This window comes from Pseudoalteromonas sp. GB56 (assembly GCF_054923835.1).
In genome coordinates, this window is the sequence record NZ_JBPCHK010000001.1 from 1679309 (window position 1) to 1736979 (window position 57671).

The 57671-nt window shown below is 45.0% G+C and carries 54 protein-coding genes and 6 tRNA genes (2 of these 60 running past the window's edge); 41 read left to right on the forward strand and 19 right to left on the reverse strand.

Annotation, left to right across the window (positions count from 1 at the left end; genetic code table 11):
- The 3 genes in view from ACH19P_RS07985 to ACH19P_RS07995 are tightly spaced (at most 50 nt apart) and all read left to right on the forward strand, a layout consistent with a single transcriptional unit that may run on beyond the window.
- On the forward strand, positions 1–543 hold the 3' portion of the coding sequence (locus ACH19P_RS07985) for an energy transducer TonB (RefSeq protein ID WP_462158078.1). Its footprint begins 93 nt before the window's first position; 543 of the gene's 636 nt are visible here — the last part of the coding sequence; the start codon falls outside the window, past its left edge; it ends in the stop codon at positions 541–543.
- 50 nt (positions 544–593) lie between these two features.
- A complete protein-coding gene (locus tag ACH19P_RS07990; protein ID WP_462158079.1) occupies positions 594–1217 on the forward strand; it encodes an RNA polymerase sigma factor in 624 nt (207 codons plus the stop codon).
- Positions 1214–1840, forward strand: a complete 627-nt coding sequence (locus ACH19P_RS07995; protein WP_462158080.1) for a hypothetical protein — start codon at positions 1214–1216, stop codon at positions 1838–1840. Before ACH19P_RS07990 ends, ACH19P_RS07995 begins: the two co-directional genes overlap by 4 nt.
- Positions 1841–1896: 56 nt before the next feature.
- Here ACH19P_RS07995 and ACH19P_RS08000 read toward each other — a convergent pair whose 3' ends face one another.
- The 5 genes from ACH19P_RS08000 to cmoA all read right to left on the reverse strand — a co-directional run bounded on the left by ACH19P_RS08000 (position 1897) and on the right by cmoA (position 6161).
- Positions 1897–2697 (reverse strand): DUF3108 domain-containing protein, encoded by an 801-nt coding sequence (locus ACH19P_RS08000; protein ID WP_462158082.1) that lies wholly within the window; start codon positions 2695–2697, stop codon positions 1897–1899.
- Complete coding sequence (gene purN, locus ACH19P_RS08005) at positions 2630–3301, reverse strand: phosphoribosylglycinamide formyltransferase (protein ID WP_462158083.1); 672 nt, start codon at positions 3299–3301, stop codon at positions 2630–2632. Before purN ends, ACH19P_RS08000 begins: the two co-directional genes overlap by 68 nt.
- Positions 3301–4353, reverse strand: a complete 1053-nt coding sequence (purM, locus tag ACH19P_RS08010) for a phosphoribosylformylglycinamidine cyclo-ligase (RefSeq protein ID WP_462158084.1) — start codon at positions 4351–4353, stop codon at positions 3301–3303. Before purM ends, purN begins: the two co-directional genes overlap by 1 nt.
- Before the next feature lie 102 nt (positions 4354–4455).
- Positions 4456–5424, reverse strand: coding sequence for a tRNA 5-methoxyuridine(34)/uridine 5-oxyacetic acid(34) synthase CmoB (cmoB, locus tag ACH19P_RS08015; RefSeq protein ID WP_462158085.1), 969 nt, complete (start codon positions 5422–5424; stop codon positions 4456–4458).
- A gap of 11 nt (positions 5425–5435) precedes the next feature.
- Positions 5436–6161, reverse strand: coding sequence for a carboxy-S-adenosyl-L-methionine synthase CmoA (gene cmoA, locus ACH19P_RS08020; RefSeq protein WP_462158086.1), 726 nt, complete (start codon positions 6159–6161; stop codon positions 5436–5438).
- A 233-nt stretch (positions 6162–6394) separates the two neighbouring features.
- On the opposite strand from cmoA, the gene ACH19P_RS08025 reads away from it, so the two are divergent.
- The gene (locus tag ACH19P_RS08025) at positions 6395–7075 is read left to right on the forward strand and encodes a DUF3334 family protein (protein WP_462158087.1); all 681 of its coding nucleotides are present in this window, start codon (positions 6395–6397) and stop codon (positions 7073–7075) included.
- Here ACH19P_RS08025 and ACH19P_RS08030 read toward each other — a convergent pair.
- Positions 7072–7929, reverse strand: coding sequence for a DUF72 domain-containing protein (locus ACH19P_RS08030; RefSeq protein WP_462159328.1), 858 nt, complete (start codon positions 7927–7929; stop codon positions 7072–7074). The two genes, ACH19P_RS08025 and ACH19P_RS08030, sit on opposite strands and share 4 nt — an antisense overlap.
- 193 nt (positions 7930–8122) lie before the next feature.
- Between ACH19P_RS08030 and aspS the strand changes: the two genes are divergently transcribed.
- The 19 genes from aspS (at position 8123) to ACH19P_RS08125 (ending at position 24342) form a co-directional block, all read left to right on the forward strand.
- Positions 8123–9901 (forward strand): aspartate--tRNA ligase, encoded by a 1779-nt coding sequence (gene aspS, locus ACH19P_RS08035; protein WP_462158088.1) that lies wholly within the window; start codon positions 8123–8125, stop codon positions 9899–9901.
- Between the two features lie 180 nt (positions 9902–10081).
- Positions 10082–10603, forward strand: a complete 522-nt coding sequence (ruvC, locus tag ACH19P_RS08040; RefSeq protein ID WP_462158089.1) for a crossover junction endodeoxyribonuclease RuvC — start codon at positions 10082–10084, stop codon at positions 10601–10603.
- Positions 10604–10616: 13 nt separating this feature from the next.
- A complete protein-coding gene (gene ruvA / locus ACH19P_RS08045; RefSeq protein ID WP_462158090.1) occupies positions 10617–11234 on the forward strand; it encodes a Holliday junction branch migration protein RuvA in 618 nt (205 codons plus the stop codon).
- A 38-nt stretch (positions 11235–11272) separates the two neighbouring features.
- Positions 11273–12280, forward strand: a complete 1008-nt coding sequence (ruvB, locus tag ACH19P_RS08050) for a Holliday junction branch migration DNA helicase RuvB (RefSeq protein ID WP_462158091.1) — start codon at positions 11273–11275, stop codon at positions 12278–12280.
- 774 nt (positions 12281–13054) lie between these two features.
- Positions 13055–13756, forward strand: coding sequence for a protein TolQ (gene tolQ / locus ACH19P_RS08055; RefSeq protein ID WP_462158092.1), 702 nt, complete (start codon positions 13055–13057; stop codon positions 13754–13756).
- A complete protein-coding gene (gene tolR, locus ACH19P_RS08060) occupies positions 13743–14168 on the forward strand; it encodes a protein TolR (RefSeq protein ID WP_462158093.1) in 426 nt (141 codons plus the stop codon). The genes tolQ and tolR overlap by 14 nt, the downstream gene beginning before the upstream one ends.
- Before the next feature lies 1 nt (position 14169).
- Complete coding sequence (gene tolA, locus ACH19P_RS08065) at positions 14170–15102, forward strand: cell envelope integrity protein TolA (RefSeq protein WP_462158094.1); 933 nt, start codon at positions 14170–14172, stop codon at positions 15100–15102.
- 9 nt (positions 15103–15111) lie between these two features.
- A complete protein-coding gene (tolB, locus tag ACH19P_RS08070; protein WP_462158095.1) occupies positions 15112–16467 on the forward strand; it encodes a Tol-Pal system beta propeller repeat protein TolB in 1356 nt (451 codons plus the stop codon).
- 122 nt (positions 16468–16589) lie between these two features.
- Complete coding sequence (gene pal, locus ACH19P_RS08075) at positions 16590–17120, forward strand: peptidoglycan-associated lipoprotein Pal (protein ID WP_462158096.1); 531 nt, start codon at positions 16590–16592, stop codon at positions 17118–17120.
- 17 nt (positions 17121–17137) lie between these two features.
- Positions 17138–17917 carry a tol-pal system protein YbgF gene (gene ybgF, locus ACH19P_RS08080; protein WP_462159329.1) on the forward strand — a complete coding sequence of 260 codons (780 nt, stop codon included), beginning with the start codon at positions 17138–17140 and terminating at the stop codon, positions 17915–17917.
- Positions 17918–18103: 186 nt separating this feature from the next.
- Positions 18104–18179, forward strand: a tRNA-Lys gene (locus tag ACH19P_RS08085).
- Positions 18180–18206: 27 nt separating this feature from the next.
- Positions 18207–18282, forward strand: a tRNA-Lys gene (locus tag ACH19P_RS08090).
- A 22-nt stretch (positions 18283–18304) separates the two neighbouring features.
- A tRNA-Lys gene (locus tag ACH19P_RS08095) sits at positions 18305–18380 on the forward strand.
- A 21-nt stretch (positions 18381–18401) separates the two neighbouring features.
- Positions 18402–18477: transfer RNA gene (locus tag ACH19P_RS08100), tRNA-Lys, on the forward strand.
- A gap of 34 nt (positions 18478–18511) precedes the next feature.
- A tRNA-Lys gene (locus ACH19P_RS08105) sits at positions 18512–18587 on the forward strand.
- 156 nt (positions 18588–18743) lie between these two features.
- The gene (gene nadA / locus ACH19P_RS08110) at positions 18744–19787 is read left to right on the forward strand and encodes a quinolinate synthase NadA (RefSeq protein ID WP_462158097.1); all 1044 of its coding nucleotides are present in this window, start codon (positions 18744–18746) and stop codon (positions 19785–19787) included.
- 106 nt (positions 19788–19893) lie between these two features.
- Positions 19894–19984: transfer RNA gene (locus ACH19P_RS08115), tRNA-Ser, on the forward strand.
- A gap of 396 nt (positions 19985–20380) precedes the next feature.
- Positions 20381–21283: a GGDEF domain-containing response regulator gene (locus ACH19P_RS08120; protein WP_462159330.1), complete on the forward strand. Its 903-nt coding sequence runs from the start codon at positions 20381–20383 to the stop codon at positions 21281–21283.
- A 200-nt stretch (positions 21284–21483) separates the two neighbouring features.
- Entirely contained in the window at positions 21484–24342 is a 2859-nt protein-coding gene (locus tag ACH19P_RS08125; protein WP_462158098.1) for a M16 family metallopeptidase, read from the forward strand.
- A gap of 50 nt (positions 24343–24392) precedes the next feature.
- Here ACH19P_RS08125 and ACH19P_RS08130 read toward each other — a convergent pair whose 3' ends face one another.
- The 5 genes from ACH19P_RS08130 to ACH19P_RS08150 all read right to left on the reverse strand — a co-directional run bounded on the left by ACH19P_RS08130 (position 24393) and on the right by ACH19P_RS08150 (position 29463).
- The gene (locus ACH19P_RS08130; protein ID WP_347390779.1) at positions 24393–25331 is read right to left on the reverse strand and encodes a LysR family transcriptional regulator; all 939 of its coding nucleotides are present in this window, start codon (positions 25329–25331) and stop codon (positions 24393–24395) included.
- A gap of 61 nt (positions 25332–25392) precedes the next feature.
- Positions 25393–27087 (reverse strand): bifunctional isocitrate dehydrogenase kinase/phosphatase, encoded by a 1695-nt coding sequence (aceK, locus tag ACH19P_RS08135; protein ID WP_462158099.1) that lies wholly within the window; start codon positions 27085–27087, stop codon positions 25393–25395.
- A 66-nt stretch (positions 27088–27153) separates the two neighbouring features.
- Positions 27154–27639, reverse strand: a complete 486-nt coding sequence (locus ACH19P_RS08140; RefSeq protein WP_462158100.1) for a hypothetical protein — start codon at positions 27637–27639, stop codon at positions 27154–27156.
- Between the two features lie 116 nt (positions 27640–27755).
- Positions 27756–29246 carry a DUF3413 domain-containing protein gene (locus ACH19P_RS08145; protein ID WP_462158101.1) on the reverse strand — a complete coding sequence of 497 codons (1491 nt, stop codon included), beginning with the start codon at positions 29244–29246 and terminating at the stop codon, positions 27756–27758.
- 4 nt (positions 29247–29250) lie between these two features.
- A complete protein-coding gene (locus ACH19P_RS08150) occupies positions 29251–29463 on the reverse strand; it encodes a YejL family protein (protein ID WP_462158102.1) in 213 nt (70 codons plus the stop codon).
- Positions 29464–29528: 65 nt separating this feature from the next.
- Here ACH19P_RS08150 and yejK point away from each other — a divergent pair, with 65 nt between their 5' ends.
- On the forward strand, positions 29529–30536 hold the full coding sequence (yejK, locus tag ACH19P_RS08155) for a nucleoid-associated protein YejK (protein WP_462158103.1): 1008 nt from the start codon (positions 29529–29531) through the stop codon (positions 30534–30536).
- 147 nt (positions 30537–30683) lie between these two features.
- On the opposite strand, the gene rne is transcribed toward yejK, so the two are convergent.
- Entirely contained in the window at positions 30684–33860 is a 3177-nt protein-coding gene (gene rne, locus ACH19P_RS08160; RefSeq protein WP_462158104.1) for a ribonuclease E, read from the reverse strand.
- Positions 33861–34496: 636 nt separating this feature from the next.
- Between rne and rluC the strand changes: the two genes are divergently transcribed.
- Positions 34497–35456, forward strand: coding sequence for a 23S rRNA pseudouridine(955/2504/2580) synthase RluC (gene rluC / locus ACH19P_RS08165; RefSeq protein WP_462158105.1), 960 nt, complete (start codon positions 34497–34499; stop codon positions 35454–35456).
- Positions 35443–36090, forward strand: coding sequence for an HAD-IA family hydrolase (locus ACH19P_RS08170; protein WP_462158106.1), 648 nt, complete (start codon positions 35443–35445; stop codon positions 36088–36090). The genes rluC and ACH19P_RS08170 overlap by 14 nt, the downstream gene beginning before the upstream one ends.
- A 41-nt stretch (positions 36091–36131) precedes the next feature.
- Here ACH19P_RS08170 and ACH19P_RS08175 read toward each other — a convergent pair whose 3' ends face one another.
- Positions 36132–36719, reverse strand: a complete 588-nt coding sequence (locus ACH19P_RS08175; RefSeq protein ID WP_462158107.1) for a Maf family protein — start codon at positions 36717–36719, stop codon at positions 36132–36134.
- 120 nt (positions 36720–36839) lie between these two features.
- Here ACH19P_RS08175 and yceD point away from each other — a divergent pair, with 120 nt between their 5' ends.
- The 14 genes from yceD to ACH19P_RS08245 all read left to right on the forward strand — a co-directional run bounded on the left by yceD (position 36840) and on the right by ACH19P_RS08245 (position 48550).
- Positions 36840–37364 (forward strand): 23S rRNA accumulation protein YceD, encoded by a 525-nt coding sequence (gene yceD, locus ACH19P_RS08180; protein WP_462158108.1) that lies wholly within the window; start codon positions 36840–36842, stop codon positions 37362–37364.
- A 10-nt stretch (positions 37365–37374) separates the two neighbouring features.
- The gene (gene rpmF, locus ACH19P_RS08185; RefSeq protein WP_105190738.1) at positions 37375–37545 is read left to right on the forward strand and encodes a 50S ribosomal protein L32; all 171 of its coding nucleotides are present in this window, start codon (positions 37375–37377) and stop codon (positions 37543–37545) included.
- An 11-nt stretch (positions 37546–37556) separates the two neighbouring features.
- A complete protein-coding gene (gene plsX / locus ACH19P_RS08190) occupies positions 37557–38594 on the forward strand; it encodes a phosphate acyltransferase PlsX (RefSeq protein ID WP_462158109.1) in 1038 nt (345 codons plus the stop codon).
- Positions 38595–38667: 73 nt separating this feature from the next.
- A complete protein-coding gene (gene fabD / locus ACH19P_RS08195; protein ID WP_462158110.1) occupies positions 38668–39594 on the forward strand; it encodes an ACP S-malonyltransferase in 927 nt (308 codons plus the stop codon).
- An 11-nt stretch (positions 39595–39605) separates the two neighbouring features.
- Entirely contained in the window at positions 39606–40352 is a 747-nt protein-coding gene (gene fabG / locus ACH19P_RS08200; protein WP_462158111.1) for a 3-oxoacyl-ACP reductase FabG, read from the forward strand.
- Between the two features lie 243 nt (positions 40353–40595).
- The gene (acpP, locus tag ACH19P_RS08205) at positions 40596–40832 is read left to right on the forward strand and encodes an acyl carrier protein (RefSeq protein ID WP_462158112.1); all 237 of its coding nucleotides are present in this window, start codon (positions 40596–40598) and stop codon (positions 40830–40832) included.
- Between the two features lie 81 nt (positions 40833–40913).
- Positions 40914–42152 (forward strand): beta-ketoacyl-ACP synthase II, encoded by a 1239-nt coding sequence (gene fabF / locus ACH19P_RS08210; RefSeq protein ID WP_462158113.1) that lies wholly within the window; start codon positions 40914–40916, stop codon positions 42150–42152.
- An 82-nt stretch (positions 42153–42234) separates the two neighbouring features.
- Positions 42235–43038, forward strand: coding sequence for an aminodeoxychorismate lyase (gene pabC / locus ACH19P_RS08215; RefSeq protein WP_462158114.1), 804 nt, complete (start codon positions 42235–42237; stop codon positions 43036–43038).
- A complete protein-coding gene (gene mltG, locus ACH19P_RS08220) occupies positions 43035–44024 on the forward strand; it encodes an endolytic transglycosylase MltG (RefSeq protein ID WP_462158115.1) in 990 nt (329 codons plus the stop codon). The genes pabC and mltG overlap by 4 nt, the downstream gene beginning before the upstream one ends.
- Positions 44014–44637 (forward strand): dTMP kinase, encoded by a 624-nt coding sequence (gene tmk / locus ACH19P_RS08225; protein ID WP_462158116.1) that lies wholly within the window; start codon positions 44014–44016, stop codon positions 44635–44637. The genes mltG and tmk overlap by 11 nt, the downstream gene beginning before the upstream one ends.
- Positions 44637–45536, forward strand: coding sequence for a DNA polymerase III subunit (locus ACH19P_RS08230; RefSeq protein ID WP_462158117.1), 900 nt, complete (start codon positions 44637–44639; stop codon positions 45534–45536). The genes tmk and ACH19P_RS08230 overlap by 1 nt, the downstream gene beginning before the upstream one ends.
- A gap of 13 nt (positions 45537–45549) precedes the next feature.
- The gene (locus tag ACH19P_RS08235) at positions 45550–45876 is read left to right on the forward strand and encodes a PilZ domain-containing protein (protein WP_347390760.1); all 327 of its coding nucleotides are present in this window, start codon (positions 45550–45552) and stop codon (positions 45874–45876) included.
- Positions 45877–45911: 35 nt separating this feature from the next.
- A complete protein-coding gene (locus ACH19P_RS08240) occupies positions 45912–46691 on the forward strand; it encodes a TatD family hydrolase (RefSeq protein ID WP_462158118.1) in 780 nt (259 codons plus the stop codon).
- Positions 46692–46711: 20 nt separating this feature from the next.
- Positions 46712–48550 (forward strand): alkaline phosphatase D family protein, encoded by a 1839-nt coding sequence (locus ACH19P_RS08245; RefSeq protein ID WP_462158119.1) that lies wholly within the window; start codon positions 46712–46714, stop codon positions 48548–48550.
- Position 48551: 1 nt separating this feature from the next.
- Here the strand turns inward: ACH19P_RS08245 and ACH19P_RS08250 are convergent, their stop codons facing one another.
- From ACH19P_RS08250 to ACH19P_RS08260, 3 genes are all read right to left on the reverse strand, one after another.
- Positions 48552–50087 (reverse strand): trehalase family glycosidase, encoded by a 1536-nt coding sequence (locus ACH19P_RS08250; protein WP_462158120.1) that lies wholly within the window; start codon positions 50085–50087, stop codon positions 48552–48554.
- A 9-nt stretch (positions 50088–50096) separates the two neighbouring features.
- Entirely contained in the window at positions 50097–51350 is a 1254-nt protein-coding gene (locus tag ACH19P_RS08255) for an MFS transporter (RefSeq protein ID WP_462158121.1), read from the reverse strand.
- A 106-nt stretch (positions 51351–51456) separates the two neighbouring features.
- A complete protein-coding gene (locus ACH19P_RS08260; protein ID WP_462158122.1) occupies positions 51457–52470 on the reverse strand; it encodes a LacI family DNA-binding transcriptional regulator in 1014 nt (337 codons plus the stop codon).
- Positions 52471–52725: 255 nt separating this feature from the next.
- On the opposite strand from ACH19P_RS08260, the gene ACH19P_RS08265 reads away from it, so the two are divergent.
- Positions 52726–55005, forward strand: a complete 2280-nt coding sequence (locus ACH19P_RS08265; protein ID WP_462158123.1) for a TonB-dependent receptor — start codon at positions 52726–52728, stop codon at positions 55003–55005.
- A gap of 401 nt (positions 55006–55406) precedes the next feature.
- Here ACH19P_RS08265 and rsmF read toward each other — a convergent pair whose 3' ends face one another.
- From rsmF to ACH19P_RS08280, 3 genes are all read right to left on the reverse strand, one after another.
- A complete protein-coding gene (gene rsmF, locus ACH19P_RS08270) occupies positions 55407–56849 on the reverse strand; it encodes a 16S rRNA (cytosine(1407)-C(5))-methyltransferase RsmF (RefSeq protein ID WP_462158124.1) in 1443 nt (480 codons plus the stop codon).
- 224 nt (positions 56850–57073) lie between these two features.
- Complete coding sequence (locus ACH19P_RS08275) at positions 57074–57406, reverse strand: hypothetical protein (protein WP_462158125.1); 333 nt, start codon at positions 57404–57406, stop codon at positions 57074–57076.
- Positions 57363–57671, reverse strand: partial view of a hypothetical protein gene (locus tag ACH19P_RS08280; protein WP_462158126.1) — the 3' end only. The gene runs 1437 nt beyond the window's last position; 309 of the gene's 1746 nt are visible here — the last part of the coding sequence; the start codon falls outside the window, past its right edge; its stop codon occupies positions 57363–57365. Before ACH19P_RS08280 ends, ACH19P_RS08275 begins: the two co-directional genes overlap by 44 nt.

The window sequence follows — 57671 nt, forward strand, 5'->3', positions numbered from 1 at the left end:
ACATTTAGTTTTATGGTGTCGCTGTTAAATCAACCCGCGCGTACTCATGATCCAGAGTTTGAAGACATTACGGTTGTGATCATGGAGCAGCCTGAACAAACAAAAGTAATCGAAAAAGTACGCCCCGTGCCACCTAAACCTCAAGAGCGTCCACAAACACGTCAAGAGCTCCCAGATGATACAGCAGGTGATCCCGGGATCATTCCCTTTGATATGCCGGACATAGATACCTCAGCCCGTGACACCTTTGATTTTGGCCACAATGGCTCAGGACAGGCGATGCCGCTCGTGCGCGTACCTCCGCAATATCCAGCGGCAGCAGCCCGTGATGGTATCGAAGGATATGTAGTACTGAGTTATGATATTTCTGCCACAGGGCAAGTGATCAATGCTAAAGTCATCGACGCTGACCCAAAACGTATTTTTGACAAGGACGCTCTTCGAGCACTGAAAAAGTGGAAGTTCAACCCGATGGTGGTTGAAGGGGTCGCGAAGGTGCAAGGCAATCAACAAGTAAGATTGGATTTTAATTTACAACAGTAATAGCGCAAGGAGCGGCGCCTTTGATGGTGCCGCGCAGCTAAGGAGTAACGATGCTAAAGGCAATGGCATCTAGGCTATTTGCGCCGTTGGCGCCAGATGTTCGGCAATTAAGTAATGAAGAGCTTGCGCAGCGCGCGCCAGACAATGCAAAGGCTAAAGAAGAGCTTGTACTAAGGCTCAGTGATGATGTGTTGTACTTTCTGCTCGCGCAACTCAAGAGTGTTAAGGGTGATAGCTACAGTCGACGCCAATGCGCATTGGATGTACTTCAGGATGTATGGCTAACCTGGCTCAGCAATCCCGCTCGCTTTCGTGTTGATGGACAGGGCAATTTTAAAGCATGGCTATTCAGTGTGGCGCGCAACAAAGTTATCGATTTATTGCGCAAGCAAAAGCCAGAATTGGCGTGGGAGGACGCGGACTCCTCTGTGCACATGCAGCTAGACGATGATTATGTTCAACGACTCATTGATCATGCCACACGTGCTCAGCTGACGCAGGCTATTGATGCCTTGCCATATTTACAATGCGAGGCATTGAGTTTGCAACTTGAAGGGTTCAGTGTACAAGAGATTGCCGACATTACGTGTTCGCAAAAGGAAAGTATAAAAACGCGCTTGCGTTATGCACGAGCAAAAATAGCAGAAGCAATGCAAGCAGGAGAGAGTGAATGACCTATCCCGACTCAGACAAGCTCAAACAGGTTCATGGGTATGAAAAGCAACATCATAAACTCGATGCCAGTGAAAAGCGTGCGTTGCTAACTGCGTTATCTAAGCCCAAAAAGGTTTCTACCCACCGCAATTGGTGGCCGCAAAGTCAGTGGCTCATTGCGTGTTGCGCGCTCATGACCTTAGTGTCAATCACTGTGTTTGAATTTCAAAGTGACAAACAGGCGCTATACAATGTTGTAGCCTATGAAAGTATTGAAATTTATGACGAAATTAGCGGACAACAGCGATTGCGAGTGTCTCAACAAGTACCTATGAATGTGCGCAGCATCGATAGCGCAGAACAACAATTGGCAAATAATTTGCGGGTGCAGCAACAAGCGTATTCAACGATTGCTAGTGAACAACCTGTTCGTGTTGCGAGATTGGTGCAGCGAGAAGGGGATTGGCTACTGGCTGATTGCCGCCAGCAGGTACTGATTGCGTTGAGCGCAGAACTTGCAGACAAAGTTGTACGAGAATCTGACTTAAGTGTGCAGCCTGGCGCGTTATTAGCGTTATCCTTCAATGCTCAAGGTCAACTGCTCACTGTGAGTAAAACACAGTCCAAAGCCCAATGTTCATAGTGTCTACTTGAAAGTAAAAAAGCGCCTTATTGGCGCTTTTACTAACTCAACAGACCCTAGTTATTCGGTGTATAACTCGCTAACTCAACCTGGAATTGCTCTACACCGTCTTTGCCCTTAAACATCCGCACCATCATGTAATTCATGCTCGGTGCAAACCACACCATCGCTTGGCGTTTATCATTGTCGTAGACGCGTTTTACTTTGATGGTCTCGACATTGCCTATCGGTAGGGTAATGGTTTCAGTACCTAGGACTTCAAATTGGTACTCCCGAGTGTTACCTTTTTTATCAATAATGGGGTAAGCAAACTTGGTCTCACCATTGGCCAATCCTTTTCGCAGGGCAATCTGGTATGACAATACGTCTTGGTAATCTGGGTTCCAAGGGCACTCTACTGCATACTTTGATTGGTTTGAGAACACTTGTTGCTCTGCATGATCAAAGCTAATTTTGTAGGTTTTATCTGGGCCAGTTCCTGTGCGTTCCAGTTTGTAATCGAGTGGGGTGACATCGCCGTCCACATATTCAAAGCGGCTGCTTTCCTCACGCTCATCGGAGAATACCATCCACTCTATCTCGCTGCGATAGCTAAGCTCATAGGTGTTATCTGCGACCTTTTGCAATGAACGTTGTGCTTCCCCATGGCGTTCGCCTTGGCGAGTGACGACATACGTGGCTTTATATTCAATCAGTGAAGAGGTGGTTGTTGTTGCAGGAGCACTGGCGTCTTGCTGTGCAAATGCCGAGGTGAAAGTGCCGCAGCTTAACACTGCGGCAAACAAAAATTTAGCTGCCCAAAAACGCGTTGAGATCGGCGCCTTGGCTTGGAAGGGTGTTGTTATCGAGCACTGCATAGTTATCTTCCATAGTCAGTCGTTGTTCGCTGAACCACTTAACCACCAACGGATAGATAATATGTTCTTGTGCATGAACTTTTTGTGCCAAACTTTGTGCCGTATCGCCATCTTCGATAGCAACTTGAGCTTGGACAATCACTGGTCCGCCATCAAGTTCTTCAGTCACAAAGTGAACACTAACGCCATGCACTTTATCGTTCGCATCTAAAGCACGCTGGTGGGTATTCAGCCCTTGGTACTTAGGCAACAAAGAAGGGTGAATGTTCAACATTTTTCCCTTAAATTTTTGCACTAAGCCAGCACTTAGAATACGCATAAATCCAGCTAATACAACACAGTTAGGTGAAAAACTCTCGATGAGGTCTCCCAAAGCAGCGTCATAATCTTCACGCGTTTCGAACGCTTTATGATCTAAGACCTGAGTCTCGATCCCTGCGTTTTTGGCGCGTTCAAGGCCATATGCATCGGCCTTGTTGCTGATCACGGCGCAGATGGTTGCAGGGATCTCACCTGCTGCAACTGCGTCGATGATCGCTTGCAAGTTAGAGCCGCTGCCCGAAATAAGTACAACGAGTCGGGCAGGCGTCTGGCCATGCGTCATTATTGCGCACCACCATTGATTTCAACTTGCTCTTCGCCGGCAACAGCGTCTTGAATTTCACCAATGTGCCAAGCGTCTTCACCCGCATCTTTAAGAATGCTTAGGCTTTGCGCTAGTTTGTCGGCAGGAACCACAAGCACCATGCCTACGCCACAGTTGAACGTGCGGTACATTTCGTGTGTTTCGATGTTACCGTTCTCTTGTAGCCAGTTGAACACTGCAGGCCACTGCCAGCTGTCACCTTTGATCACTGCTTTTGCAGATTCAGGTAATACGCGTGGAATGTTTTCCCAGAAACCACCACCAGTGATGTGAGAAAGTGCGTGAACGTCAACTTGTTTAAGTAGCTCAAGCACTGGCTTAACATAAATGCGAGTTGGCTCAAGCAGGTGTTCACCTAGCGTTTTACCTTCAAATTCGCTATTTGTGTCTGCGCCAGATACTTCTAATACTTTACGAATTAGTGAGTAACCATTTGAGTGAGGACCACTTGAAGCGAGTGCAATTAGTTGGTCACCCGCTGCAACTTTAGTGCCGTCAATGATGCCTTCTTTTTCTACAACACCTACACAGAAACCAGCCATGTCGTAGTCATCGCCTTCATACATTCCAGGCATTTCAGCAGTTTCACCGCCGATAAGTGCACAACCAGAAAGCTCACAACCAGCGCCAATACCAGTTACTACGTCAGCTGCTGTGTCTACATCTAGTTTGCCAGTCGCATAGTAATCAAGGAAGAATAGTGGCTCAGCACCTTGAACGATTAGGTCGTTTACACACATAGCCACGAGGTCGATACCGACGGTATCGTGCTTTTTCAAATCGATAGCTAGACGTAACTTAGTACCTACACCATCAGTACCCGCAACTAAAACAGGCTCTTTATAACCCGTCGGTAGCTGACATAGCGCGCCAAAGCCGCCGATGCCACCCATAACTTCAGGGCGTTTGGTCTTTTTCACAACGCCTTTAATGCGTTCTACTAGGGCGTTACCTGCATCAATGTCGACGCCGGCATCTTTGTAGCTAAGAGACTGTTTTTGTTCGCTCACGGGGTTTCCTCAAAAATTGAATTTAGGGGTTGCTTAGAAACGCCGGGCATTTTACAGCAAATGCCGCGGCTTAGCTAGGAAAAGGAGGACCTTTGTCCTTGTTTACGCAGTTGCCACAATGACTGCTCGCAATGGTGCCGGATAACCCTCAATGGTCTTGTTTGGATCATTGGGATCTAAGAAGTCTGCTAAGGACTCGTTTTCCATCCAATCTGTGCGGCGTTGCTCATCTAATGATGTTTGATCGGTGTCGACTACGCGAATGTCTTTGAAACCTACACGACGCATCCACAACATCAGCGCTTCGGTGCTAGGGATATACCAAACATTGCGCATTTTCGCGTATCGGTCTTCTGGCACTAACACGGTGTTTACGTCACCTTCAATGACCAATGTTTCAAGTACAAGTTCGCCACCTTTGCGAAGCTGGGCGCGTAATTGCGCCAAAAAATCAATCGGTGAGCGGCGGTGGTACAACACGCCCATAGAAAACACGGTATCAAATGCTTTTAAATCCGGCAGTTGTTCTACACCCAATGGTAGCAGGTGCACTGCTGGGTCTGGATTGTAATGTTTGATAGTTTGAAACTGGCACAGGAACAGGTCACTTGGGTCGATACCAACAACCAATTCAGCCCCTTCACCGCGCATGCGCCACAAGTGATAACCTGAGCCGCAACCTATGTCTAATACTTTGCGTCCTTGTAATGGGCTGATGTGTGGCAGGACTCGATCCCATTTCCAATCACTGCGCCATTCGGTATTAATGTCGATGCCGAACAGTGAAAATGGACCTTTGCGCCATGGCATAAAGCGCTTTAATAGGTGGATTAGCTGTTTGCGCTGACCCTCGCTGATATCATCCTCTGTACCTACTTGCACGGCTTTCTTAATATCAACTTTCGATGCGTTGAGCTCAGGGAGGTTGTTCAACACTTTTTGCCATTGAGGCATGTCGCCATGGCGCGCTTCATCTTGCCAATGTTGCAGTTGTGCAGGCAGAGTATTGAGCCAATGACTGAGTTCGGTACAGGCAATATGGCGATAGAATTCGTTAAACCACTGATTCATCTTTATTCCGTTTATTTAATTGCAACCATGGAGCAGAAGTTAAAGCATTGATACCACACTTGAGTTTGGCTAAAACCAATGCCTTTTAAGCGTTCTAAGTGGGTCGTTAATGTATCTGTGCGCATGACATTTTCTATTGCGGTGCGCTTTTGGCTTATTTCTAACTCAGAGTACCCATTAGCACGCTTAAAATCGTGGTGTAAGTCAATGAGCAACTCATCCACTTCTTGGTTTTCACCACGTAGTTTCTCACTGAGCAATAATACACCACCAGGTTTAAGCGCATTATAAATACGGCTCAACACGGCTTCGCGTTGTTCAGGTTCTATAAACTGCAGGGTGAAATTCATGGCAATCACTGAGGCATTTTCCAACTTGGCATCAAGGATATCGCCAAGCTCAACTTTCACAGGGACGGTGGAGCGAAATCCCTCAAGATGAAGACGACAGCGCTCAACCATCGCCTGCGAATTATCAATTGCGATAATTTCACAGCCTGACTGATTCAAGTTGCGGCGCATACTTAAGGTGACTGCACCCAGCGAGCAACCCAAATCATAGAGGTTGCTATTATCTTGGGCATATTTACCCGCCAACTTGCCAAGCGTACTGACGATGGTGGCATAACCTGGCACCGAGCGTTCAATCATATCGGGGAATACTTCGACTACTTTGGCGTCAAAGGTAAAGTCTTTTACGTTTTGTTCTGATGCGTAAATACTGTCTTTGGCTGACACTTTGCTAAGCTCTAGCTAGAAACGATGTCGTTATTTTATCATTTTTGTGCTCAATGTGTGGAGCTTTACAAATGATTTGTAGTGAGCGAATAACATCTTACATTGGTGCAAACCTGCTATTGTTATATTTATCTATAAAAAACAATACCTAATGTTAGCTGTGTCAGGGGCATTTATGTCCTTGTTTAAACAGTTGAGAATTAGCAGGCGCCCATTCACCAGCGAGAGCAGCCATGAGTAGAAATAAAGTGATCAGTACTGAGGATATTCTTTCAACCTTGTGTCATTCAGTGACTGAAGTATTGTCTTCAGCCAGTGGCAATACGATTAGTTACTCTGCCATGGTGCAGAAGATTACCCGCACGTGTATGAGGCCTGACATCGGCTGCTTTGTATTATTTGATGGTGGATTCACGGGGTTGGTTGTCACTAATTTTACAGCGCAAGCGGCGATGGAAATTTACGGTGATTATATGAATAACATGGGGATGCCTCCGGAAGAATTAGCGAAAAGCCATATGTCAGACGATGTTGCGAACGTCCTTGGTGAGCTAATGAATCAGATAGTTGGAGACTTCACCAACAAGGTACGTGAGCAACTGCACACTTCCATCACTCAGAATCAACCAAAAATGATGGCGATTAATAAGCAGGTTCAGATTTCAGTTGATACAACTATGGACAGGCCACAGGCGCGACGTGTTACGTTTACGACGCAAAACCAGAACATTTTTTATCTTGAACTGGCGATGGATAAAACAGAATTTATAAAACTACATGAGTTTGATATCACTGAGGCGCTTGACCCAGACGATATTATTGCCAACGCAAAAGCGAAGAAGCAAGGCTCGCCGAATAAAGACACTAACGAGTCAGATATTGATGATGACTTTATGGAAAACCTGGGTCTTTAAAAAAAGCTCGTCTGTTGATTACGCTCCCCGGGAAACGGCTCTAAGACCTGATGGTGAAGGCTATTCACGGCCTTCAAATCTTTCATAAATTGACGTGCAAGTAAGGGTGAACCATCGTTATCAGCAGTATGTAAAAACACAAACGGTTGCTTCCCTTCGTCTAACCACTGCGCAATTTTTTTGAGCCATGGGGCGTAAAAGGAGCGATATTCGTCATCCATGCTCGCAATCACAAAACGCACAATAGGACGCTGGCCCAAGGCGATGGCATGCACGGGTAAATGTGGCTTTTTCTTTTGCGCGTCTATGATTGCTTCGTTGTAGGGGCGTACTGAAAATAATGCACGAGTGTCCATGCAAATTCTATCTATACCGAATTGGTGGCAATATTGATTAAACTGTTTTTCTGTATCGCTTTTGTCGAAAAATCGCGGATGACGCACTTCAATACTGTAATTCAGTCCGCTTGGCAGTTGAGCCATAAATGTGTGCAATCGACTCATGTGTTCGGGTGCGAAACTCGCAGGTAACTGCAACATTAATGAGCCGGTTTTTTCATACAGCGGTGACATTAATTGCAACCACTGTTGCAGAGATTGTGAATCTGCTTGCAGAGCTAACTCGTGGCTAAACCGTTTTGGGAACTTAAATGTGAATCGGAAGTACTCGGGTGTTGCATTGACCCAACGAGACACGGCCTGTGGACTTGGGTCAGCATAAAAAGTTGTATTGCCTTCCACTGAGTTAAATACACTCGCGTATTGCTCCAGCATATCGGCTGCTTGAGTTGCAGGAGCAAATAATTGCCCCTTCCAAGCACTGTTAGACCATTGTGGGCATCCAAGATACAACATATTTACCAAAACACTCGTCGTATGTTTTAACTACTTGGCTATGCTAGCACATTATTTGTAGCCCCTATGGCTAATAATTAAGCAACAAGGAGTTTGCTTCGTGACATTGACCGCCGTTTTTATATAATTGACGCAATTAATTTGGCCTTGGCGTGCGACAAGCCCACGCTTTTACAATTAAAACAGGAATATTATGCGTTCTATTTATTGCGGACACTTGAACAAAAGTCATGTCGACCAAGAAGTTACTCTTTGTGGTTGGATCAACAAACGCCGCGATCTTGGTGGTTTGATCTTCGTTGACGTGCGTGACCGCGAAGGCCTAGTGCAGGTTGTTTTTGACCCAGAAGTTGAAGGGTTAATGGAAAAGGCGAACAAACTTCGTCAAGAATTCTGTGTTCAGATCAAAGGTATTGTTCGTGCACGTCCTCAAAGCCAAGTAAATAAAGATATGGCAACAGGTGAAGTGGAAATTTTGGGTGTAGGTCTTGAAATCATCAACCGCTCAGAAGCACTTCCGCTTGATTTCAACCAGCAAAACTCTGAAGAGCGCCGTTTAAAGTACCGTTACCTAGACTTGCGTCGCTTAGAGATGAGCGACCGCATTAAACTGCGTGCTAAAGCGTCAAGCTTTGTGCGTCGTTTCTTAGACAGCAATGATTTCTTAGACATCGAAACGCCAGTTCTCACTAAAGCAACGCCAGAAGGCGCACGTGACTATCTAGTACCTAGCCGTGTACACCATGGTAGCTTCTACGCATTACCGCAATCACCGCAGCTATTTAAGCAGCTACTTATGATGTCTGGTTTCGATCGTTACTACCAAATCGTCAAGTGCTTCCGCGATGAAGATTTACGTGCTGATCGTCAGCCTGAATTCACTCAAATCGATATTGAAACGTCATTCATGAGCTCTGATCAAGTACGTGCTGTGACAGAGAAACTTATCCGTGAAATGTGGTTAGAGCTTCTTGATGTCGACTTAGGTCAATTCCCAGTAATGGCCTACGAAGAAGCGATGCGTCGTTTCGGTTCAGACAAACCAGACCTTCGTAACCCGATGGAACTTATCGACGTTGCAGATCTTGTTAAAGACGTTGAATTTAAAGTGTTCTCTGGTCCAGCGAACGACGAAAAAGGCCGTGTAGCTGTGCTTACAGTGCCAGGTGGTGCTGAATTATCGCGTAAACAAATCGATGACTACACGAAGTTTATCGGCATCTACGGTGCAAAAGGCTTAGCGTGGATGAAGGTTAACGACCGCGCTGCAGGTGTTGAGGGCGTACAATCACCCATTGCCAAATTCTTAAATGAAGAAGTGATCACGGCCTTACTTGAGCGCACGAATGCACAATCAGGCGACATCATCCTGTTCGGTGCAGACTCTCGTAACGTAGTAAATGAAGCCATGGGTGCATTGCGTTTGAAGATTGGATTGGACTTAGAACTAACTGACCTTACTAAATGGGCACCACTTTGGGTTGTCGACTTCCCAATGTTTGAAGAGGACGAAGAAGGTAACCTTCACGCGGTTCACCACCCATTTACAGCACCAAAAGGTGTGAGTCCACAAGAGCTTGAAGCAAACCCTGCGGGCACACTCTCAGATGCATATGATATGGTACTAAACGGCTACGAAGTAGGCGGTGGTTCTGTGCGTATACACAACAGCGAAATGCAAGAGACTGCGTTCCGCGTGCTGGGCATTGATGCACAAGAGCAACAAGATAAGTTTGGTTTCTTACTGGACGCATTGAAGTACGGCACGCCACCGCACGCAGGTTTAGCGTTCGGTCTTGACCGTTTAGTGATGTTGCTGTGCGGTACTGACAATATTCGCGATGTTATTGCATTCCCGAAAACAACGCAGGCATCATGTTTGATGACTGAGGCGCCAAGCCCAGCAAACCCAGATGCGCTTAAAGAGCTAGGTATCGCAATTGCACCCAAGGCGAGTGCAGAGCAAGAGTAAGGTGAATAAGCCAAGCACATTCATCAAATAGAAAAAGCGGCTTCGGCCGCTTTTTTGTTTGTTTTGACAACAAAACAGCTAATGCCAAGTGCAAAGTGGCGTTTTTACTTTGATTGCCTTTACACTGGTCATCCATACAGTTACCATTATTCACAGCTAAAACAATAATAAGGTATGTGAGTGAGTATAATTTTGGGCATTGATCCCGGCTCGCGATTCACAGGCTATGGCGTGATACAACAACAAGGCCATAAATTTGCCTATTTAGGCAGTGGGTGCATTAAACTAGGCGATAATCCTTTCCCCGAACGCTTGAAAATGATTTTTCAGGGCGTTACGCAACTTATCAGTCAGTTCAACCCAGATTCATTTGCCATTGAGCAAGTGTTTATGGCACACAACCCCGACTCAGCACTCAAGCTAGGGCAGGCAAGAGGCGCAGCCATCGTTGCGGCAACGATGGCAGATATCCCTGTTCATGAATACTCGGCGAGGCAAGTGAAGCAAGCGGTTGTTGGTAAAGGCTCAGCTGAAAAGACACAAGTACAGCACATGGTTAAACATATTTTGAAATTACCAGCAACCCCTCAGGCAGACGCAGCTGACGCGTTAGCAATTGCAATGTGCCATGGTCACTCACAGCAAAATCTTATTAAATTATCAGGCCAGGCGCGTAAAACAGTGCGTGGTCGTCTAAGGTAACTCAGAGGTAGCAATGATCGGACGAATTCGCGGAGAACTAGTAGAGAAACAGCCACCAGAAGTATTGGTGGACGTAGGCGGTGTTGGCTACGAGATAAATTTACCTATGAGCTGTTTTTACGCATTGCCCGAATGCGGGCAGCAGGTCACCCTCTTTACCCATTTTGTGGTGCGTGAAGACGCGCAACTGCTATTTGGTTTTAACACCAAAAATGAGCGAGCGCTATTTCGTGAGTTACTCAAAGCAAATGGGGTCGGGCCCAAGCTAGGACTCGGTATTTTATCCGGGATGTCTGCCGAACAATTTATCCACTGTGTACACCAAGGTGATGCAAGTACGCTGGTTAAGCTTCCTGGCGTAGGTAAAAAGACGGCAGAGCGATTGGTGTTAGAAATGAAAGATAGGCTCAAGGATTGGGGCCCTGACTTATTCACTCCACATACGGATGCGGCAGCGTTCTCCGCGGCTGGTGATACATTAGTCCATGGCAGCGCTCAGGATGATGCGGTTGCGGCGCTCGAAGCTCTGGGTTATAAGAATAACCAAGCAGTTAAAGCGGTTAAAGCAGTGGCAAAAGACGCCATGACTTCTGAGGAAATGATTAAGCAAGCGCTTAGAGCGATGCTGTAACGAGATACTCTAACGAGATACTCTAACGAGACAAATACATGATTGAAGCGGATAGACTAATAGAGCCTCAGCAGCAAGGTAATGAAGACGTTGTCGACAGAGCAATACGTCCCAAATTATTGGCAGATTACCATGGGCAACCTCATGTTAAACAACAAATGGATATCTTTATAGAAGCGGCTCGCTCGCGCAGCGAAGCACTTGATCATTTGTTGATTTTTGGTCCCCCTGGTTTGGGCAAAACGACCTTAGCAAACATTGTCGCCAATGAACTGGAAGTGAGCATAAAAACCACGTCAGGCCCCGTGCTCGAAAAAGCAGGGGACTTGGCGGCATTGCTTACTAACCTAGAAGCACATGATGTGTTGTTCATTGATGAAATTCACAGAATGAGCCCGCATGTTGAGGAAATTTTGTATCCAGCAATGGAAGACTATCAACTCGATATCATGATAGGTGAAGGTCCCGCAGCGAGGTCAATTAAATTAGACTTACCTCCTTTCACTCTGATTGGTGCTACCACTCGAGCAGGTTCATTAACGTCACCATTGCGTGACCGTTTTGGAATTGTACAGCGACTCGAGTTTTATAACGTTGACGACCTTGCGGCTATTGTAAAGCGTTCTGCATTTCATCTTGGCTTGGAAATTGATGAACAAGGCGCGTACGAAGTAGCCAAACGTTCACGTGGTACACCGCGAATTGCTAACCGATTACTGCGCCGTGTGCGTGACTTTGCTGAGGTTAAAGGAGATGGCTCTGTATGTGCAGACATCGCAGCCCAAGCATTGGACATGGTTGATGTGGATAAAAGTGGGTTCGATTACATGGACCGTAAGTACTTACTCGCTATTATTGAAAAGTTTATGGGTGGTCCAGTGGGGCTAGAAAACTTAGCTGCGGCCATTGGCGAAGAAAAGGAAACGATCGAAGATGTCATCGAGCCGTATCTTATCCAACAAGGCTTTATTCAACGCACGCCAAGAGGGCGTATTGTTTCAGACCATGCGTATGCCCATTTTGGATTGCAAAAATCACAGTCATAACACCTGATTTCTGTTTAGAAATATTATGCCGAGCCTTTGAGTTCGGCTTTTTTATATTAATTAGTCAGAACTTGTAGGGTGATTCACAACGTATTAAGACTTCTACGATTAGCATCAGTGCCGTTGAGGCAAAAAAAAGCCCGCTAGTAAGCGGGCTAAACAACAAGTTGAAGGAAGTAAATCCGAAACTACATCAGCTAAACAGTAGTAGGACTAATTAGCTGATGGGTGAGGTGGGGAATCAGAAACCACCTCATGAACTGTGCATAAGAGCCATATTTGGTTGCGCTAGCTCAGTACAGGGAGAATATTAAAGCTCAATGAGAATTTGTTCAAACTAGAAAAATTATTTTTTTCGGATAAAAAAAACTAATAGCGAATATTTTTTTAAAGTGGATTATTTAATCATTAAGTATGATGGTGAGTTGTCTATGGTCTGATATTTAAGGGTTTTTGTCTGGTTGTGCTTTTTTTGTTCTATTAGAATTACTATTTTTTAACTTCCTGCTCATTGTTAAAATGACAGCTTATGCGTCTATTTTGCATAAAACAGATGTTTTTTGAACTTTTTTGTACTCTTTGCTGCCTTAATAAGCAGCATTAATTGTCGTAATAGGGAAACTTGTATGCCATTCAACCAAGCATACGGGCAATTCATGGCAAGGCCATTGTCAGCTTAATAATGACTGGGTACACTAAGGTTTATTGTGTGTCGTACACTGTGTCGACTACGGATACAGTTTATAGAAGTAACTGCGCTCCAGGAGAAAAGACGTGGATTCAGGATTAAATTTTATTGATCTTATTTTAAAAGCGAGTGTGCTAGTTCAATTAGTCATGCTTACACTAGTCGCCTTATCCGTAATTTCATGGGCGATTATCATACAGCGTCGTAAAACACTCAGTAACGCGCTGTCTAATGCCAAGAAATTTGAATCTCGTTTTTGGTCCGGCGTGGACTTGTCAAAGCTTTATAACGAAATTTCAGCACGTGGTGCTCAAAGTGAAGGTGTGGAATTGATTTTCACCTCTGGTTTTAAAGAGTTCGCTCGTTCTAAAAAGTCGTCAACTAATTCAAGTGCGATTGCCATCGACGGTCCACATCGAGCAATGCGTGTTGCCTTATCACGTGAAATCGAAAAGTTAGAAAATGGTATTCCACTGCTTGCGACTATCGGGTCAATCAGCCCTTATATTGGTTTATTCGGAACTGTATGGGGGATCATGACGGCCTTTATTGCGTTAGGTGCGGTAAAGCAGGCCACCTTACAAATGGTTGCACCAGGTATCGCAGAAGCACTCATCGCGACAGCTATGGGCCTGTTTGCTGCTATTCCTGCGGTAATCGCGTATAACCGTTTCGCCACTAAATTAGAAAAAATAGAATCCTCCTACGCAAACTTTATGGAAGAATTCGCCAATATCCTTCATCGCCAATCGCTAACACAAGAGGTTAAATCTAATGTATCAGCGTAAGAAACGCCGTCCGGTCGCCGAGATCAACGTCGTTCCTTACATTGACGTGATGTTGGTGTTGCTAATCATCTTTATGGCGACGGCACCACTTATTACTCACGGCGTTAAAGTTGACCTTCCTAAAATGGAAAAATCGGATTTAGTTGAAACCAAAGATGCACCGCCAATTATCGCTTCGATAGACGCTGAAGGTCGCTACTACGTGAGTGTAGGTACGGACCCTGAAGCGCCTATGGATGCCGTTGATGTTGCCGCGGTTATTAAACTCAAATTGGATCAAAATCCAGAAACGCCCGTCATGATTAAAGGTTCAGGCCAAGTAAGCTACCAACAGGTTTTGCTTTTGATGGATTTCTTGAAACGTGCAGGTGTACCTGAAGTTGGACTTATGACGGAGTCGTTTGAGGATTAATATGCAGCAGTATAAAACGCCCCTGATAATCTCTCTTATATTACACGTTGCGCTTGTGGCTGCTTTGGTAGGTGCAAGCTTCTTGCGTACAAACGCACCTGAAGTTCTTAAAGTGACACTGAATGCGCCAAGCCCAGAAGAGACACCAGAAGAAATCGTCAGTGCTGTAGCGGTAGATCAAAAGGAAGTGAATAAGCGCATTGAAGACATGCGCAAGCAAGAAGAAGCCAAAAAGCGTGCCGAACAAGAGCGTATTCGTGAGCTTGAAAGTAGGGCAGCACAAGCCAAACGAGACAGTGCCGCTGAAGCTGAGCGAATCAAAAAGTTAGAGCAGCAGCGTAAAGCAAAAGAGCAAGAGCGCAAGAAAGCTGAAGCGGAAGCCAAAAAAGCGCGTGAACAAGAGCGCAAAGAACGCGAAAAAGCTAAGAAAGCGCAGCTCGAGAAGGAAAAAGCTGAAAAAGCAGCTAAAGCTGCGGCAGAAAAGCGTCGCAAGGAAGAAGAGGCAGCCAAGAAGGCTGAGGAAGAACGCAAGCGCAAAGAGGCAGAAGCTGCACGCAAAGCAGAAGAAGCGAGGCAAAAAGCCATCGCTGAGCAAATGATGCAAGAACAACTTGCTGCAGAACAAGCAGCGCGTTCAAAAGCACGGCGCCAGCAAGTGATGACCGAAGTGGATAAATATAAGGCGCTTATTGCTAGTCGCATTCAACAAAACTTGTTGATTGATGAGAGCTATCGCGGCAAAGAGTGTCGCTTAAACATCAAGCTTGCCTTTAATGGCCTCGTAACCAGTGTCAATTCGCTCGGTGGTGACAAGCAGATGTGTGAAGCGGCGCTGCGTGCAGTTCGCCGAGTTGATACATTACCTGTGTCAAAAGAGCGCGATGTATATGAAGAATTAAAAAATATTAACTTAACAGTTAGGCCGGAGTTTTAGGGGATGAATATGCTAAAAGCTTGTCGAATGTTTGTGCTATCTACGCTCGCAATGATGAGTATGTGGGCGCAAGCAGCATTGGAAATTGTCATTACTGAAGGGGTCGATAGTGCACGCCCTGTCGCAATTGTTCCATTTACATACAAAGGCACTGGCGAAATGCCATCGCGTATCAGTGAAGTTATTGCTGCTGATTTACGTCGCAGTGGTAAATTCAAACCTCTCGCTGAAATTGATATGCCACAGCGCCCTTCAAGTGATGCGGATATTGACTACAGTGCGTGGGTTGATCGTGGTGTAGAAGCGATTGTTGTTGGTTCAGTTGAGCAACAATCTGCGGGGCGTTATCTTGTAAGTTTCGAATTAATTGATGTGTTACGAGGTCAAATCACTGGCGGGGAAACGCGAGTGTTGAACAATGGCCAATTGACCAAAAGCCAAGATCATATTTTGGATGCGCGTGAAACGGTGATCCCAGCAGGTAGCTTCCGCCGTTATGGGCACCGTATTAGTGATGTTGTTTATGAGGCGCTCACAGGTGAACGTGGTGCTTTCTTAACTAAGATTGCTTATATAATCGTTCGTGATGACGAACCAAAGCCGTATCAGCTTGTCGTTGCTGACTACGATGGTTTCAATGAGCAAGTGCTATTGCGCTCAAAAGAGCCGCTCATGTCACCAGCTTGGTCTCCAGATGGTAACAAGATAGCGTACGTAACGTTTGAAAATCGCCAGAGCCAAATTTTTGTTCAGGACATCTATACAGGTCAACGTCAATTGATCACAAGCCACCCTGGCATCAATGGTGCACCGCAATTTTCACCTGATGGCTCAAAGCTCGCAATTGTGTTGTCAAAAGACCGTACGGGTGCAACCGAGCTTTATTTGTACGACTTAATTACTAAACAAGAACGTCGTTTGACTCGTCATCGCAGCATCGACACGGAGCCTACATGGCACCCTAACGGAAAAGAGATTTTCTTTACCTCGGAAAGAGGTGGTAATGCTCAGATTTATAAGTTAAATTTAGACTCTGGCCAAGTGAAGCGCATGACGTTTGATGGCGATATGAACCTAAACGGGTCAGTGACTCCAGACGGTAAGAATTTGGTAATGGTTAATCGAACTCTTGGTCGCTATCATATCGGTAAGAAGGATCTTGAAACGGGCAATTTCAGTGTGTTAACTCGTACTCGTCTAGATGAGTCACCAAGTATCGCACCAAATGGCTCGATGATTATCTACAGCACAATGCACAACAATAAAAATGTGTTGGCTTTGGTGTCAATGGACGGTCGCTTCAAAGCGCGCTTGCCTGTGCTAAATGGGCAAGTTAAATCGCCGTCATGGTCACCATTTTTATAATTCGCTAAGGTTATAGTCAGCTTTGGTCGCATAAACTTGATGTTTATGTAACTCGCTTACTATAGTAAGAAAAATTGAAAATCAGGTGATGGTTTCACTTAATTATAATAGGAATCTACTCAATGCAACTTAATAAACTATTAAAAAGCCTGCTTGTAGCTGTGCCAGTAATGACGCTAGCAGCATGTAGCTCATCTTCAGATCTTGAAGACGGTCAAGCTAATCAAACAAACCAAGTTGAAACCCAAACTGATACAGTTGAAGTTGAAACAGTTGTACGTGAAAAAACGGCTGAAGAGAAACTTCGTGAGAAGTATGAAGAGCTGCGTCAAAACCAAATCGTATACTTCGATTTCGACCGCGCTACTATTCAAAGCCAGTACGCTGAGCTTCTTCAAGCACACGCACAATTCCTTGCGCAAAACCCTTCAGTTAAAGTACTAATCGAAGGTCACGCAGATGAGCGCGGTACGCCAGAGTACAACATCGCGCTAGGTGAAAGCCGTGGTCAAGCAGTAGAGAAGTACCTAATGAGTCTAGGTGTAAACGCTAACCAAATGTCAGTTGTGAGCTATGGCGAAGAAAAGCCAATGATCAAAGCACGCAACGAAGAAGCGTTTGCTAAGAACCGCCGTGCGGTATTGGTATACTAATAAAGTAAAGAGTAATGATGAAGCCGAAAATTATTTTGGCAGCCTTACTCATGAGCGGGAGCACCCATGTTTGGGCTGCTCCCGCTCCTGTTTCTGAGGCAACTGCCAGCGAATCCAGTATTGAGCAGCGTTTAAGCCGCCTTGAGCAAATGATGCAGTCTCGCAATTTGCTTCAGGCTAACTTACAACAGCAGCTTGATTTATTACAAGACGAAGTCAGCCAACTACGTGGTATCACTGAAGAGCACAGTTACAAGCTCGAAAAAGTGCTACAGCGTCAACGAGAGCTGTATCAAGAAATTGAGAACCGTGTGAGTGCGGCATACACGCAGCAACCTAGCTATGACAGCCAGACGCCTGCAATGGGCACATCAATGCCTGACACGCCTGCGACAGCCTCTGAGGCGATGGTAAGCACCAATTTGTCTGAGAACGAAGCATATGACAGAGCGGTTAAGCTAATAATGCAGGACAAGCGTTATGAAGCAGCTATTCCAGAGTTTCAAGCCTTTGTGCAAACTTACCCAAATTCAGTCTATGTGCCGAATGCACATTACTGGCTAGGGCAGCTACTGACAATTCAAGGTGACACGGCTGGCGCAAAATCACATTTCGAAACGGTTGTGAATCAATACGCTGATTCAAGCAAACGTCCAGATGCGTTACTGAAGTTGGGCACATTGGAGCAGCAAGAAGGTCAATTAGCAAAAGCTAAGCAATTGTTTAATGAAATAATTACGCAATACCCTGATTCGACAGCTGCAAAACTTGCCATTGAGCGTGTTAGCAAGTTGTAGAAAATGGCACGAGTTGTTATGTTTTAGACTGCTTTGTAGCTAAAGCGGTCTAAAATTAGGCAACTAAACGGAAAAACTAAAAAAAACCGTGTATTTGTGTTGCACTTGGATTTTAAATAAGTATTATAAGCGCCCGCAGCAGGGGATAACCACACGGTAATAACTTAGCTGCTAATATGATTAGATGGGTCATTAGCTCAGTTGGTAGAGCAGTGGACTTTTAATCCATTGGTCGATGGTTCAAGTCCATCATGACCCACCATCTTCATATTATAATTCGCACCGCGTTGGGTCATTAGCTCAGTTGGTAGAGCAGTGGACTTTTAATCCATTGGTCGATGGTTCAAGTCCATCATGACCCACCATTCGCGAATTCGATCTATAAGTGGGTCATTAGCTCAGTTGGTAGAGCAGTGGACTTTTAATCCATTGGTCGATGGTTCAAGTCCATCATGACCCACCACTTAGATTTCAACTTTATGTTGGGTCATTAGCTCAGTTGGTAGAGCAGTGGACTTTTAATCCATTGGTCGATGGTTCAAGTCCATCATGACCCACCACTCATAAAGTAATGCCTCGCTATTAATAGCAAATGGGTCATTAGCTCAGTTGGTAGAGCAGTGGACTTTTAATCCATTGGTCGATGGTTCAAGTCCATCATGACCCACCATTTGCTTTCTATTTCTCTCAACCTTGTCAGGTTATTCTTTTTTCTAATTAGTTAGTTACTCTCAATCGCAGTGAACATCAGCGGTTTGCTTCTTTTTCTCGTGATAGTTTCGTATAATTGCATCATTATTTGTAATGTAGAATTAGTTTGACCAGTATGGGTATTAGCGAACAGATCATGCCTGAGGATTATATTTTTCCTCCAAAGCCAGCTCCACTTTCAGATGATGAAAAGGTAGCGTACAAAGAACGTATCAAGACATTGCTAGTTGAGAAAAAAGCAGTATTGGTAGCGCATTATTATACCGACCCTGAAATTCAGGCGTTAGCTGAAGAAACAGGTGGCTGTGTAGCAGATTCATTAGAAATGGCACGATTTGGTGCTCGCCAAGATGATGCCGAGATGATCATCGTTGCGGGTGTTCGCTTCATGGGCGAAACTGCCAAAATTCTTACTCCAAACAAAACTGTTGTGATGCCGACACTCGATGCGACATGTTCACTCGATGTAGGTTGCCCAATTGATGACTTTAGTGCTTTTTGTGATCAACACCCAGAGCGCAAAGTTGTGGTCTATGCAAACACGTCTACGGCCGTGAAAGCTCGTGCTGATTGGATAGTGACATCGTCATGTGCGCTTGAGATTGTCGAGCACCTTGATAGTGAAGGCGAAACCATTATTTGGGGACCGGATAAGCACTTAGGTAGTTACATTCAGAAAAAGACTGGCGCTGACATGATCATTTGGAATGGTGCATGTATCGTTCACGATGAATTTAAAACTAAAGCGCTTAAAGATATGAAGGCGTTGCACCCAGACGCTGCGGTTCTTGTACACCCTGAGTCTCCAGCTGAGATTGTGGATTTAGCGGATGCAGTCGGTTCAACCAGCCAGCTTATTAAAGCGGCGCAAGAAATGGACAACAAAAAGTTCATCGTTGCTACTGACCGCGGTATCTTCTACAAAATGCAGCAGCTTTGTCCTGAGAAGGAATTTTTTGAAGCACCGACTGCAGGTGAAGGGGCAACGTGTAAAAGTTGCGCACATTGCCCGTGGATGGCGATGAACGGCCTTAAAGCGATTGAAGAAGCATTACTGGACCCAACGGGTAAAGAAGTGTTCGTTGATATGGAATTGCGCGAAGGCGCCTTACGTTCGCTTAACCGTATGTTGGACTTCACTGCAAGCATGTCGCGTTAATGGTGTTTATCTAACCAATTGATTTGATTTTGGTAAAAACACCTTGCAAGGCATTCAGCGTTTGCTTAGTATAAGCGGCGCTGCACTTGCAGCCCAGTTTTAGTGTGGAGAGATGGCTGAGTGGCTGAAGGCGCACGACTGGAACTCGTGTATACGTTAATAGCGTATCGAGGGTTCAAATCCCTCTCTCTCCGCCATTCTATTTCAGAGCCTCGTAATTTTACGGGGCTTTGTCGTTTCTGAGGAGCAGAAGTGCTCACTCTCGTCATTTTTTGATAAATGAACGCGTAATAAGATTAAAATCGCTCCCATTTTCTCATCACCCCAGTGCTTGCTCATTACTGGTTACGATCCACGCTCAGTGCAGAATTTCTGAATTTTGTTTACGCCAAACGTTCATGCAATGAGGTAATGCACGTCGATGTAAAAGTACTTACGTCTCATTATTTTTAATTTAGCAACAATCTCCTGTCAGTATGAATTTTATGTCTATACTAAGTTTGTCATACACACTTTATGAGACTCAAAGTGGCATTTACAGCTGTTGAAAAGATAGAGGCACCGCTCCTTGATGAGCAAAAAGTGCCCCCCTGATATACGTCGTTGATGACGAAGAAATATCACTTGAAATACTCAAAGAATTACTCAAACCTTTAGGTGATGTAGTTGGTTTTCCCGACGGTGAATCCTGCGTGGAAGCCTGTGAGAAAAAACTGCCTGACATTATCATTATGGACGTGAATTTGGGGGCAGTGAGTGGTCTGCAAATCTGTAGGAAATTGAAATGCATGTCATCAACTAAAGATGTGCCCATAATTTTCATCACCGCTAGCCAAACCACACATGCAGAATCTGAGTGCTGGCAAGCGGGTGGGGCAGACTTTGTGTACAAGCCGGTAAATGCCATGACGCTGCAGCATCGTGTTCGCTCGCAACTTAGGTATAAGCAACAGGCCGACCAATTACGTCAACTTACCTATGTCGATGAACTTTGTGGAATCTACAATAAGCGATTCCTCTTAGATTCACTATCACGCGATGTGCGCTCTGCGAAGAGAAGTCGTACCCCGATTTCATTGCTGATGGTGGATATTGATTGGTTTAAGTTGTTTAACGACTTTTACGGTCACTTACATGGCGATACATGCCTGAAAGAAGTTGCCCAGACCCTCAAGGGTTGTTTACTTAGGCCAAACGATTACATAGCGCGTTATGGCGGAGAGGAATTCACTTGTGTACTCAATGGCACAACAGAAGAGGAAGCTGTTACGGTCGCAACGAGGATGATTGAAGCCATAGAGGCCGTTAATATTAGGCATGAAAAGAGTGAGTTTGGTCGAGTGACAATTAGTATCGGTATTTTTTGCGCTCAAAAGTTAGAAAACCTGCAGGACAAAACCATTTTGCAATACGCCGACTCTAACCTGTACGAAGCTAAACGCAGAGGTCGTGCGCAGATTGTAAGTAGCTGTGATAGGCATATAAATTCAGTGTAGACAGCCGCTTTCATAATATTATTCGAAATGCATCTGAATAGGTGTGTGCCTAGGGGTTTTTATCGCCATAACATGGGCGTACACAATTTATTGCACTTTAATTACCTGTAACCATGCTAAATCGCTAGACACTGTTGATACAGATTCGTACATTGTTGTCCATAAATACAATAAAAACACACTATTAAGGATAATAGCGAATGAAATTTAAGCGCCTCGCGTGTGCGATAGCAATGGGTTTGGGTGGCTTCAGTGCCACAGGTTACGCAAATCAAATTACACCAGATTCCTCAGAAGTCATTACCAAGCTCAGTGCACAATCGCAATCAGTCCGTCTCGATTTTCAGAAATTCACCCTAGAGAATGGCTTGGAAGTTATATTCCACATCGACAATTCTGACCCTGTTGTAGCAGTTACACTGGCTGCTCATGTTGGTTCTTCGCGAGAAAAGCGAGGCCGTACAGGCTTTGCGCATTTGTTTGAACACTTACTCTTTTTAGAATCAGAAAATCTTGGCAAAGGTGGCCTGGACAAAATGAGTGCACGTATTGGAGGCTCAGGCGCCAATGGCTCCACGAGTCGCGATGTCACCAATTATATGCAAACGGTTCCTAACGATGCCTTAGAAAAAATGATTTGGGCAGAAGCAGACAAACTCGGTTATTTCATTAATACAGTGACAGACCCTGTATTAGCGAAAGAAAAAGAAGTGGTCAAAAATGAGAAGCGCCAACGTGTCGACAATAGACCTTATGGCCATATTTTTGATGTGATCAGCACGAATCTATATCCAGCATCTCACCCCTATAGTTGGTTGCCGATAGGCTCTCTGGAAGATTTGCAAGCAGCGACCCTTCAAGATGTAAAAGATTTTTATACGCAATGGTATGTGCCGAATAACACTACACTGGTGATCTCGGGCGATTTTGAGCCAAAACAAGCACGGCAGTGGGTAGAGAAATACTTCAAAGACATTCCAAAAGGCCCCGAAGTGCCTAAGCAGTTGAAGCGTAAAATTACACTAGAAAAAACCAAAAAGTTTTATCATGAGGACAAGTTTGCGACGCTGCCTCAGTTGACCCAAGTTTGGCCAACACCAGAAGAATTTCATCCCGATACTTACGTGATTGACGTGCTTATCAAGCTTTTAGTCGACTCTAAAGACGCGCCTTTGTACAACGAACTTGTTGAAAAACAAAAGCTCACATCAGGTATACAGTTGTTTGACTATCGTTCTGAATTGGCATCAGAGTTATTTCTCATGATAACCGCGTTTGAAGGCGTTGACCTCGATACGGTCCACAAGGCGATTAATCAAGGCTTTAAGCGTTTCGAACATGAGCGATTCACTGATGCAGATATTGAGCGAATCAAAGCGGGGCTTGAAACGGAATTTTATCAAAAACTTTCAAGCGTAGTGGGTAAAGGCGTACAGCTTGCCGATTACAACCTGCTTGCTGATGATCCCGAGATGATTAATAAAGAAATAGAGTTTATTCGCCAAGTAAGCAAAGAAGATATCTGGCGGGTCTACAACCAATACATTAAAGGCAAAGATTACATCTCGGCGAGCTTTGTGCCCCAAGGACAATTGTCGCTTGCGGTTGAGGGTGCAATGAAAGCAAATATCACTGAAGAAAAAGTGGTGATGGGCCAAGAAGCGAAGTTTGATACAGCTCAGAAAAAGGCGTACGAGAAAACGCCTTCAAGTTTTGACCGTTCTGTTGAGCCGCCTTATGGCAAAATGCCTGTTGTGCCTGTGCCCGATGTAAAACAGTCTGTTTTAAGTAATGGTATTCAGGTGTCTTCTATCTACTCAGATGAAGTGCCGCTAGTGGAATTCAAGCTGCGTATTGAAGGTGGCATGTTGTTCGATGCGCATGAAAAATCGGGTACTGCGAACTTGCTCGCTGATATGCTAAACCGCGGCACTGCGTTGATGACACCAGCTGAATTGGAAAAAGCGATTAAACAACTGGGCTCCAAAATCGATGTGTTTGCGTCAGAAGAGTCTGTAACGATTAACGGTAGCACGCTTGCTCGGAATTTTGATGCAACGATCGCGTTAGTGACACAGATGTTGCTGCAACCAAGATGGGATGAGAATGAGTTTGCCCTCGCAAAAAGCGCAGCATTGAGTCAGATTCAACAGCGACTCAGTGATCCACAAGCAATCGCTGAATTAAAAATGAAGGAAGTAATCTATTCAGCGGATCACCCATTGCGATATTCACTGATTGGCACTGATGGCAGTGTGCAACAAATCACACTTGATGACCTAAAAGCATTTCACCGTGAAAAATTTGCTCCACAGCTTGCAAGCATTAATGTGGCGGGTGCAGTTGATCATGAACGCGTAGTAAAGTCATTATCGCAATTAGAACAGTCTTGGACTAAATCGGCAGTATCTGCGCCAACCGTTGCGATTCCTGACATGCCACAAAAAGCCAGCGTGTACTTCTATGACATGCCTGGGGCGAAGCAATCTACTTTGTATATTGGTCACCCTGCATTGTTGGCGAGCGACAACGACTTTTATCGTGCGTTGGTGATGAATTACATTTTAGGTGGTGGCAGTTTTGCTTCTCGCTTAACTCAAGAACTCCGTGAAGGAAAAGGCTACACATACGGCATAGACTCTGGCTTCGATGCAACCCAAAATTCGTCATTGTTTACCATAAATACAAGTGTCAGAACGAATGTGACCTATGAGGCACTCGCGTTGATTAAACAAATTGTGGAGCAATACAGTACAACCTTCACAACCGCAGATTTAGCCACAACTCAAGAGTATTTTATAAAGAGTAATGCGCGCCGTTTTGAAACCCTGTCAGCAAAAATTGGTGTTTTAAAAAATATGAACATGCTGGATTTACCGACAGATTACGTACAGCAAAGAGCAAAGCAAGTGCAGTCATTAACCGTAGCTGATGTACAAACACTTGCGCGGGAAAATATTCACCCAGATAAGCTAGTGTATATAGTGGTAGGGGATGCGCAAACGCAACTAGCGGGCCTGTCTAAGCTGGGTCTAGGTGAGGTTGTTAAGTTAAATTAAATCGTATGAGCGGCGTGATAAAAATTCGCGTCGCTCATTTTTAACCCTTGCTAGGCGAGTTCTTCAGCTACTTCTACCACTTTTTGTCGCAACCAGATATGGCTTACATCTCGGTGTAAAAGTGGCGACCAAATCATGTCGAGCTCGAAAGGCGGGATAGGGAATGGTGGTTCAAGTATGGTTAGTCCAGGATCGTCTTGATATATTTTCGCAGCCTTTGATGGCAGTGTGGCAACGAGGTTTTGCTCTTTTGCTAAGTGAATTGCGACGTGATAGTTACGTGTAAACGTTGCAATGTTCCGATGTTTACCGAAATGCGCTAATGCTTCGTCTACCCAGCCTAATTTTTGTACGTCCTTGGGATCCATGCCCACACCCACACCAAAGCCGGTTTTACTGACCCATATATGCCGCGCTTGAAGGTATTGCTCCAAATTAAAGTTGTTCTGAATAGGATTGTCTGACTTCACTAAACAAGAGAAGCTATCCTTCCATATTCGCTTATGGTGAAAAGATTGTGGCAACTTTTCAAAGCGGTTTATAGCCATATCCACTTTGCCATTTTCCACGTCATGGAAGTTAACATCACTGGGGGTGAGAATATCCAGCGTAGTGTCGGGGGCTTCGGCATGGAGCTTGCTCAGAAGGCGTGGCGCGAGGGTGCTGGCCGCATAATCGCTTGCCATAATTCGAAATACGCGTTTACTACTTGCAGGCTCGAAGTCTCTATTCGGTGCCAGTGTTTCTTCTAGCGTCATTAGTACACCGCGAATTACCGGTTGCAATTCTAATGCGCGTTCAGTTGGCACCATGCCTTCACTGGTACGTACTAAAAGAGGATCGTTGAGAAGGTTTCTCAGCCTTTTCAGCCCGTTACTCATCGCTGGCTGAGTAATACTGAGCTGGTTTGCAGCTTTGGTTACGTTGCATTCGCGTAACAAGGTATCGAGATAAACGAGTAGGTTTAAATCAATTTTGTTTATGTTCATTACTTGCTGCCATTTTTATTATTTATAGTGATTGTAGCGTAACTTATACGATAGAAACACACTACCAAAGATGTATGAATCTTTGTTCTTGAGGATAAGGGTAAACTTGTTTGTATTCGCCTTGCTTGATTTTTTGTTGTGCAAGGCGCCAATACTGCGCTGTGGTAAGTTCCTGATGATATTTCAAAAACACTTCCTTATGCGCTAAATTAGGTAATACGAATGTAGTCAGCTGTGCTGGAAAGACATCGTTAGGTGCAACAGAAAGCATGCTTTCATCAAAACCGTCAAAGTCTCTAAATTGCATGTCTGTGAGGTATTGTACTTCGTCGTAATCGTAGAACACCACGCGGCGGTGTTTTGTGACTCCGAAATTTTTTAGCAACATGTCTCCTGGGAAGATATTGGCAGCGATCATGTCTTTGAGTGCTTGGCCGTATTCTCGAATAGCTTGCTCAGCTCGTTCGGAGTCTACTTCCTGAAGATACAGGTTGAGAGGCGTCATTCTGCGCTCAATATACAGATGTTTGATAATGAGCATGTCATCTTCTATGCGCATTGAATTGGAGATACTATTTTGTAGGGTGTGAAGCAACTCCTCACTAAAACAGCTCAAGGGTAACGCAACATTGGAATATTCTAGTGTGTCAGCCATTCTCCCGACGCGATCGTGTCGCTTTACTAATTGGTACCGCTCTAGCACGGTTGAACGACCAAAAGGCTTACTGGAACCGAACTTGTCACGAATGACTTTGAATACGTAAGGAAATGAAGGTAAGTTTATAACCATCATGACCATACCGGGCGTACCTGCTGCCAGCTCAAAGCGTTCGTTTGAATGCTTCATATGCTCTAACAATTCACGATAAAACTCTGTTTTACCTTGTTTATGAAAGCCAATTGCGTTGTAAAGTTCAGCTTTTGTCTTCCCTGGCATCAGTTGATTTAAAAAGTGTACAAGTGCAGAAGGTGCGTGCGTTTGCACCATAAAGTAGGCGCGGGCAAAGCCAAATATAACGCGCATTTGAGATGAACGCGTAAGCAGTGCATCTATGTACAAGCCTTTGCTTTTATTGTGTAAAACAGCGATGACGAAGGGTTGTGAGCCTGCTGCAGAGACTATTCTACCTACAATGTAAGCAGCTTGACCGCGATAAAAAGGCGCTTGTAAGATATCAAAGCGCATTTGGTGGCTTTTTACGTGTGTTTCCGGCGCTTGCTTAATAAACGCTTTCATTAATAAGCGAATATCCCTGTCTAAATTCGCAAATTCACAACCAAATTCAAATTGAGTGATGATTTGTCTAATCGTCGGTTTAAGGCCATCTATGACGGGAAAATAACTCCGATATTCCGCCTCAACTGGTAATGCCGGTGCATCAGCAAGGGTCGCTTGTACAAAGATAAAATCGTTATTGTAGTATTTACGCTCGAACAGGCGACAAAACACTGAATTATAAAATGTTTCTGCTAGTTCGGCTTGTGGGTGAAAGAGTAAAAATTGTTGGTAACACGACTTTGTGTTGGTCCAAAGCGTCGGCTCTGATGCAGGATCGCTGACGCGTGTTTGCAGTGCTTCAACAGTCTCATTGACACGCGCATCGTAATAGCTAATACGAAGACTCGCTATTTCTCGCATTAATGCCCAATCACGTGTTGCGAAAGCTTGAGGTGCTTGCGCTGTGATTGATTGAAACAGTTTGTAGTGATTAGAGAAACCGTTAAGAATTTGCTGAGCGATTGCCTGCGCGTACACGTCCTTTTGCCTATAGAGTCTATACTCTAAGCCAGATTAAGCGATGGGTCTTTGTAAAAGCAAGTATTATTGGAACTTTTCCAAGGACTTTTGGAGCGAAGCCAAGCTACTCTCAGACTCTTTAATACGTTGTGTGTAACGCTTGTCTATGTTCTTGATGTTTTCTTTCACTTCTACTTTAAGTGCTTTTCGTTCTTCATCTGACATGAGACGTTCAAGTCTTTGCTCTTGCTCGAGGGTCCTAGCACTGCGTTCGCGTTTTAACACCACTACTTGATGCTTAGTACTGCGAATTTGCAGTTCAATACTCTCACGCTTGCGTTCCTTCTCTAGTTGCGTCAAAGGCTTAGAGAAATCCTCTTTAGGGGCTTTGAGATTAGGGTTAGAATGTTTGACTTCCAATTCTTGCGCGTTGTTGTCGCAAGGGAATTGGCTGAAAACAGTCCCTTCCGATGTTTGGCATTTGTAGATAACTACATTGGCAAATGTGGTTGTGGACAAGGTTGCGCATAGCGCGCAAATCCCCATTTTAAATGCAAGTAACTTAGTCACTGTGCTACCTCGTTATTATTATTCCTCTCATTCCTCAGTTCAAATATAGATTAACTGAAACTGAATGTCACGGACGTAGTAAAAAGGTATTAAAAACAGGTAAATGGTAAGCGCGACTATTGAGCGTTAAAACGTTTGAGTTGTTTGATGCCTTGAATTAAGTAGGGCACATTGAGTTCTTGGTCTACGCTAAAGCCTTCACTCGCAGAGATATGTTTGAAGCTACCATCGCTAGAAAGCAAGGTGATTCTATCTTTACTTAATGCGATGAACACACCATGCGAATAATTGACATCAGCAAAGCGCTTTTCGCCAATCATGTTGTTCGCAATAAGTGCGCTTTGCGCCAATTCAGGGCATTGCCAAAACTCACTGAGTACCGTTGCAAGAATATCTTGTGGTTGGACGATATGAGTCACCGAATTTAGTCGTGGTGCAGTAGACCACAATTGATTGATTGTGGTGATTTGTTCAGTTGTTCCGCTGTGTGTAGTGAATGCAAATACTAATGTGTTTGAGCGCGCTTTCTCTTGTGAGTCCAAACTCACATTTACCAAGGCATTTTCATCATTGTGAATGAAATCATATCCCTTTAGAGAAGTGCGTAAAGTAATAGGGGCGCGGCGCCACAGTGGGTCGATGCTGTCCTTTTGCATGCTTGCGCGGTAGTAGCTTGGCAGGCCATACAACGCATTAAAAACAGTATCTTGTTGATCCGAAGGGTGCAAGATAGGACCTACGAGTCTCATCTCGTCGGTATTTTTAACAAATGTATCGAGTCCGTCTTGGCTACTAAACAATCGGATGTCTATACCTGTGGTTGTTTCGTTAATTTCACAGCTAGGCAGTGTCGCTGGCATAACAAAACTCACTGTGGGTGAATTGACACTCACAGCTCTGGCTTGCTCATAGCGTTCTAAATCGAGTAGATCATGCTTCGCCAGCAGTGCTTTCGCTGTTGTTGGGTATGACAGCGGCAACATATTGTCTTGCTTGGTTATATCGAATTTTAATTCGGCATCAGCCCAAATATGAATACTGTGACTCATCGCGAAGCACAAAACGAGTACACCAGAGATTTTTTTACCAAAACGGTGGCGTTTGAGCTCGCCTAGGTGATGCCATGCGTAATTACTGACTAATAACTGGTAGCCAAGAATCATCATGATGATGGCTAATACTAACAAGGTAGAGAGAGCTGGAGTATTGCTAACATTACGCCAAAAAAGCGACAGTATCTCTCTTAGTGAATCATAATTCAGATGATAGCCAAGGTTGTAGTACACAAAGGCATCTACAGCTAGCAGTGTCATTCCCGCAGTCGCGAGAATCGAGGCCATCCCCCTGATGTGCCTTGGATAGGGGAAGACTAAAGAAAGCGGAAATATGGTGAGCACGAAGGCTAAAAAGGTGATGAAAGCCGTATGACTTAGCCAGGTGATAATCATATAAAACGTACCGATGGCACTTGTTGGCAAGGCATCAGCGAATAAATATGGCAAGCTCACGAGCAACGCAAGAATGATATTGGCTAGTGTGAACCAATGGCCCCAAGCCAGTAGTTGACTGGCTTTTGACGAAAATTGGTTTTGCGTTGCTAGATTCATCAAACTACTTGATTGAGTCTGTTAAAGCATTGGCAAAGTTTTGGGCGACTGACGTTCTTTTTGCTTCAGGCACATGCTCTTTAATAATATGCGTGATAGTATTGCCAAGACACATCAGGCTTAAATCAACCGGTGCATTTTTGTTGGCAAGAACAGCAATAAGCTGGTCCACAAGTTGTTCTACTTCTTCATTTTTGTATTTAGATAACGCTGGCATCGGTGGATTCATTACTGATTTATATATGTCCTTGTATTTTAACACCGTAGGAGTGAAAAACAAAGATGACGACCGAGGTTAAGAAGCTGGTTGTACATTACGTAGATAAAGAAGATGAGAATACCCAAATTCACTTGCGTAATGACGAAATGCCTATCAATGAGCGTGTTAATATATTTATCGAGCAATTGCACCATGCCTACAACGGTAAACCTGGTAAAGGGTTTTGTGCGTTTAGCCCAGAGAAAAACAGTGTTGTTGCAAGCTCAATGCAAAGTTATCGCAATAACGAGATGGGCTTTTGGCATGTTACTGAAAAAGCAGCTGAAGTATTAAAAGAAGAGCTAGATAAGTATGCTTTTAATGAAACTGGTTATCTTATTTTTTGCCATTATCAGTATGTCGCGACAGATTACATCTTAATTGCGCTTATTAATATCAAAGAACATTACAGCATCACATCAGAATTAGACTTGGCTTCCTCTCGTCATTTGGATATTACCCGAATGCAGCTCGCCGCACGTATCGATTTGCAAGCGTGGGACACCCAAGCCGATGAAAATCGTTATATCTCGTTTATCAAAGGTCGTGCCGGACGTAAGGTCGCAGACTTCTTTTTAGATTTTCTTGGTTGTGAAGAAGGCATCGATCCTAAACAGCAAAGTCGTTCAATGCTGACAGCGGTTGAAGATTATTTGAGTGACCAAGGCTTTGATAAATCAGAAAAGGATGAACGTCGTAAAGAAGTGTTCGAATACTGTAACGATAGAATCAACAGCGGTGAAGACGCAAACCTTGAAGAAATCGGCTCTGTTATTTCAAAAGATGACGAAACCAGCTTTAACGATTTTTATCAGCAGCAAAATTACGATATAGCAGAGTCATTTCCAGTTGATAAAAAAACCGTTACAGGGATGGTTAAGTTGTCAGGTATGGGTGGCGGCGTGAGTGTAGGCTTCGAGCGTAAGCATCTCGGTGAGCGTGTTATTTACGATCCGGTAAATGACACTCTGACGATTAAAGGCGTACCACCTAATCTTAAAGATCAATTAGACCAACTCGATAAAGCGTGAGTTTAATGCTTTGCGTTCTGAGGTAACAATTAAAGAGGGTATACGCCCTCTTTTTTTGTGCAGGAACAAAAGATGACAGCCGATTGGTCCGTTTATCCAATAAAAAAAGCCGCTAAGATAGCGGCTTTTTATATGTTGTACCGAGCGTTACTCTTCAGTCACTGCTTCGGAGGCTGGCTCCGATACAATGTCTGCTTTGGTAACACTTGGTATCGCAGCTTGAGCATATGCATGACCAACAGGTGCAATTGAACCAGGCTTTTGAGCGCTGTATTGCACGGCAACACGTTGTTCCACGCTCATCACTGTTGGTGGTTGTGTCGATGCTACCAGAGCGACTGCTTTTGGTTGCGTCATAGGTGCACTTGCAAAGCCATTGCCATTACTCACTGTTTTGTTCTGAGCTACTTCTGGTTGTTCAACAGCTTCAGTGATCACTTCCGGTTGCTGAAGCTCAGCATTTTGCTCTTGAACCACTTCGACTGTTTCTTCAACACTATCAGCAGCTACCGTATCTGCTGCCTCGGCTGCATCACGTGGTGCTAATTCAACAACCTCGTCTTCGTGTGCTGACTCGTCTCTTGACTCGTCTGCTGAGTTTGTCTCAGTTTCAACATTTTGCTCAGCAGGTTCTTCAACTTGAGTTTGCTCAGAAGCTTCCGCTACCACAACCTCAGTTGTTTCCTCAGCCACAGGAGATTTCGTTTCTTCTACAGCTTCTTCAGAACCAGTCTCGTTTGCTACTGTGACTTCCTCAACAGTTGTCGTTTCAACTTCAACTACTTTCTGAGGCTTTTCTGCCTGTTGAGTCGTAACTTCATTTTCGTGGCCATCAGCCGTGACATCAGCGACAGGTTGTTCCTGCTTAGCTTCTTCAGCCATTGCTTGGTCAGCGACTGGTACAAACGCAGCTTTCTCACCTTCGTTGTCTTGTTTATCACGACGACGACGTTGGCCAGCAGCGCGTAAGTGTCTAGGTGAGCGGCGAGTGCGCGTGCGACCTTCTTTTTCACCTTCTACTTGCTCTTCGTTGCTTTGCGCTTCAGAGTTTTCTGTCTCATCTTGGATTTTGATGTCGTCAACAGATTCTTTTTTCTTACTCGGTGTTTTAGCTGGTTTTGATTCAGCTTGTTTTTGTTCAACAGCCGCCTCAGGAGTTTCTGTAACTGCATGAGTTGGTTGTTCAACGGTCACTTCAGCATCAACTTGTGGAGTAAGTTCTTGCTCAGAGCCCGTATTTTCAACGCGTACTTTCTTACGTAAGTTACGACGCTGACGACGTTGCTTGGGCTTTTTAGGCTCTTGCTGCTCTTCTTTTACTTCAACCGCTGCATCAGAGGTCGTTGCTTCAACCACTTCATTGGTATTGCGGTTGTCACGACGACGATTTTGCGAACGGCGACGCTTATTACGATTGTCTGAGCGCTCGTTATTAGAACGGTTTTGCTCGTTAGACTCGTTTGCATCTTTTTCTTGCTTATCGTCTGTATTTTTCTGGTTTTGACCGCGACCTTTATTGCGTGACTGATTGTTACGGCGGCGTTGGTTGTTATTGCGACGACGATCACCTGAACGACAATCTTTGTTGTCATCTTTTTTCTTTGTTTGCTCTTGCTCTTCATCACCGGCAAACAAGCTCTTCAACCATTTACCAATACGGCTAAGTAAACCTTCTTCAGTCTTCGCTGGCGCTTGCTGTTGCTTTTGCTGTGCAACAGGAGCAGGCTCTTTTGGCATTACCACGCCTTTAAGCACAGGCTCTTCACGCTGGGGGGCAACAGGTGCACGTGAGTACTCTATGGCCTCTGGCTCAGGCTGAACAATTTGCTCGTAGCTTGCAGCTTCCAGAGTCTCATCTTTACGTAAACGCACAACTTCGTAATGCGGTGTTTCCATGTGTTGATTTGGAATGATCACCACATCACAGTTATGGCGCTTTTCGATGCGTTGCACACTGCGTCGTTTTTCATTCAACAAGTAGGCACCTACCGCTACTGGTACTTGCGCATTTACTTGTGACGTATTGTCTTTTATCGCTTCTTCTTCGATAAGACGAAGGATAGACAATGCAATCGACTCATTCGAGCGAATGGTGCCTTGGCCGCTACAACGAGGGCAGGTACCTTGACTTGCTTCACCTAATGACGGACGTAGGCGCTGACGCGACATTTCCAACAGGCCAAAGCGAGAAATTTTGCCAATTTGAACGCGAGCACGGTCTTGACGTGCAGCATCTTTAAGGCGGTTTTCAACTTCACGTTGGTGGCGTGGTGGCGTCATATCGATAAAGTCGATTACGATTAAGCCACCTAAGTCACGCAAACGAAGTTGGCGAGCGATTTCATCGGCCGCTTCCAAGTTTGTGTTTAACGCCGTTTCTTCGATATCGCTACCTTTAGTCGCTTTTGACGAGTTGATATCGATTGAAGTAAGCGCTTCTGTTGGGTCGATTACGATAGAACCACCCGAAGGCAAACGCACTTCACGCTGGAACGCTGACTCAATCTGGCTCTCAATCTGGTAGTGCGTGAACAGCGGTACATCGTTTTGATACAGCTTTACACGATTCATGAAATCAGGGCGGAAACGCTCAATATGCGCTTTCGCTTCTTCAAACACGCGAGGTTTATCGATAAGAATTTCACCGATGTCACGACGTAAGTAATCACGGATGGCACGGAAAATAACGTTACTTTCTTGGTGAATTAAGAAAGGTGCTTTACCGCTGTCAGCTGCATCTTTGATTGCTTGCCAATGAACAAGTAGGGCACGTAAATCGTACTCTAGCTCTTCAAAAGATTTACCGACGCCTGCTGTGCGCACAATAAGGCCCATGCCTTTAGGAAGTTCTAAACGGCTCAATGCTTCTTTAAGGTCTGCGCGCTCTTCGCCTTCGATACGGCGAGAAATACCGCCTGCACGAGGGTTGTTTGGCATCAGCACAAGATAGCTACCGGCAACAGAGATAAAGGTCGTCAATGCCGCGCCTTTTTGGCCGCGCTCTTCTTTATCAACCTGAACGATAACTTCCTGGCCTTCTTTAATGACGTCCTTGATATTTGGGCGACCACTAAACGTGTAGCCATCAGGGAAGTAAGTACGAGCGATTTCTTTAAGTGGTAGGAAGCCATGGCGTTCAGCACCATAGTCCACAAAAGCGGCTTCTAGAGAAGGTTCGATACGGGTAATTTTACCCTTATAGATGTTTGCTTTTTTTTGTTCGTGTCCAGGGCTTTCGATGTCAAGATCGTACAGGCGCTGGCCATCAACCAGTGCAACGCGCATTTCTTCTTGCTGCGTCGCATTGATTAGCATGCGTTTCATATTGTTACTCTTAAATTCTTTACATAGTGCCAGACCTACTGTGGTCTTTCGGCGCTCTTCTTATGTTTAAGGTGCAGTCTCACGACTGGGCTTTTAACGAAAAAGCTTAACGTTTTTGTTTACTTTGGGGTGTATTGGCCTTGCTTGTTCAAGCAGCACAACACCGAAGTTTGGTGCGGATAATCTAATGTCATTACCCGCTTTGCAAGCCAAAGCAATTGTCGTTCACCGAGACACCAACAAGGTGGTCGATAGCATTATGATTCTGTTTAATTAAAGGCAGTTTGCAAAGGCGCTATTGATAGCAATGTAACCGCGGCAAAATACCAAATGTTCTATTATTCGTTTCCTATAAAGCCCTTATGGGCAGATCACCTCTTGCGGTGGCAGTATTACTCACAATCTATTACGCGCATTGCTCGCAACTGCTCTCACGTGGTTTCTGGAAGATAAAGCTGTGGAAATACGAGCTCGAATCTGTATGATCGCCTTTCCCAGAATGTGTTGCACGCAAGTTTTGGCCAAAGCCAAAGGTGATGTAAAATCCTATGTTATACACAGGTTTTACAAGGGCGATTATCCCACTAAAACCTCTGCATAAGCAACTAAATTATGACTCAAATCAGTGATTAGGCAATGAAAGAGACAATTGGCACCCAGGTTTGCTTTGTAACCGTTGATGAAGACTACAGCGGGCAACGCATTGATAACTTTTTAATAACCAAACTAAAGGGTGTGCCTAAGAGCGCGGTGTACCGAATTTTGCGCAAAGGTGAGGTGCGCGTTAACAAAAAGCGTGTGAAGCCCGTTTATAAGCTGCAAAGTGGCGACATGATCCGCATCCCGCCCATCAAAATAGCAGAGCGCGAAGAGCAACACATTCCAACTAATTTGGAAAAAGTGAGTAAGCTTGAAGACGCTATTTTATTTGAGGACAAGTACCTGATTGTTATTAATAAACCTGCAGGTATGGCGGTTCATGGTGGCAGCGGTTTGAGTTTCGGCTTGATTGAAGCCTTGCGTGCTCTTCGACCCAATGACAAGAATCTTGAATTAGTGCATCGTCTTGACCGCGATACTTCCGGTTGCTTACTCATCTCGAAAAAACGTTCTGTACTAAAATCTCTACACGAACAACTGCGTGAAAAGACGATGGAAAAGAACTATTGGGCACTCGTATCAGGACAGTGGGATGCCAAAGTACGTAACGTCAACGAACCACTGAACAAAAATACCTTGCAATCAGGTGAGCGAGTGGTGCGTGTTGACCATGAGCGCGGTAAAGCGTCGCATACGCGTTTTCGTGTATTAGAACGTTTTGAAGGTTGCTCTTTGGTGCAAGCATCACCGGTTACGGGCCGTACACACCAAATTCGTGTGCATACTCAGTGTAAAGGTCATCCGATTGCATGTGATGATAAATACGGTGACCAAGCATTCGATGCACAAATGCGCGCATCGGGATTAGGGCGTTTATTCCTTCATGCTCGCGAATTACGTTTCTTCCACCCCAAGAATGAAACAACAATGGCGCTGGAAGCACCTTTAGATGCTGCATTGGAGAATTGTTTGGAACGCTTGCGTGAAAATAGCTAATAAGCGAGTACTTATTTTCGATTGGGATGGCACCGTCATGGACTCGGTGCCGAAAATCGTCGCGACGCTGCAAAGTGCTGCGCGAGCGTTGCGCATTCCAGAACCAGACGAGCACAGTGCAAAAAACATCATTGGCTTGAGTTTAGATACAGCGATGGAAACGTTATTTCCAGAGCATGCAGAATTTCATGACGCCCTAACACAAGGTTACAAGCATCATTATCTGTCAGTAGATACGACTCCGACGCCCCTGTTTGCTGACGTCGAATCCACACTTATTACGTTGAAAGCCAAAGGCTACTTGCTGGCAGTCGCCACAGGTAAAAGTAGAAAAGGCCTCGATAGACTGTTAGACGAGACTGGTCTGCATTCTTTATTTGATTTTACGCGTACAGCCTGTGAAGCCAAATCTAAGCCTCATCCACACATGTTAGAACAAATTCTCACGCATTTTTCTATAGGTGCCGACCAAGCGGTAATGATAGGCGACACGCAAATCGACATGCAGCTGGCAGCGAATGCCAACATGGATGCAATCGGAGTGACCTTTGGTGTGCACAGCCGAGAAGAATTAGCAGAATATAAGCCAGTTGTCACAGTGGATAGCTACAAAGAACTGCAGAGATTGTTCTAATTATTAGTGTCCAACTCAAAGCCGGTTTGCGCTAAGCGCTGTTAAAGCGCTAACGGGTCAATGCACCAATCAAGCAACATCTTGTTCAAACGTAACAGCGGTAAACCGACCAACGCATTTGGATCGTCGCCCTTTAGCGCTTCAAATAGACAGATACCCAGTCCTTCGCTTTTAAAGCTACCTGCACAATTTAGAGGTTGCTCTTTGGCGATGTAGTTACTGATTTGTGCGTCTGTTAATTGACGAAAATAGACCTCAAAGGGCTCCACGATGACTTCATTTTTCCCTGTTTCAAGGTCTAAAAGAGCCAAAGAGGTTAAAAATACAACTTTTTCGCCACTGAACCGGGCCAATTGCTTATGTGCGTTTTCCGCTGTGTGGGGCTTCCCCAGTATTTCTCCTCGGTGCAGCGCCACCTGATCGCTCCCGATCACAATCCCAGAGTTGTATAAAGTGTGCGCAACCTTCGCTTTTTCTAGAGCCAGTCTGAGCACTAATTGTTGAAGTGTTTCATTTGGAAGAGGGGATTCGTCAATATCTGGAGCAAAATGACTAAATTCAGGGATAATTTTTTTTAATAATTGCTGCCTAAATGGCGAACTTGAGGCTAAGATAAAAGCTGTTTTCATTGCCCGATCATCGAATTGTTAAATGTCGACCCTAGAATAAGGCGCAATCGGGCGAAAAACAAAAGGAAAGTCGAATTTTATTTTGACTCTAATGATAACTATCTATATGATGCAGCCCCTATGCAAAAGGTGAAGATTCCCGTCACCCTTGATCCGGGCAGAGCAGCACAACGCAAGTTAGAATATGACGGCGTTGTAATGTTTGACGAACTTTCTCGTTTCGAGCAAGTTGTGCTGGATGAAAGTGGTGAAGTAGCGGTAAAAATTCATTGCAAGCAAGACCAACAAGGTTTAACAGTGCTCACTGGGACTATTAAGACCCGAGCCACTCTTGTTTGTCAGCGTTGTAATGAAGAGTTTGGGTTGGATTTGGAGCAAGACTTTGCGTATACGCCGGTTGGCATGGGTGCAGAGTCCGATCATCTCCCTGATTACTACGATGTGGTGGAGCTTGATGAGAACGGGGAAGTCAATCTTCGACAATTAGTTGAAGATGAATTGATTTTAGCCATTCCTATCGTGCCTATGCATGACGAAGCATCTTGTCGTTACTCAGAGCAACAAAAAAGCTTTGGGAAAATCGATGAAAAAGATGAAAAACCAAATCCATTTGATATTTTGAAACAACTTAAGAAAGATTCTTAGGAGAAGGCTCATGGCGGTACAAAAAAGCAAAAAGTCTCGTGCAAGACGTGGTATGCGTCGTTCACACGACGCGATCAGTGGTCCAGCTCTAACAGTTGATAAAGTGACTGGTGAAACTCACCGTCGTCACCACATCACTGCAGACGGCTACTACAAAGGCGTTAAAGTAATTTCTAAATAAGAGATTGCTTTATGCAGCGCAGTCTAACCATTGCGTTAGATATGATGGGGGGCGATTACGGCCCCCGTTCATCTATCCCAGCCGCAGTAGAAGCGGTTCACTTACATCCATCACTTACCCTGATCCTCTGTGGTAACGAAACGCTAATTCAAGAGCAGCTTTCGCAACTTGATGCGCTACAGCATCCACGATTAAAAATTCAACACTGCACCCAAATAGTCACTAATGCTGACGAGCCAGCTTATGCACTTCGTAATAAAAAAGATGCATCTATGCGTGTCGCGTTAAATTTGGTTAAAAGTGGCGAAGCACAAGCCTGCGTTAGTTCTGGTAATACAGGCGCATTGTTCGCTATGGCCCACTACGTGCTGAAAATGTTGCCCGGTATTAAGCGACCAGCACTTATCTCTTCAGTCCCCACAGAAACCAAAAATCCAGTGTATTTACTCGATCTTGGTGCTAACGTGCATTGTGACGCGCCGACATTATATCAATTTGGTTTGATGGGCAGTGTAGTGGCCAGAGAAGTGCAGGGGATAGCAGCACCTAAAGTAAGTCTATTGAATATTGGCTCCGAAGATATTAAAGGTCATGAAGGCATCAAGGCTGCGGCTAAATTGATGACTCAGTGCCCAGCAATTAATTACACAGGTTACAGTGAAGGGAGTGATATCTTCAGTGGAAAAGCCGATGTTATAGTCTGCGAAGGGTTCGTAGGTAACGTAGCGCTAAAAACCTGTGAAGGCATTGCCAAATTAATCATGCATAAGATGACTAAAGCCCTGAAAAAGCATTTACTTTATCGCGGTTTGGCTCTATTACTTATGCCTGTCATAAAAAAACTCTATAAAAAGGTGAACCCCGACCAGTATAACGGCGCTTCTTTGGTAGGATTGCGCGGTATAGTGGTTAAAAGTCACGGAAATGCATCTTCAAGTGCATTTCTAGCGGCAATTAATGAGGCTGTTAAGGAAGTGCAGCGGCAGTTGCCAGAGAAAATTCAAGCAGCCTTTGCTGAGAGTACTCCAAAGCAAGAAAAGATGGACTAGCACGTTCATTCCCACCTCATTAATGCCTGCTAAAATTCGCGAACATCGCTAAAACAATACGAAAGAGCAGCATATGTCTGAAAAAATCGCAATATTATTTCCCGGTCAAGGCTCACAGAGCGTTGGCATGTTGTCTGAGCTTCTTAATGAATCTGAGGTTGTAAAAGCGACCTTTGCAGAGGCATCAGAGGCATTAGGCTATGATTTAGCAGCATTAGTGCTAAACGGCCCTGAAGAAGAACTCAATCAAACACACCGAACTCAGCCTGCATTATTGTGCTCGTCTGTGGCAATTTTCCGTCACTGGCAACAAAATGCGCCAGAAAAAGAGCTGGTGTTAGCGGGGCACAGTTTAGGTGAATATTCTGCGCTTGTGTGTGCAGGTGTGATGAGCCTAGCAGATGGCGTGAAATTGGTTGAAAAACGTGGGCAATACATGCAGCAGGCTGTACCTGCGGGCGTTGGTTCAATGGCTGCTATCATTGGTCTGGATGATGACATCATCGCAAAAGCGTGTGCTGATAGCGCACAAGGCCAAGTTGTTGCGCCGGTGAACTACAATTCACCAGGTCAAGTGGTTATCGCGGGTAACAAAGAAGCGGTCGACCGTGCAAGTGAAGCATGTAAAGAAGCGGGTGCAAAACGTGCACTGCCACTTGCTGTAAGCGTGCCGTCACACTGTGAACTGATGAAACCTGCAGCTGAGCAACTTAAAGGTGACTTGGATGCATTGGCACTAAGCGCGCCGAATGTCACCGTGATCAACAACGTTGATGTTGCAGCTGAGCAAGATATTGAAGCAATTAAAGATGCGCTCGTGCGTCAGCTATACAGCCCTGTGCGTTGGACTGAAACAGTTCAAGCTATCGCCAAGATGGGCGTTACACAAAGCTACGAATTTGGTCCGGGTAAAGTATTAACCGGTCTTGTTAAACGAATTGACAAAAACGTCGCCTGCAGTGCTGTAAATGACAGTGCGAGTAGCGATGAAGCAAAATAAGAGAATCAATAATGGCTAATTTATTTTCCCTTGAGGGCAAAGTTGTACTTGTAACAGGTGCCAGCCGTGGAATCGGTAAAGCAGTTGCAGAGCAACTTGTCGCACAAGGTGCTAAAGTTGCAGGTACTGCAACAAGCGATGGTGGTGCAGAGAAAATCTCGGCTTATTTAGGTGAAAACGGCAAAGGTTACAAACTTAACGTAACTGACGCGGATTCAATCACTGAGACACTCGCGGCAATTAAAGATGATTTAGGTGATGTTGATGTACTGGTCAATAATGCTGGTATCACACGCGATAATCTTTTAATGCGCATGAAAGATGACGAATGGCAGGACATTATCGACACTAACTTGTCGTCAATCTTCCGTCTATCGAAAGCAGTTTTACGCCCAATGATGAAGAAAAAGTCAGGTCGTATTATTAACATTGGCTCTGTTGTGGGTACAATGGGTAATGCTGGTCAAGCAAACTACGCAGCCGCAAAAGCGGGCGTTATTGGCTTCTCGAAGTCGCTCGCACGTGAGGTCGCTTCTCGTGGCATCACAGTAAACGTTGTTGCACCTGGTTTTATTCAAACCGATATGACAGATGAGCTAACTGACGAGCAAAAAGCAGCGACGCTTGCAAATGTGCCAGCAGGTCGCCTTGGTCAGCCGAATGAAATTGCTGCGGCTGTGTGCTATTTGGCGTCTGACGCAGCAGCATACGTTTCGGGCGAAACGCTGCACGTTAACGGCGCAATGTACATGGTTTAAGGCTTTTTAAAAGCTGAAATAGGTCACAAAAAGTCGCATTTTTACATTGAAGTTTTTGTGATCTTGCTTTAAACATACTTGAAATCGCTATGAAAATGGGCGATAAAAGGTCAACTTTACATGAGTAGAGGTTTGACCAGACAAAAAACTCTGGGCAAATCCTTGAACAAGACAAATATGCTGCGTAAACTACGCCGCAATCTGAAAAAATAACGCAGTAGCGTTTAAATAAAGGAAAGAAGAATGAGCGACATCCAAGAACGCGTAAAGAAAATCATCGTTGAGCAACTAGGTGTTAAAGAAGAAGAAGTAAAATCTGAAGCGTCTTTCGTTGATGATCTAGGTGCTGACTCTCTTGATACTGTTGAGCTAGTAATGGCGCTAGAAGAAGAATTCGACACTGAGATTCCAGACGAAGAAGCTGAGAGATTCACTACAGTTCAAGCAGCTATCGACTACGTTACTGCTCACGCTGAGTAATCAACGCATTTCTTTAAGGGCAGCATCCGCTGCCCTTAGTCTATCTGAGACCCCATCTTTTATTCCCTTTTGGAGGACACCGTGGCTAAACGTCGAGTCGTAGTTACTGGCTTAGGTATGCTTACGCCGCTGGGTAATGATGTAGCGTCAACCTGGCAGGGCTTATTAAATGGACAAAGTGGCATTGGGCCAATTACCCATTTCGATACAACAGACTTCGGTACCAAGTTTGCTGGATTAATTAAAGATTTTGATGCCACTCACTACATGGCGAAAAAAGATGCAAAGAAAATGGATTTGTTTATCCAATATGGCATCGCAGCAGGTTTGCAGGCTCTTGAAGATTCCGGTCTTGAAGTGACAGAAGCAAACGCTGACCGTGTAGGTGTAGCAGTGGGCTCAGGGATTGGTGGATTATCACTAATCGAAGAAAACCATGAAAAGCTTTTAAATGTTGGGCCACGCAAATTATCACCGTTTTATGTTCCATCAACGATCATAAACATGATTTCAGGGCACCTTTCTATCATGAAGGGCCTGCGCGGACCGAACATTTCAATCGTTACAGCATGTACTACTGGCCTTCACAACATTGGTCACGCTGCACGTATGATTGCATACGGCGATGCGGATGCAATGGTAGCCGGTGGTGCAGAAAAAGCGTCTACGCCTATGGGCATGGGCGGCTTTAGCGCTGCACGTGCATTGTCTACGCGTAACGACAATCCACAAGCGGCATCACGCCCTTGGGACAAAGACCGTGACGGTTTTGTACTATCAGATGGTGCCGGTGTGGTTGTTCTTGAAGAATATGAAATCGCAAAAGCACGCGGTGCTAAGATTTATGCTGAGCTAGTAGGCTTTGGTATGAGTGGCGATGCGTATCACATGACGTCACCTCCTGAAGACGGCGCTGGTGCGGCTCTTGCTATGGCAAATGCTATCAAAGATGCAGGCATCAATGCGGAACAAGTGGGTTATATCAATGCTCACGGAACGTCGACACCAGCAGGTGATAAAGCTGAAACAAGTGCCGTGAAAAGCATCTTTGGCGCTGCAGCAGATAAAGTCATGGTTGGCTCGTCAAAGTCAATGATGGGTCACTTACTCGGTGCTGCGGGTTCAGTTGAATCAATCATTACGGTGTTGTCACTGCAAGATCAAAAAGTATCACCGACTATCAATTTAGATAATCCTGATGAGGGTTGCGACCTAGATTACATCGCGCACACAGCGCGTGACGTAAAACTAGATTACGCATTGTGTAACTCATTCGGTTTCGGTGGCACCAACGGTTCATTGTTGTTCAAAAAGATCTAACAATGAAATCTACTGCCTACCAGCGTAGACCTAGTAAGGCCTATGCTGGTAACATAAGCTCGGTTATGACCGAGCTTTTTTTATGACAAAAACAATTATAAACGGCAAGCCTTCCGGCGTAATAGACATCAATGACCGTGGTTTTAACTACGGTGATGGCTTTTTCACAACTGCGAAGGTGTCGTTCGGTGAAGTACAACTATGGCATTTGCATCACAAACGCTTAGAAGAATGCGCGCAGCGACTGGGCTTCGGTGATTTAAATTTCGCGGCGATTGAACAAGACATGGCAACACTGTTGTCTGGTGCGCCAGAGCAAGATGCAGTGCTTAAAATCGTAATCACGCGTGGCAACGGTGGTCGTGGCTACGCACCACCAAGCGATGTGGATGCAACGCGCATTATTCGGTTATTACCTTTCCCTGAAAACTATGCTCATCTCCCTAAGTCAGGGATGAGTTTATCAGTTGCAAAAACACGTCTCGCTCAACAGCCTCTTCTGGCTGGGCTTAAGACTTTGAATCGATTAGAGCAAGTGCTGGTCAAACAAGAAGCGGCTCAACAGCACAGTGACGATGTATTAGTCTTGGATACCAACGACAATGTTATAGAAACGTCCAGTGCCAACCTATTGATGTACCAGCAAGGTCAGTGGTACACGCCGAGTTTGCAACAAGCTGGCATTCAAGGTGTATTTTTGGCGCATTTGCAACAGCAGTTTGACATAGTTAGCCGTAATGTCTCACTGGCGGAGCTATTTTCAATGGAAGCGGTCTATTGCTGTAATAGTCTCATGGGGCTGGTGCCTATTTCGCGCATCGCTCACCATAATTACAACCTCGATGTAAGTCATAGTGTGTTGGCACAACAGGGATTATCTGTATGATTAAGGTTTTGGCGAGTGTGTTGTTACTCGCATTGGGCGTGTGTTCTTTCGGTTATTATCATCTCGAAAAAACCATGGAGGCGCCACTAGGTATTAACCAATCGCAATTGGTGGAGGTACCCAATGGCACAGGCTTCAATAAGCTTTGTCAGCAGTGGCTACAAAAAGGCTGGCTAGAAGACTGCTGGCGTTACCAGATTTTAGCAAAACTCGACCCAAGCCTTACAGACATCAAAGCTGGGTTATATGACATCGAACCGGGTACTGTGCTCGAAGCATTTCGCAAGATAAGCCTTGGACAAGAGCACGAGTTTAGCTTTACCATTATCGAAGGCGACAATCTACGCCAAGTACTCGCAAAATTGGCGCAAGCGCAGTACGTATCCAAATCAATAAAGTGGGGTGACACGTTTTTGGGCCAACCACTTAACGAGCAATTCGAAGGTAAACTGTTCCCAGACACCTATCACTATCATGCTAACGAAACGGCAGAGCAAATTCTCATGCGTGCCTACGATAAGATGGATCAGACATTGGCCGATGTATGGGCACAGCGTTCGGCACAAACTCCGTTAAACGATGCCTATGAAGCACTTATCTTGGCATCAATTATCGAAAAGGAAACAGGCGTCGCCTCAGAGCGACCTTTGATTGCATCCGTGTTTGTTAATCGCTTGAACAAAGGGATGCGCTTACAAACAGACCCAACCGTGATTTATGGTATTGGAGAGACATTCGATGGCAACATCACGCGTAAACACCTACGTGAAGTTACTCCATATAATACCTATAGAATAAATGGGTTACCGCCTACACCAATTGCCATGCCGTCGCACAAAGCGCTGCTTGCTGCGGTGCAACCGGCACAATCGGACTATTATTATTTCGTTGCCAAAGGTGATGGCAGTCATCAATTTTCAAAACGTCTTGAAGAACATAATCAAGCCGTTCGTCAGTATCAGTTAAAGAGTCGAAATGACAGCTAAATTTATTGTAATTGAAGGCCTTGAAGGCAGTGGTAAATCAACCGCTATGCGCGTGTGCGCACAGTTATTGACTAATAATAATAAAACATTTATCACGACACGGGAGCCCGGTGGCACGCCAGTAGCAGAGCAATTGCGAAGTGTTGTGAAAGAGTGCCAAGGTGAGCGCATTACCACGCAAACAGAGTTGTTGTTAATGTACGCAGCTCGCTCTCAGCTGTTAGCAAATGTCATCAAACCTGCATTGGACGAAGGTACTTGGGTACTGGGTGACAGACACGATTTGTCGTCTCAAGCCTACCAAGGCGGTGGTCGTCAAGTGGATGAAAAGGTCATGACTTTCTTAGCTGAATACGTATTGGCAGACATTCGTCCAGACCTCACTTTGTATTTGGATATCGACCCTGCCATAGGACTAGAGCGTGCCCGTGGACGAGGTGAACTTGATAGAATAGAGCAAGAGGATTTGAGTTTCTTTATCAGAACTCGTGAGCGCTATCTTGCTTTGGCGCACAATGATGCGCGCATAGTAGTGATTGACGCTAGTCAGCCAATGGCAGAAGTCCACGCAGCGATAACTGCGGCTTTGCAACAGTTCATAGAGAATAAGTAATGTTTCCTTGGCTTGCCTCACTCGTCGAACAATACGCCAATCAGCACCAGCAGAATCGGTTGCATCATGCTCATTTACTTTATGGCAAAGAAGGCACTGGTAAAAGAGCCTTAGCACAGAGCTTGTGCGAAGCTTTGTTGTGTGAACAAAGCGAGAAAATGCAACCGTGCGGTCGATGTAAAGGGTGTAAATTAAATCAAGCCGGTACACATCCAGATTTAATGATTATCAGTGATGAAGGTGGCAGTATTGGTGTGGATTCAATTCGCGCGATTGGCGACTTTATAGTTCATAGCGCGCAACAAGGTGGTGCGAAGTGTGTCATTGTTCCAGATGCGCAACGCATGACAGTAGCGGCGAGCAATGCCTTATTAAAAACACTGGAAGAACCCAACTCAGCTTGTTATATATGGTTATTGGCACCGGGTACAGCAAACTTGTCTGCCACCATATTAAGTCGTTGTGCAAAACAACAAGTGAACGTAACTGTGGGCCCTCAGCTACAGAATTGGCTTAAAGACAATGCCAGCGAGGCGCTTGGGTATGATTTTTCTGCCATGTACCACTCGCAACCATTGTTGTTACGTCACTGGCAAGAGAATGATGAGCTTGAGAAAATTCAGGCCCTGTATCAAGCTGTTTATAATGAACAAATAAACGCAGATGAGCAAAAGCTTGTTGATATTTTGACGCAAAACTCACAATATATTGCTATCTTTAGGCTGTTCATCAGCCAATACTTATTGCACAAATCTTATCAAGGATTAGCATTTGACGCATTAGAACGCTGTAATGCTCAATTAAAGCAGTTCAGTGAACATTTAGTGCAAACACCCGGGATAAATATGACTTTAGCACTGTCGCAATTATTACGTGTGCTAAAGCAAGAATTAGGATAACAAAGGAGCCGCTGTGCAAGAGCTACTTGTCGAATTAGACGATCTAGACGAACTATATCGCTGTTATATGCCTTACCTGAAAACAGGCGGGTTATTTGTGCGTACAAATATGAATTATGAGATGGGTCAATCACTCGCACTACGCGTGACGCTGCCTGATTCACTTGAAGATGACGTCGTGACCGGTAAAGTAGTGTGGGTAACGCCAATTGGTGCACAAAGTTCCAACCCACCAGGAATTGGTATCGGTTTTATTGATGATAAAGCGCATTTGAAAGATAAAATCGAAAAAATGCTGGGCACTATGTTAAACTCAGGCCATCCAACGTACACCATGTAAGGCGCTTGCGCCTTACCGCCAACTTGCAGTAATTCATGATAGTAGACTCCCATTGCCACCTAGATAGGTTGGAATTTGACAAATTAGACACGGATTTGGCGGGCGTGCTTGAACACGCACGTGCTAAAGATGTTGAACATTTTTTATGTGTGAGCGTAACACTGGACCAGTTCCCAGGTATGCTGGAGAAAATTCAGCAGTTTAATGATGTATCGGCATCATGTGGCGTGCACCCGCTGGACCAAAAAGACGCACTTGATATCGATTTGCTCAGAAAGCTTGCTGTACATGAAAAAGTTGTGGCGATTGGTGAAACAGGTCTTGATTATTACTACAGCGCTGAAACGAAGCCGGTCCAACAAGAGAGCTTCGTGGGACACATTCAAGTTGCAAATGAACTCAACAAACCGCTGATTATTCATACTCGAGATGCACGTGAAGACACCATTAATTTAATGCGCGAACATAAAGCGCAGCAGTGTGGTGGCGTATTACATTGCTTCACTGAAGACTTGGATATGGCGACAAAGGCCATGGACATGGGCTTCTATATTTCAATCTCAGGTATTGTTACTTTTAGAAATGCTGAGCAGCTGCGCGATGTGGTTAAACATGTGCCGTTAAATCGTTTGCTTATTGAAACCGATTCACCCTATCTAGCGCCGGTTCCTCACCGAGGCAAAACAAATCAGCCAGCCTACGTACAAGACGTTGCCTATTACATTGCTGAGCTTAAAGGCATCAGCTATAAAGAGCTGGCAATGGCAACAACCGATAACTTTTATCGTTTGTTTAGCGGCATTAAAAGGCGTTAATCAACAATGGGCCTTGGATTGTGACAGATATTCCTCTGCTACTGCTTGGCCCAGTTATTCGCCGTGCTGAATCTAACCTTATTCGTATACAGGTTGCGACGTCAGCAGAGATTAACCCACGTATTGAACTTGTTGGGGTTAACGCCCATCAACAAAGTTACCTGAGCCGTCTTGGCGACAAACTTTTTCTCTATAGTTGCACTTTGCACCCCGCTGAAGGCCAATTTCCATGTGATGTACCTCTGAGTTACCGTTTATTCGATGCTGATGAAGCCATTGATTTGAGTGACGTGTGTTACCCCAGCTGTGAGCTTCCTAGTTTGCTGGTACCAAAGCAATTACACAGCGTATTGCATGGTTCTTGCCGAAATCCACATCATTACAGCGACGATGCTCTGATACAGGCAGATAAGCTGATTGAGCAATCGCTTGCGGCTGTTGATTTAGCGCAACGAGCGCAGCTTCTTATTATGTCGGGTGACCAAATCTATGCAGATGATGTCGCCGGACCCATGCTCCTGGCGATATATGAACTGATCGATAAACTGGGTATTTATAAAGAACAAACACCCTTGGTTTGCAGTGGTAGTGATATTCAAGCAACCCTATACAAGCGCGCTGAAATCCTACCAAAAACGCCATGGCAGGAATTATCTAAATGGCACACAGGCTACTGGCTGCGCAAAGATGAACCCCACTTCAGTAGTGTCAAAAGTGCCAATCATTTGATTCATTTCGAAGAGTTTATTGCTCTGTATCTGCTGAGCCTATCAGCCACTGCTTGGCAACTTATTGATCTTAAGAAGTACGCACTCGAATCTGGGCATCCGCATAAAGGGCAGTTTGAAGCGGAACTTACACACCTTAGTCGTCTGGCACAAACACAAAAACATGCAAGCAGACTCATGGCTCATGTTAGTACCTTGATGATTTTTGATGACCATGACGTTACCGACGATTGGAATCTGACAGCGAACTGGGAGCAAGCCGTCTACACCCATCCTACAAGCAGTGGCATCATTCGCAACGCGATGCTCTCTTACGCTCTGTTCCAAGGGTGGGGCAACACCTCAAATGAACAAAATTGGCCGTTTTTTTCATTGCTAGACAAGCATTTGGTCAATCAGCAATGGCAACTAAAAAGTGCGTCTAAAGCGGTGTTTGATTACGACTATTGGCATTTTGAATTGGCGACGTCCCCCAATGTGGTGGTGCTTGATACCCGAACTCATCGTTGGCGCAGTGAACAAGACTTTAATGAACCTTCTGGGCTGCTCGATTGGCAGCGCTTGTTAGAACTTGAGAATACGCTGGAGGGCAGTGAACAGGTCATATTGGTTTCACCTGCACCGGTGTTTGGGGTGAAATCTATAGAAGCGATTCAAGCAATTTTTACGCTGTGCGGCAAACCACTCATGGTGGATTGTGAAAACTGGATGGCCCATGAAGGCTCGGCTAAAAAGTTGCTAAATATTTTCAGGCGCGGTGAGACACCTGAAGAAACCATCATCCTCTCAGGTGATGTTCACTATTCATTTTGTTTTTCTGTAAAGGCACGCTTTGGTGATAGAGACAATCGAATCTGGCAACTTACCGCGAGTGGCATTAAGAACGAGTTTCCCCGTAAGCTCATTAATTTCCTCGATAAGCTCGATTCAATTTTGTATTCGCCACGCAGCCCTTTGAACTTGTTCACCAAGCGTTGGCAGATGAAAGTTGATAAGCACGACACCACCTCTGGGCCACAGAAGCACCTAGTAAGCCATGCGGCAATTAGCCTAGTAGAGTTAGAACATGGGAATTTGAGCCGCTACCGCTTATTCCACAGCGACGGCTCAGTGACTGAATATGAGTTATAGTTTAGTCCTGTAAAGCTGGCAGGTGGCTTTGATACAAGCTAATGAGACTGTCAGGTCGATTCTTTGTTTTAAACAGTTCATAAAAACGGCTGGTGACACCATTGGTCCAGCCAAAGCCCTGTTGTACAGTATATTCGCCGCCACCGGCCAGTGCATCAGGCGCGCACACATTGTATTTTTCGAGCAAGCAGGCGCTTTTGGCAAAGCTGTGTTCTATCATGTCCAGCCATCTGCTCACTATATCGAAGGCTAGGTCGTGCTGCGCGTATTTTAGTAAGCCCGCCACTGCAAACCATTGAAGAGGTGCCCAGCCGTTTGGGGTATCCCATTGTTGTCCGCTGTCTATCGCAGTCGTTACTAAACCGCCTTGGCGCAAAAATTCAGTTTCTAGCGCATGGCCAATTTGCTGTGCTTGATGGTCATTACACATGCCGACAAACATAGGTACGACGGTCGCGAGTGAATGCACCGAACTTTGTGCCGATTCACTGTGCACCCAGTCCACAAATTGACCACATTCACTATTCCAAAAATATTTATTGATCAGTCTCTTGCGGCCTGTCGCAAGGGCTTTGAAATGAACCGCCTTGGCTTTGATATTTAAGTGCGCAAAACACGTGGCCAGCGTTGCTTCTAATTGGTACATCAGAGCGTTTAAGTCCACAGGCACAATGTCACACGTGCGAATGGACTCAAGTTTTTGCGGGTCTGCTAGCCAACGGCTGCTGAAATCCCATCCAGATTCACATGCAGCTCTGATATGGCGATATAATTTTTGTTGTTCGCTCTGAGTTAGATGCTGAGCTTCAGCTAGATCTTCTTTGTAAGACTCAGGGCGAGGGCTTGGGTCGTTGTCCCAATAGCGATTGAGCTTTGCACCACAGGGCATAGTGACGAGTCGCCCACCAAAAGGCGCAGCTTCTTGCGACATCCAAAATGCATACTCGCGTTCAAGCGCACTGCATACCCGCGAGACCCAACGACTGTCTGTATGATAATGAGGCCACAATAAGTCCACCATTAGCGCGCAAATGGGTGGTTGCGAACGACTCACATAATAGCTGCGATTACCGTTGGGGACATGTCCGAATTGCTCGATTAAGTCGATAAAATTATCGAGCATATTTGCCACTTGTACTACATTTCCGTGGTCAATTAGCCCCAGCGCGGTGAAATAAGAATCCCAATAGTAAATTTCGTTAAAACGCCCACCAGGTACCGTATAAGGGTGTGCCAGTGCTAACAGTGACCCTTGAACTTCGCTTGTTGGCGGACGCGCTAGTTTATCCCACAAAGTATGAATGTACTCACCCACGTTAGCCATCTCACCCAGTGGATCTAGCTCCGGTTTTTGAGCAAATGAAAAATGGCTGTGTACAAATGTCTTTAACTCATCGCCTGCTGGCAGCTGCTCGTCATACAGGGCGCAAACGTGTGACCAGCTAGGAATAGGCAGCGCATCAGCAAAGGTTTTGCTGTCAGGAAATATATTGGCCTGTTGTACGGCTAGAAATAAAGGTGCATGGAAAAATTGCATATCAACTCCTTAACTCGCCGCGTGTTGCAACGCTTTGGTGCGTTTGTTGAAGAAAAAGAGTGCGCTCGCAATCAAGGTAATAGGTACGAGCACACTGTAAAAGGCGTTAACACCGCCTAGCTTTGCAAACAGTAATCCGGTAAGCAGTGAGCCGAAGGTCCCACCCAATGCTGAAAACACCACAATTAAGCCAGTCATTTTTGCGTGCATGTGCGGTGCAAGGCTGCTTAACATCGCAGAGTTCAAAATGGGATAGATGGGTGCCATAAATAAACCGATAAGGGGCATCAATAAGGCCGCAAAAGGCACGTCAAAAATGCTATTGATTGCCAGCGGGTGATAGTTGGCGGCAATAGGAAGAGTGATCAGCACTAAAATACCCATCATCAATAAGTTCATATTGACTAAGGTATACCAGCCGATGAAGCGTAGAATGGTGCCAGCGAGCAAGCGTCCTACCGCTAAGCTCGCGGCAAAAATGCTGGTAAGCTGCACACTGATATCGACTGGCAGGTGCAATACTTCGTTATTAAACGTTGGTAGCCAAGTGCCGATACTTTGTTCAATCAGTACGTATAAAAACGTTGAAATAACAAAGATTAAAACCAGCGGCTGAGCACATAGTTTGAGCATAGACACAAACTCTGCAAATGCGCCTAACTTAGGCTCATTTTTGGCCTTTTCTGGAGCAGTAATTGGGGCTTGTAAGACGATAAACAATGTGAGTAATGCCAAGGCTGCAAGCAAATAATAGACATTCAGCCAAGCCAGTGGTGATGCATCATCAATAAATGCAGCAAAGACCCAATAACCGCTCAAAACACCCACCATAAACATGCCTTCAACAAAGCTGAACAAAGATGAGTGTTGCTGAGCATTGTCGGTGACTTGACCGACTAACGCATAAACAGACACCTTTACTAAGGCGAATGACGCACCAATGGTGGCGAATAGGAGTTTAAGCATCCAAAACTGGCTGATTGAAGGGGTGATTAAACACACCACGAGCGTCGCCGTCATGGCCACGAGTAACGCAACCTTATAGCCAACGCGCGGTATGAATGATGCAACTAAGAAAGAAACGAAGGCAATGGGTAAATCTTTAAATCCCTCTAGGCCGGCGGCCTGGGTTTTGCTCACCCCCATAGTGTGTGTGGCTTGCAAAATGACTGTTCCCACACTGTTTAGCAATATTGCGAAGAGAAAATAGCTGGCTATCATCGCAAGTATAATTCTGAGTCGGGCGGCGTTATTGTTGTTCATTCGTTAACCTAACAGTGTGTCTTTTGACCGAGTCTAACGCCATCCCCATTCATTTGCAAACGTTTGCATTAACTAATTGTAAACACCGTAGCTAGGTATTTGAAACTTAACTTGATTGTCTTTGTTTGAGGTCCACAGCTAATTGCTCACTTCCGATGGATTCGCCGGCTAATTGAGCAATAAGCTTCTGGACCAGCAGTGTAGCCGCGCGGCGGGTGTTTTGCGCTATTGTCGTTAACGAAGGAGAGCTAATGTCTGCCATGCTAATGTCGTCGAAGCCAACGATACGCACATCGTTTGGAATGCTGACATAACGCTCTTTAAGTGCTTTCATCGCGCCTAATGCGAGCATGTCACTGCAAGCAAATATGCCATCAAAATCCAAGCCTTGCTTGAGTAGTCTGGCGTTTATCGCGGCGTAAGCAGCTTCACTTGTGATGTCAATTTTAAGGAGTTCACAGGATACATTGTGATCTGGTTGTGCGTGTTCACAGCTGTGTAAAAAGCCGCGATAACGCTCGCTTAACTCTGGGTGGGCAGGGTCGCCTATAAACAACAGTTTACGGGCGCCTCTATCAATAAGGTGTTCGGTCGCTATTTGCCCGCCATGGAAGTTGTCACTGCCAACTATGGCGTAGTTACTGGCAATATTTGGGTCACCCCATACGACCAGTGGTGTTTTTGCAGCGGCTGCATGTTCGATGCGCTCTTGTTGTTTGCCTTGGCCGACAACAATCAGGCCATCTGCTCGGCGGCCATCAATAAAATAACCATGCCAGTCATTGCCCGCCATAAACGAGTTTGATAGCAGTAGCTCATAGCCTTGCTTATTCACTGCTAAGTTGATGTCACTAACAACTTTAAGTAAGAAGGGATCGTCAACAGACTGCTCTGTATAAGCATCAAGGTTCAACAGCACGGCAATAACTTTGGTCTTTTGAGCGCGTAAGCGACTCGCTGCAGCATTGAGCGAAAAGTTATGTTGTTTCGCTAGTTGCTGAATATGCTCGCGCGTTTCCTTTTTGAGAAGTGGACTGTCGTTTAAGGCACGTGATGCGGTTGATGTTGAAACACCGGCCAGTTTTGCCAGATCTGCCAGTTTTAACTTATTACTTTGCATACTTATTTTCGTGCCATTGACGATTCGTGAGCGCTAAGCTTACCGCGCAGTAAGTTGCAAGTCCATGAATCAAAGCGGTTATGGACCAATTTAGAAACAAATTTGTCACAAAATTACATTTTATGCTTGCAAACGTTTGCATAGATTATTATGTTTAAAAAAACGTCGATATGGGCGTTTTTATAAACAACACACGATTACATGCTCGACAGAGATGTCATTGGCAAAAAAAATAGTCAACATGTGGGGGTTCCCGTGGCACAACACACTAATAAATTAGCCAAAACCGCGAAGAGCAGTGCTAAGCTGAGTACGATTGCACTTGCTGTATCTTTGGCGTTTTCTGCGCAAGCAAATGAAGAAGCTGCAACAGATAAACAAAAAGTTGAAACTATCATCGTATCAGGTACTGCTGGTGGACGAGGCGTTCGTAAGGTTGATGCTGCGTTCGCTGTAACTAACTTAGATGCGACGAAAATCGAACGACTCGCACCAAAAAGTACAGCGGAATTATTTAAAGCTGTCCCAGGTGTTTGGGTTGAAACCTCAGGGGGCGAATCAGGCGCAAACGTGTTCGTGCGAGGCTTCCCTGGCGGCGGTGACGCACCGTTTTTGACTTTGAGTCTAGAAGGTGTGCCGGTATACCCAGCACCAACACTTTCATTTTTAGAAAACTCTTCAATATTCCGCTTAGATGACACCATCTCAGGGATGGAAGGTCTGCGCGGCGGCCCAAACCCTGTGGTATCAAACGGTCAGCCAGGTTTAACCACGAACTTTAGTTTAAAGCGTGGGTATGAAGAAACCGAAGGGTCATTTAAATACACCACGTCGGATTATGGTTTGAATCGAGTGGATGCGGTACTCAGTGGAGAACTAGCGGAAGACCTATTTTTTATGGTTGGTGGCTATGTGAAACGTTCACCGGGTATTCGTGATGCTGGCTTTACTTCAGAAAAGGGCAATCAGCTCACCATTAACATCACCAAAGAGTTTGATAATGGTGAGTTTAATGTCTTCACTCGTGTTACGGACGACCGAGGTGCTTGGTACTTACCAACGCCACTCAATGTTGAGGGTGTAGACGGTGGCTTTACGCAAATTGGCACTAAAAATCGTTATGCTGAGGTGTTTGCCGGTGAACACAACCAAGTTGTTAATTTTGACCTAGGTGAGGGACGTGGGTGGAATGGCTCTGTCTCTGGCGGTAGTTTGAAACTGGAATTAGGTAACGATTGGGAATTGGTAGACAGATTCGGTTTGACCAAAGGCGATGCAAATACCTATGGTCTAGTTCCAGATGGCTCAGCAGTTGCCTTGGCGAGTGTGGCTGATAATGGCACTACTGCGCTTGGTGCTGTTACGCAAACACAGTACAGTGGCGACACCATGGTTCAAGCATATGGTCGTTGGGTTGTACTCAAAGAGATTGAAGCCTTTGTTAATGATTTAGCCGTGAGTAAAGATTTTGATTCTCTATCTAGCTCATACGGTATATACACAGCAACGACATCAGCCAATGACTGGTGGAGTTTAGGTAACACGGCTTATCATGTTGTTGAGCAAGGCGGCGAAATGCTTGATGGCATCGCGTGTAATACCGACGTTGCAGGGTGCAGTTGGAACTATGACATCAACAGTGTAGGGGATGCGACAACACTTGCGTTTTATACCACGCAAAAATACTACTTTAATGATGCTTTGACCTTTGATCTCGGTTTGCGTTCAGAGCAGCATGAAGTGGAATATTCTGTTGATGAAGGTCTTGATGGGACCACTGATAAATACGTGGATTACGACGAACGTAAGACCTCATGGACAATTGGTGGTGACTACAAATTTAGTTCAAATCAAGGCATGTTCTTGCGCATGAACAAAGGCTATAAAATGCCTTATTTTGATGATTTTAGAGATAATTTTGGCACTTACCAAAGTGGCGAATCGTTAATTAAAGAAGTGACGCAAGCGGAACTTGGCTACAAGTTCATGGGTGAAAGCACAGACCTATATGCAACGCTCTTTACCAATGAAGTGAAAGGTGACACCTTTGTCCGTCGCCCTGGTGAACCAGCTGAGATTCTTACTAACGAAGCGATCGGTGTTGAGCTCGATTTTAACTATAACCACGAATCTGGTTTTAGTGTGAATCTCAATGCCACATTGCAAGACACTGAAATCACTGAAAGCCCAAGTAACGAAGGCAATGAAGCACAACGTCAACCAAAATGGCAATTGCGCATGACACCGAGCTACGAGTTCGAGGTTGATGGCATGTTTGCTAGTGTTTACGGAACATTGAGCGCAGTTGATGACCGTTGGGGGAACAATGAAAACACAGTGGTTCTTGAGGGGTATGAGAAAATAGATATCGGTGCGACCTTAGAGCCGGTGGAAAACATCAAACTGCAATTATCTGTGGATAACTTGACGGATGAAAAAGGGATCACCGAAGGGGACCCGCGTAATGCTGATGCGCCGAACGGTCGTTACATTATGCCGCGCAGCGTAAAGCTCAGCGTAGCTTACATGTTTTAACGAATCTATTGCAAGATCCAAAGCCGCTGCCTGCTCAGCGGCTTTTTTATGCTTGCAATTTTGAACGCTAGTAAGCTGTTTCCGTGTAAAATAATTAGTTCTAACTGATAGCAATTGGTCGCAAAAATGGTGATGAGTACAAGCAGTGGAATAAAAAACGCCCAGGACGAATCCGCATTGTCCTGGGCATAGGGGAATGGCTCATGATGAGCCGTGCGCTAACTAAATAAACTATTCACATTCATACGGGAGAAGCGAAAGTCTTTTTAATTGTAGTTAACTCACTGCAAAAAGTGAAATAAAATACTAGTAATTAATTATTATAAAAATCAGTAAATTACAATTGTTTTGTAAAGATATGTAAAAATAGATATGATTTTTATCCCTCGGTCTTCCCCAAGTTATTCCCAAGTTATTAACTTTCCATCTAACACCAAATCACGCGCCAATGAGTTCTTAATTTTGTTCTTTTGCCACTTGCCTAAGCCGACACTTGCACCATTCAAACGCATGATTACTTCTCCTGTGGATGTCGTGGGTTGTGGTAAACGGATATCTTTACCGTTGAAATAATCTGCGGCCTGCTGAGAGTCTAAATCATAGGTGTTTTTATTCGCTAATTGCCCTAAACAGGTGGCGAATTCATGCTCCAATCGCACGCCATTTTTATGCGTGGTGCCGATTAGAATACCAATACGCGAAAATTTCACTGCGTGCAGAAGCTGTTCGTTTTCTACTGTCGGAAACAACCACACTTCTTTATCTCTGAGGTACATGTCCCCAGGTAGGGATTTTACATCAAAGTGTTTCTTAATCTCTTGGGTGAATGATTGCAGCTGCTTTGATGGCATAGGTGAAAAAGGGAACGCACCTTTTTTCGTTTTGGGCTCACTAACGGCTCTAGCACCTGTTTTGGTGAATTTGGCAATAAAAAAGCCTTCGCTGTCGAAAATTTGTGGCCAAATGTGTAAGTAGCCTTCATCGGTGGTGGCTTTTTCAGCACCGGTGAATAAATCTGATAACGTCTGTACTTCAATAAGCCCAGCAAACTCATCGAGCAGGTATTGGCATACCGCTTGGTTTTCGACAGGCGTTAATGTACAGGTTGAGTAAACCAGCGTGCCACCAACTTTAAGCGCGTGAAAGGCACTTTTTATAAGTGATTTTTGTACATCACTGATGTCGATGTTTGACTGTAATGACCAATTCTTCAACGCATCGGCATCTTTGCGCACCGTGCCTTCGCCTGAACAAGGCGCATCAAGCAAGATTGCATCGAACATCTCTGGCATGTAGTTGCCAAACACTGCACCATCAAAGTGTGTAAGACCAACATTGTGTGCACCCACGCGTTTTAGGGTTGCACTGAGGGCCTTTAGTCGTGAAGAGGAAAATTCATTCGCAATCAAAAAGCCTTCATTATCGAGCATAGCCACAAGTTGTGACGTTTTACTACCGGGTGCGGCAGCCATATCGAGGACAGTGCGCGCCTGCGACAGCGCCTCTGATAACGCCATTGGTGGTAACATAGAGCTGGCTTCTTGCACATAAATACAACCACTGAGATGTAAATCGGTTTTTCCTAAAGGGAGGGCTGCCTCCTCCTGCTCTGGGCGTTCTAACCAATAGCCTTGCTTGCACCAAGGTACCGGGGTGATCTCCCAGTTCCGTTGCGCGCATTCTTGTTCGAATTCGTCGGTCGACATTTTTAGCGTGTTTACACGCACAGCACGTTTAAGCGGTGTTTGACATGCCGCCACGAAGTCCTCAATTGACAGGTGTTCTGGTATGTAACTTTTAACGTCTTCGATGAAGGCTTCGGGTATAAATGTGTTGATGTTCATAGACATGGGCAATGAAGGGCAAAAATCTGGCTATAGTGTATCGCATCACCGTTGAGAATGCCGATGTTTTTATGTCTTTGTCTGATTACCTTTACGAACGCTATTTTACATAATCCGGTTGCAAAAAATGGCGAAGATACTTCAGCTTAATAACTTTACTGCACAGAGTTAGCAGCAATAAAAAAAGCCGGGCAGGCCCGGCTTTGGTCACTGTTTCAGAGGTCTCACTTAACGCGTTTCCTGAACAATAGGAATGGAGTTAGCAGCAGTAGCCATGCCATCGAACCAGAAGATGATTTTTCAACTTTTGGCGGTTCTGTTGTACCTACTTCATATGCGCAACTGCCATCGTCAGTGTTTGCCTTGCTGTCAAAATTAGTTGCACTCGAATCTGTGCAGCCATATTCAACACCATCAGAGACAACGGTAACCATGAATGAAGCGCTGGTTGAATCATGGGTATTTACCGCATCACTCACGGTAATCGTTACTAAAGTTTCACCATACCAATTATCACTCGGCATAATGTCTATAGCGGCACCCTGAAGTGTGTCCATGAACGTTGGCATCAATATGCTCACCGGACACACTGATTACCTTTTCGGTTGAGTTGGTGGCACTGTATATAACCTCAAGGCCCTGAATCATTTCATTTTCATTGATAGTGATATCATTGAATTGACCTAACTTGATGTTTGCACTGCCTGATAAGGTTACTGACTCTGCGATTTCTTCAGCATCATCGTAGTTACTCGTTACAACAACCTGTTGATCTTGCCCTGCACCATTATTATTCGCTAACGCACTGAACTTTAAGCGAAT

Coding starts and splice junctions, on each gene's coding strand:
- aspS (WP_462158088.1), top strand. CDS start 8,123: ATGCGTTCTATTTATTGCGGACACTTGAACAAAAGTCATGTCGACCAA.
- ACH19P_RS08150 (WP_462158102.1), bottom strand. CDS start 29,463: ATGCCAGCGTTATCTAAATACAAAAATGAAGAAGTAGAACAACTTGTG.
- ACH19P_RS08130 (WP_347390779.1), bottom strand. CDS start 25,331: ATGAACATAAACAAAATTGATTTAAACCTACTCGTTTATCTCGATACC.
- ACH19P_RS08230 (WP_462158117.1), top strand. CDS start 44,637: ATGTTTCCTTGGCTTGCCTCACTCGTCGAACAATACGCCAATCAGCAC.
- ybgF (WP_462159329.1), top strand. CDS start 17,138: ATGAAGCCGAAAATTATTTTGGCAGCCTTACTCATGAGCGGGAGCACC.
- rluC (WP_462158105.1), top strand. CDS start 34,497: ATGAAAGAGACAATTGGCACCCAGGTTTGCTTTGTAACCGTTGATGAA.
- nadA (WP_462158097.1), top strand. CDS start 18,744: ATGGGTATTAGCGAACAGATCATGCCTGAGGATTATATTTTTCCTCCA.
- rne (WP_462158104.1), bottom strand. CDS start 33,860: ATGAAACGCATGCTAATCAATGCGACGCAGCAAGAAGAAATGCGCGTT.
- ACH19P_RS08255 (WP_462158121.1), bottom strand. CDS start 51,350: ATGAACAACAATAACGCCGCCCGACTCAGAATTATACTTGCGATGATA.
- rpmF (WP_105190738.1), top strand. CDS start 37,375: ATGGCGGTACAAAAAAGCAAAAAGTCTCGTGCAAGACGTGGTATGCGT.
- ACH19P_RS08000 (WP_462158082.1), bottom strand. CDS start 2,697: ATGCAGTGCTCGATAACAACACCCTTCCAAGCCAAGGCGCCGATCTCA.
- pabC (WP_462158114.1), top strand. CDS start 42,235: ATGACAAAAACAATTATAAACGGCAAGCCTTCCGGCGTAATAGACATC.
- ACH19P_RS08250 (WP_462158120.1), bottom strand. CDS start 50,087: ATGCAATTTTTCCATGCACCTTTATTTCTAGCCGTACAACAGGCCAAT.
- ACH19P_RS08030 (WP_462159328.1), bottom strand. CDS start 7,929: ATGTTGTATCTTGGATGCCCACAATGGTCTAACAGTGCTTGGAAGGGG.
- ACH19P_RS08260 (WP_462158122.1), bottom strand. CDS start 52,470: ATGCAAAGTAATAAGTTAAAACTGGCAGATCTGGCAAAACTGGCCGGT.
- ruvB (WP_462158091.1), top strand. CDS start 11,273: ATGATTGAAGCGGATAGACTAATAGAGCCTCAGCAGCAAGGTAATGAA.
- mltG (WP_462158115.1), top strand. CDS start 43,035: ATGATTAAGGTTTTGGCGAGTGTGTTGTTACTCGCATTGGGCGTGTGT.
- tolR (WP_462158093.1), top strand. CDS start 13,743: ATGTATCAGCGTAAGAAACGCCGTCCGGTCGCCGAGATCAACGTCGTT.
- fabD (WP_462158110.1), top strand. CDS start 38,668: ATGTCTGAAAAAATCGCAATATTATTTCCCGGTCAAGGCTCACAGAGC.
- purN (WP_462158083.1), bottom strand. CDS start 3,301: ATGACGCATGGCCAGACGCCTGCCCGACTCGTTGTACTTATTTCGGGC.
- ACH19P_RS08145 (WP_462158101.1), bottom strand. CDS start 29,246: ATGAATCTAGCAACGCAAAACCAATTTTCGTCAAAAGCCAGTCAACTA.
- ruvA (WP_462158090.1), top strand. CDS start 10,617: ATGATCGGACGAATTCGCGGAGAACTAGTAGAGAAACAGCCACCAGAA.
- plsX (WP_462158109.1), top strand. CDS start 37,557: ATGCAGCGCAGTCTAACCATTGCGTTAGATATGATGGGGGGCGATTAC.
- fabG (WP_462158111.1), top strand. CDS start 39,606: ATGGCTAATTTATTTTCCCTTGAGGGCAAAGTTGTACTTGTAACAGGT.
- cmoB (WP_462158085.1), bottom strand. CDS start 5,424: ATGAATCAGTGGTTTAACGAATTCTATCGCCATATTGCCTGTACCGAA.
- tmk (WP_462158116.1), top strand. CDS start 44,014: ATGACAGCTAAATTTATTGTAATTGAAGGCCTTGAAGGCAGTGGTAAA.
- ACH19P_RS08025 (WP_462158087.1), top strand. CDS start 6,395: ATGAGTAGAAATAAAGTGATCAGTACTGAGGATATTCTTTCAACCTTG.
- ACH19P_RS08125 (WP_462158098.1), top strand. CDS start 21,484: ATGAAATTTAAGCGCCTCGCGTGTGCGATAGCAATGGGTTTGGGTGGC.
- pal (WP_462158096.1), top strand. CDS start 16,590: ATGCAACTTAATAAACTATTAAAAAGCCTGCTTGTAGCTGTGCCAGTA.
- tolB (WP_462158095.1), top strand. CDS start 15,112: ATGCTAAAAGCTTGTCGAATGTTTGTGCTATCTACGCTCGCAATGATG.
- acpP (WP_462158112.1), top strand. CDS start 40,596: ATGAGCGACATCCAAGAACGCGTAAAGAAAATCATCGTTGAGCAACTA.
- ACH19P_RS07995 (WP_462158080.1), top strand. CDS start 1,214: ATGACCTATCCCGACTCAGACAAGCTCAAACAGGTTCATGGGTATGAA.
- ACH19P_RS08275 (WP_462158125.1), bottom strand. CDS start 57,406: ATGGACACACTTCAGGGTGCCGCTATAGACATTATGCCGAGTGATAAT.
- yceD (WP_462158108.1), top strand. CDS start 36,840: ATGCAAAAGGTGAAGATTCCCGTCACCCTTGATCCGGGCAGAGCAGCA.
- yejK (WP_462158103.1), top strand. CDS start 29,529: ATGACGACCGAGGTTAAGAAGCTGGTTGTACATTACGTAGATAAAGAA.
- ACH19P_RS07990 (WP_462158079.1), top strand. CDS start 594: ATGCTAAAGGCAATGGCATCTAGGCTATTTGCGCCGTTGGCGCCAGAT.
- ACH19P_RS08175 (WP_462158107.1), bottom strand. CDS start 36,719: ATGAAAACAGCTTTTATCTTAGCCTCAAGTTCGCCATTTAGGCAGCAA.
- rsmF (WP_462158124.1), bottom strand. CDS start 56,849: ATGAACATCAACACATTTATACCCGAAGCCTTCATCGAAGACGTTAAA.
- tolA (WP_462158094.1), top strand. CDS start 14,170: ATGCAGCAGTATAAAACGCCCCTGATAATCTCTCTTATATTACACGTT.
- ACH19P_RS08240 (WP_462158118.1), top strand. CDS start 45,912: ATGATAGTAGACTCCCATTGCCACCTAGATAGGTTGGAATTTGACAAA.